General features: G+C 71.6%; 43 protein-coding genes and 1 tRNA gene (1 of these 44 only partly in view). 15 read left to right on the top strand and 29 right to left on the bottom strand.

The features are described from left to right. Positions 1-2,051: 2,051 nt before the first annotated feature. A complete protein-coding gene (locus AC3IYI_RS22470) occupies positions 2,052-4,634 on the bottom strand; it encodes a DUF6397 family protein (protein ID WP_489405466.1) in 2,583 nt (860 codons plus the stop codon). A gap of 1,105 nt (positions 4,635-5,739) precedes the next feature. On the opposite strand from AC3IYI_RS22470, the gene AC3IYI_RS22465 reads away from it, so the two are divergent. After that, positions 5,740-5,976, top strand: coding sequence for a hypothetical protein (locus AC3IYI_RS22465; RefSeq protein ID WP_489405465.1), 237 nt, complete (start codon positions 5,740-5,742; stop codon positions 5,974-5,976). Between the two features lie 180 nt (positions 5,977-6,156). On the opposite strand, the gene AC3IYI_RS22460 is transcribed toward AC3IYI_RS22465, so the two are convergent. From AC3IYI_RS22460 to bldG, 11 genes are all read right to left on the bottom strand, one after another. After that, positions 6,157-6,230, bottom strand: a tRNA-Thr gene (locus tag AC3IYI_RS22460). A gap of 117 nt (positions 6,231-6,347) precedes the next feature. Next, positions 6,348-7,919: an alpha/beta hydrolase gene (locus AC3IYI_RS22455; RefSeq protein ID WP_489405464.1), complete on the bottom strand. Its 1,572-nt coding sequence runs from the start codon at positions 7,917-7,919 to the stop codon at positions 6,348-6,350. Between the two features lie 229 nt (positions 7,920-8,148). After that, positions 8,149-9,360: a DNA polymerase III subunit delta' gene (locus AC3IYI_RS22450; RefSeq protein ID WP_489405463.1), complete on the bottom strand. Its 1,212-nt coding sequence runs from the start codon at positions 9,358-9,360 to the stop codon at positions 8,149-8,151. A 159-nt stretch (positions 9,361-9,519) separates the two neighbouring features. Continuing rightward, positions 9,520-12,744: a dTMP kinase gene (gene tmk / locus AC3IYI_RS22445; RefSeq protein ID WP_489405462.1), complete on the bottom strand. Its 3,225-nt coding sequence runs from the start codon at positions 12,742-12,744 to the stop codon at positions 9,520-9,522. 333 nt (positions 12,745-13,077) lie between these two features. After that, positions 13,078-15,897: a type I DNA topoisomerase gene (topA, locus tag AC3IYI_RS22440; RefSeq protein ID WP_489405461.1), complete on the bottom strand. Its 2,820-nt coding sequence runs from the start codon at positions 15,895-15,897 to the stop codon at positions 13,078-13,080. 481 nt (positions 15,898-16,378) lie between these two features. Continuing rightward, positions 16,379-16,576: a hypothetical protein gene (locus tag AC3IYI_RS22435; RefSeq protein WP_489405460.1), complete on the bottom strand. Its 198-nt coding sequence runs from the start codon at positions 16,574-16,576 to the stop codon at positions 16,379-16,381. Positions 16,577-16,788: 212 nt separating this feature from the next. Next, positions 16,789-18,360 carry a DUF7059 domain-containing protein gene (locus AC3IYI_RS22430; RefSeq protein ID WP_489405459.1) on the bottom strand — a complete coding sequence of 524 codons (1,572 nt, stop codon included), beginning with the start codon at positions 18,358-18,360 and terminating at the stop codon, positions 16,789-16,791. 356 nt (positions 18,361-18,716) lie between these two features. Then, the gene (locus tag AC3IYI_RS22425) at positions 18,717-19,283 is read right to left on the bottom strand and encodes a small secreted protein (RefSeq protein WP_489405458.1); all 567 of its coding nucleotides are present in this window, start codon (positions 19,281-19,283) and stop codon (positions 18,717-18,719) included. A gap of 188 nt (positions 19,284-19,471) precedes the next feature. Continuing rightward, positions 19,472-21,889, bottom strand: coding sequence for a sodium-translocating pyrophosphatase (locus tag AC3IYI_RS22420; protein ID WP_489405457.1), 2,418 nt, complete (start codon positions 21,887-21,889; stop codon positions 19,472-19,474). An 820-nt stretch (positions 21,890-22,709) separates the two neighbouring features. Continuing rightward, positions 22,710-23,150, bottom strand: a complete 441-nt coding sequence (locus AC3IYI_RS22415) for an ATP-binding protein (protein ID WP_489405456.1) — start codon at positions 23,148-23,150, stop codon at positions 22,710-22,712. 101 nt (positions 23,151-23,251) lie between these two features. Further along, the gene (gene bldG, locus AC3IYI_RS22410) at positions 23,252-23,593 is read right to left on the bottom strand and encodes an anti-sigma factor antagonist BldG (protein ID WP_243339893.1); all 342 of its coding nucleotides are present in this window, start codon (positions 23,591-23,593) and stop codon (positions 23,252-23,254) included. Between the two features lie 81 nt (positions 23,594-23,674). Here bldG and AC3IYI_RS22405 point away from each other — a divergent pair, with 81 nt between their 5' ends. Next, on the top strand, positions 23,675-26,146 hold the full coding sequence (locus AC3IYI_RS22405) for a DEAD/DEAH box helicase (RefSeq protein ID WP_489405455.1): 2,472 nt from the start codon (positions 23,675-23,677) through the stop codon (positions 26,144-26,146). A gap of 203 nt (positions 26,147-26,349) precedes the next feature. Here the strand turns inward: AC3IYI_RS22405 and AC3IYI_RS22400 are convergent, their stop codons facing one another. The 7 genes from AC3IYI_RS22400 to ssd all read right to left on the bottom strand — a co-directional run bounded on the left by AC3IYI_RS22400 (position 26,350) and on the right by ssd (position 31,440). After that, the gene (locus AC3IYI_RS22400; protein WP_489405454.1) at positions 26,350-26,712 is read right to left on the bottom strand and encodes an Rv3654c family TadE-like protein; all 363 of its coding nucleotides are present in this window, start codon (positions 26,710-26,712) and stop codon (positions 26,350-26,352) included. Next, positions 26,709-27,062, bottom strand: a complete 354-nt coding sequence (locus AC3IYI_RS22395) for a TadE family type IV pilus minor pilin (protein ID WP_243330488.1) — start codon at positions 27,060-27,062, stop codon at positions 26,709-26,711. Before AC3IYI_RS22395 ends, AC3IYI_RS22400 begins: the two co-directional genes overlap by 4 nt. Then, positions 27,049-27,282 carry a DUF4244 domain-containing protein gene (locus AC3IYI_RS22390; protein ID WP_489405453.1) on the bottom strand — a complete coding sequence of 78 codons (234 nt, stop codon included), beginning with the start codon at positions 27,280-27,282 and terminating at the stop codon, positions 27,049-27,051. The genes AC3IYI_RS22395 and AC3IYI_RS22390 overlap by 14 nt, the downstream gene beginning before the upstream one ends. Before the next feature lie 150 nt (positions 27,283-27,432). Further along, entirely contained in the window at positions 27,433-28,209 is a 777-nt protein-coding gene (locus AC3IYI_RS22385) for a type II secretion system F family protein (RefSeq protein WP_489405452.1), read from the bottom strand. Next, positions 28,209-29,093, bottom strand: coding sequence for a type II secretion system F family protein (locus tag AC3IYI_RS22380; protein ID WP_489405451.1), 885 nt, complete (start codon positions 29,091-29,093; stop codon positions 28,209-28,211). Before AC3IYI_RS22380 ends, AC3IYI_RS22385 begins: the two co-directional genes overlap by 1 nt. Next, complete coding sequence (locus AC3IYI_RS22375) at positions 29,090-30,238, bottom strand: TadA family conjugal transfer-associated ATPase (RefSeq protein WP_489405450.1); 1,149 nt, start codon at positions 30,236-30,238, stop codon at positions 29,090-29,092. Before AC3IYI_RS22375 ends, AC3IYI_RS22380 begins: the two co-directional genes overlap by 4 nt. Continuing rightward, positions 30,235-31,440, bottom strand: a complete 1,206-nt coding sequence (gene ssd, locus AC3IYI_RS22370) for a septum site-determining protein Ssd (RefSeq protein ID WP_489411617.1) — start codon at positions 31,438-31,440, stop codon at positions 30,235-30,237. Before ssd ends, AC3IYI_RS22375 begins: the two co-directional genes overlap by 4 nt. A 492-nt stretch (positions 31,441-31,932) precedes the next feature. Here ssd and AC3IYI_RS22365 point away from each other — a divergent pair, with 492 nt between their 5' ends. Then, positions 31,933-32,802: an HAD family hydrolase gene (locus AC3IYI_RS22365; RefSeq protein WP_489405449.1), complete on the top strand. Its 870-nt coding sequence runs from the start codon at positions 31,933-31,935 to the stop codon at positions 32,800-32,802. Between the two features lie 386 nt (positions 32,803-33,188). On the opposite strand, the gene AC3IYI_RS22360 is transcribed toward AC3IYI_RS22365, so the two are convergent. After that, positions 33,189-34,079: a Fic family protein gene (locus tag AC3IYI_RS22360; protein WP_489405448.1), complete on the bottom strand. Its 891-nt coding sequence runs from the start codon at positions 34,077-34,079 to the stop codon at positions 33,189-33,191. A 109-nt stretch (positions 34,080-34,188) separates the two neighbouring features. Here AC3IYI_RS22360 and AC3IYI_RS22355 point away from each other — a divergent pair, with 109 nt between their 5' ends. Next, the gene (locus tag AC3IYI_RS22355) at positions 34,189-35,199 is read left to right on the top strand and encodes an ATP-binding protein (RefSeq protein ID WP_489405447.1); all 1,011 of its coding nucleotides are present in this window, start codon (positions 34,189-34,191) and stop codon (positions 35,197-35,199) included. Here AC3IYI_RS22355 and AC3IYI_RS22350 read toward each other — a convergent pair. Beyond that, a complete protein-coding gene (locus tag AC3IYI_RS22350; RefSeq protein ID WP_489405446.1) occupies positions 35,153-36,502 on the bottom strand; it encodes a polysaccharide deacetylase family protein in 1,350 nt (449 codons plus the stop codon). The two genes, AC3IYI_RS22355 and AC3IYI_RS22350, sit on opposite strands and share 47 nt — an antisense overlap. A 235-nt stretch (positions 36,503-36,737) precedes the next feature. Here AC3IYI_RS22350 and AC3IYI_RS22345 point away from each other — a divergent pair, with 235 nt between their 5' ends. From AC3IYI_RS22345 to AC3IYI_RS22320, 6 genes are all read left to right on the top strand, one after another. After that, a complete protein-coding gene (locus AC3IYI_RS22345) occupies positions 36,738-39,164 on the top strand; it encodes a SulP family inorganic anion transporter (protein ID WP_489405445.1) in 2,427 nt (808 codons plus the stop codon). Positions 39,165-39,417: 253 nt separating this feature from the next. Beyond that, positions 39,418-41,373: an acetate--CoA ligase gene (acs, locus tag AC3IYI_RS22340; RefSeq protein WP_489405444.1), complete on the top strand. Its 1,956-nt coding sequence runs from the start codon at positions 39,418-39,420 to the stop codon at positions 41,371-41,373. Between the two features lie 238 nt (positions 41,374-41,611). Further along, a complete protein-coding gene (nhaA, locus tag AC3IYI_RS22335; RefSeq protein WP_489405443.1) occupies positions 41,612-43,057 on the top strand; it encodes a Na+/H+ antiporter NhaA in 1,446 nt (481 codons plus the stop codon). A gap of 53 nt (positions 43,058-43,110) precedes the next feature. Continuing rightward, positions 43,111-43,569, top strand: a complete 459-nt coding sequence (locus tag AC3IYI_RS22330; RefSeq protein ID WP_489405442.1) for a phage holin family protein — start codon at positions 43,111-43,113, stop codon at positions 43,567-43,569. Continuing rightward, entirely contained in the window at positions 43,566-44,543 is a 978-nt protein-coding gene (locus AC3IYI_RS22325; RefSeq protein WP_489405441.1) for an alpha/beta fold hydrolase, read from the top strand. The genes AC3IYI_RS22330 and AC3IYI_RS22325 overlap by 4 nt, the downstream gene beginning before the upstream one ends. Before the next feature lie 105 nt (positions 44,544-44,648). Beyond that, a complete protein-coding gene (locus AC3IYI_RS22320) occupies positions 44,649-44,825 on the top strand; it encodes a hypothetical protein (RefSeq protein ID WP_469704509.1) in 177 nt (58 codons plus the stop codon). 85 nt (positions 44,826-44,910) lie between these two features. Here AC3IYI_RS22320 and AC3IYI_RS22315 read toward each other — a convergent pair whose 3' ends face one another. The 3 genes from AC3IYI_RS22315 to nth form a co-directional block, all read right to left on the bottom strand. Continuing rightward, the gene (locus AC3IYI_RS22315) at positions 44,911-46,113 is read right to left on the bottom strand and encodes a MarP family serine protease (protein ID WP_489411616.1); all 1,203 of its coding nucleotides are present in this window, start codon (positions 46,111-46,113) and stop codon (positions 44,911-44,913) included. A gap of 13 nt (positions 46,114-46,126) precedes the next feature. Further along, positions 46,127-46,879, bottom strand: coding sequence for an NUDIX hydrolase (locus AC3IYI_RS22310; protein ID WP_489405440.1), 753 nt, complete (start codon positions 46,877-46,879; stop codon positions 46,127-46,129). Between the two features lie 138 nt (positions 46,880-47,017). Beyond that, entirely contained in the window at positions 47,018-47,827 is an 810-nt protein-coding gene (gene nth, locus AC3IYI_RS22305; RefSeq protein WP_489405439.1) for an endonuclease III, read from the bottom strand. A 397-nt stretch (positions 47,828-48,224) separates the two neighbouring features. On the opposite strand from nth, the gene AC3IYI_RS22300 reads away from it, so the two are divergent. Beyond that, positions 48,225-48,899, top strand: a complete 675-nt coding sequence (locus AC3IYI_RS22300; protein WP_003981529.1) for a Crp/Fnr family transcriptional regulator — start codon at positions 48,225-48,227, stop codon at positions 48,897-48,899. A 177-nt stretch (positions 48,900-49,076) separates the two neighbouring features. Next, complete coding sequence (locus AC3IYI_RS22295; protein WP_489405438.1) at positions 49,077-49,886, top strand: nucleotidyltransferase domain-containing protein; 810 nt, start codon at positions 49,077-49,079, stop codon at positions 49,884-49,886. A 34-nt stretch (positions 49,887-49,920) separates the two neighbouring features. Here AC3IYI_RS22295 and AC3IYI_RS22290 read toward each other — a convergent pair whose 3' ends face one another. The 4 genes from AC3IYI_RS22290 to sp36 form a co-directional block, all read right to left on the bottom strand. Further along, entirely contained in the window at positions 49,921-50,766 is an 846-nt protein-coding gene (locus AC3IYI_RS22290; protein ID WP_489405437.1) for an MBL fold metallo-hydrolase, read from the bottom strand. Then, a complete protein-coding gene (locus AC3IYI_RS22285; protein WP_489405436.1) occupies positions 50,763-51,704 on the bottom strand; it encodes an NUDIX hydrolase in 942 nt (313 codons plus the stop codon). Before AC3IYI_RS22285 ends, AC3IYI_RS22290 begins: the two co-directional genes overlap by 4 nt. Positions 51,705-52,068: 364 nt before the next feature. Next, positions 52,069-52,542, bottom strand: a complete 474-nt coding sequence (locus AC3IYI_RS22280; protein ID WP_489405435.1) for a RidA family protein — start codon at positions 52,540-52,542, stop codon at positions 52,069-52,071. Then, positions 52,539-52,703: a Sp36 family protein gene (gene sp36 / locus AC3IYI_RS22275; RefSeq protein ID WP_112447450.1), complete on the bottom strand. Its 165-nt coding sequence runs from the start codon at positions 52,701-52,703 to the stop codon at positions 52,539-52,541. Before sp36 ends, AC3IYI_RS22280 begins: the two co-directional genes overlap by 4 nt. 76 nt (positions 52,704-52,779) lie before the next feature. On the opposite strand from sp36, the gene bagA reads away from it, so the two are divergent. Both bagA and bagB read left to right on the top strand, forming a co-directional pair. Then, complete coding sequence (bagA, locus tag AC3IYI_RS22270; RefSeq protein WP_489405434.1) at positions 52,780-53,760, top strand: ATPase BagA; 981 nt, start codon at positions 52,780-52,782, stop codon at positions 53,758-53,760. 38 nt (positions 53,761-53,798) lie between these two features. Then, positions 53,799-55,127, top strand: a complete 1,329-nt coding sequence (gene bagB / locus AC3IYI_RS22265; protein ID WP_489405433.1) for an ATPase BagB — start codon at positions 53,799-53,801, stop codon at positions 55,125-55,127. Between the two features lie 28 nt (positions 55,128-55,155). On the opposite strand, the gene AC3IYI_RS22260 is transcribed toward bagB, so the two are convergent. Beyond that, positions 55,156-55,506: a WhiB family transcriptional regulator gene (locus AC3IYI_RS22260; protein ID WP_243330532.1), complete on the bottom strand. Its 351-nt coding sequence runs from the start codon at positions 55,504-55,506 to the stop codon at positions 55,156-55,158. A 386-nt stretch (positions 55,507-55,892) separates the two neighbouring features. Between AC3IYI_RS22260 and AC3IYI_RS22255 the strand changes: the two genes are divergently transcribed. Further along, positions 55,893-57,671 carry the 5' portion of a transglycosylase domain-containing protein gene (locus AC3IYI_RS22255; protein WP_489405432.1) on the top strand. The gene runs 495 nt beyond the window's last position, so the window shows 1,779 of its 2,274 coding nt (coding positions 1-1,779); the start codon lies at positions 55,893-55,895; the stop codon falls past the right edge of the window.

Genomic DNA, 57,671 nt, shown 5'->3' with positions numbered 1-57,671 from the left:
CGGAGCTGACGCCGGTCAATCCGGACTCCGCCGCAACGCAGCCGACCGGGGGCAATGGCTACGGGTGGTCAGCATGCCAATCTGCTGATCACTCTTCATAGTGGACTGCCTCTCGGGGCGGGACCCCGAGTCGACGGCGGGCGTTCCATTCGGCACTCTTCACAGCCCCGGATCATTGCCGCTCTCGCCACCACGGCCGCGCTGGCTGCCTTACCTCCCACCGAGGCGCACGCCGGTGCCATCGGTCCAACGCCTGTCACCGGCTTCGACTACCAAGTCGGCGGGGTCACCATGAAGGTTCCAACGGGCTGCATGTTCACCCACATCGTCCGCGGCGAGGGCAAGAAGATCACCTACCAGAACGCCGGCGACGACTGCGGCTTCGTCGGAGCCCTCAACGCGGGCTTCTGCAACTGGCGCATCGAGTTCACCTACGCGGGGAAGCCAAACGCCGCCGCGCCGGCGTTGTCGCCTTCCTCGCCGCCACCGCCACGTCCTTCGCCTTCTTCGCCTATGTGTCGGAGCCGGCAATTCCCCAGGGACTCAGTTAAGCCTTAGTGGCCTTGGTCCACTCGATTAGCTTCTGCATTACTTCGATCACCAGCTCTTGCCTCGGCCGAGGTAGAAAGATCCAAGACAGCCAGGCTGGGGCCAGGAGCAGGACGACGATGAGCAGTGGAACGATTCGCATCGCCGATAGGACGTGACGTGGGCTGAGAAGTTCTAGAACTGCGGACATCCCGTTGGGCCCTTCGAACGGAGCGGGGCGCTGCGATGCCCTTTCCAGGAGCGCACTCCTGATGAACCGGCACGGTTCACGACGTCACCACAGCGGCATTGCGGCAGGGCTTCGATTATCGAAGTCGAGAAGAAGCAATCACGCTTCAACAAGAGGTGGCCGACTCCGGAGACGTCACCTGAGGCGCCCATGAACACAGGCCTGCCTAGGCTCAGTTGCCTCAAGAGGCCGAAGGGTTGCCGCAACGTAACAGGCTAGACGTACGGAGAAGTGACCTGAGGCTCATGTGCCTCCCCCTCCGCGCTAGGTTCCCGCCCTCACCCGCTCATGCCGGAAGGGTCCACCCAATGTAGGCACGCTGCGCGATCGACAGCAAGAACCTCATTTCAGCCACAACTAACCTTGAAATAAACGCAGTTCGGACACACCACGATCCACGTGACCCCAACAGAGGTCCACCCCGCCCATGGCAGTAGCCCTCGCCGACGCCAAGCTCAACACGCAGACGGCGCCGGAGCGGGCGGCACCATCACCGGACGCTCGGACCCGTACGTCGTACGCCTCGGCACTGACGGATTCCACGGCGTCTCGACCGTCGGAGGTCAGCTCGTGCGGCAGACTCCCGGACTTCACCACGGCGGGCGCTGTCAGGACCGGCGAGGTCGAGCTCGGCCCGGTTGCCTTCGTGCTCAAGGCCACCAGGGCCGCGGCGGTACCAGGGCCTGCGGCGGGGCGAGGCGTGCGGCGTTCGGTGGTCCGACTACAACGCCACGACGAGCGAGCTCACGGTCGCGGCGCAGCGACCTGCGGCACGTCGCCGCCTCGGGCACAGCGACAGCCGGATCACGCGGGACATCTATCAGTCCGTCACGCCCGAGGCGGCGCGTGACGCCGCCAAGGTCGAGGTTGAGGCAGAGGCCGCTTGGTCCGGAAATAGCAAAACCCCCAGGTCACGGCGAGTGAGTCCTGGGGGTTCTACAGAGCCCCCTTCGGGATTCGAACCCGAGACCTACGCACTACGAGGCCTCACAAGATCATCCCAACCCGTGCCGGGCCGTGCCACCACATCCTGTTTCACCAGGTCAGAGCAGCACGGCCCGGTTCCCGCATACCGCCCAATCCACCCTGTGCCACCCCGTCCGCTCACGCACCCCTACCCCATGACCGACGGAGACGTACGCCCCCTAGGCAGCGCCCTTGGACGGACCGCGGGAGAGCGTGGACCTCCTCGAGCCGGCCACTGGCCGCCGCAACCCTTGATGGTGCTCGCGGCAGTGTGAGAGAGGTGGGCACGGCCAGAGCAGTCCCGCTCTCACCAGTCGAGCCGGACACCGTCATCGCAGGAGAACCGGGCGGAGTGGCAGGCATCGCAGTGCGTGTACCAGGGGGCGCAGGGTTCGCCACAGGAGGTGCAGCTGCCGTGCGTGGCCAGTGGCCTGGAAGCGGCGACCAGTTGGTTGATCCGATCGGCGGCCGCCCGCTCGCCAGCCGCCACTTCCTCGGCACTCAGCCCGCCACATTCACGGCCGAAGGCCAGGACGGCCGTACGCAGGTCCCGCATGGCCGCGGCGTGCTCCTCGGCTTGGGACAAGGACATCCGCTCGATGCTTGTGCGTGGACGGATCAGATGGTGCAGGGCCGCGCCACTCAGGACCGCCCGGCAAACGGCCGCGTAGGCCGGGCGGTCGGCGTCGATGGGCAGGGTGATCAGGCGCCAGACGGTGTGGCCGTCGCGCGGCCAGCGACCGCTGACGCCCGGCGGAGCCCCGACGGCCTGGCGTGCCGCCCGTAGCTTGGTGTGAATCTCGTCCACGGGCATCGGCCGCAGCCACGGACGCTCCTGCGCGGCCGTACGAGCGGCAGCGGTCCAGCCGGCCAGAGCGTGCGGGATCTCTCCAGGCTCCTCCGGTTGTCCGAGGTCGATCCAGGTGGGGCGCAACTGGGCCGTCGTGACGCGCAGGCTACTGGGCCGCGCTCCATTGGCTGCCTGAACGGCCTGGTCCAGGAGCCGGGCCTTGGCGGTGAGGCCGGGCAGTCGGCTGCGATAGCCGCCCACGAGCCCTTCCCCCGCGTCATGGCCCCGCCGCCCGGCCCGGCCCGCGATCTGGCCGGCTTCCCAGATCAGCAACTCCCGGCGGGATCTGCCGTCGTACTTGCCCGTTTCCGCGAATGCCACAGCACTCAGTGGAAGGTTGACACCGTGCCCGATCACATCCGTGGTGACGATCACTTCGACCTCACCCTCGGACAGGCGCCGGATCTGCTCGCGGCGGGCCGTGGGCGGCATCGCGCCGTAGAGGACCGTCGCCGACCGGCCCGCCTCGAGCAGTTCGCGGTGCAGAGCGAGAACAGCTTTGCGGGAGAAGGCCACCACCGCGCTTGCCGGCGGAAGGGTCGCAGCCCGGAACTCCTCCGTCCGGCTCAGTGCGCCGTGTCGGGTGTGGCGAACCACCGTAATGTCCGTGCCGGGGGCGAAAAGCTTGCGCAGCAGGTCTTCGGCTTCCGGTGCGGCACAGACGTGCACGTCGGTGTGGGATCCGCTCAGCAGCAGGCGGGTCCAGGCGTGGCCGCGGTCTTCGTCAGCCAGCCAGTGCGCTTCGTCGACAACCAGGAAATCGCCGACGGTGGGCGCCGCTTCAGCTGTGCAGCACAGCACCGGCGCGTCCGTGTTGACGTACTCCTCACCCGTGCGCAGACCAACCCGCTCCGCACCGAGCCGGGTGCGCAGCCGTTCGTAGATCTCGAAGGCAAGCATGCGCAGCGGCGCTGCGTACACGCCGGTCCCTCCGGCCTCGGCGCGGGCGACCAGCAGGGCGATGGCGTCGTGTGTTTTACCGGAGTTGGTGGGGCCCAGGTGGAGGGTCACCCTGGGGTCGGCTGTCCTCTCCGGGACATGGGCGCGGGCCCTCGCGGCGGCTGCCTTCTCGCGCTGCTCGCGCAGCAGCTTCGCAGCCTGTTCAGCCTTCCGGGCCGCCTGCCGCTCGTCCTTCCGGCGCTGCGCGGCCCGGTGTGCACGCCCCGCCACGACTCCCGCGGGGGAGGGCAGCGTGGTCAAGCCATCGGCCACGGTCTGCTCGAGTAGATCCGCGGGGACGCCTCGGTCGCGGTACTCGTCCGGGATCTGCTCCACGGCGCAGCCCAGCCGTGCCGCCGCGTCGGACGGGGCTACCAGCTCGGGAGCCGGGCGGCTGCGCCGGGCCCTGCGCAGCGCCGCCGTGAACTCGCGGGCGGCCTCTCCATGCTCCTCGAGGGTGACAGGATCCGTGTGCGGGCCCAGCACGTCCGCCAATCTCTCCTCCGCAGAGCGCCTCGCGAGATGGGCGGCCTCGGCCTGACTGATCTTCGTCCGATCGACGGACGGCTCCGCGGCACGCCGCCAGTGCGACCACGCGGCAGCCCTCGTCCATGGGTCACGCAGCATGAGCAACGACTGGGCGCGCAAACGCGAACGGTAGCTCTCGGCCCGGCGGTCGACGCCGGAGGCCAGTCCGGCCAGTAAAGGACCGGGCAGCTGGGTACCGAACAGCTCGGGACGGCGCTCGGGCAACTGGCGGGCGTCGGCGGCCGAGTACAGCCAGACCTCCGCGTGATAGCGGTTGACGTACGACCGGACCGGGCGGACGACCCCGGCGCGCGCCAGCTGGTCGAACCGGTGCCGACTGATACCCGCGAGCCCGGCGGCCTCCGCCGCGTGCACCATGCGCGTGAGCTCGTCGAGTTCACCGGGGCTCGCGCGCCACCGATCCACCTCTCCTACTCTGACGCACAGCTCATCTCCACTCCAGCACGTCCGGATCAGGCCGTGTTCGACCCCCAGCGTGAACTCGTCCCTCCGCAGGCCGAGTTCACGGCGTGCCGCTTCGAGCGTGAGCTGCTTTGCTGCCGTACCGCCCATGATGCGCCTCCCCCGCGTTCACCGTTCTTCACACTGTGACACCAAGGTCTGACAATCAGTGACCATTTCGCCTCCGGAGGGTGGGCTAGCGCTGGCGCCAGGCCGGAGCGTGGGGGCTGAATCCCATTTCCGCAGGCCGTGCAGTACGACCCGGCCTCCACAATCCACCCCGCGCCACGCCACAGGAGAGACGTGCGACCGAGTCGCCGCACGAAGGGACGGTCACATCATGAGCACGTCGACCGCTGGGCCCACTCCTCCAGCCGGGGCGAACGCTGACTTCGCGGCGCGCGCTGAAGCCGGACGGAGATTCGGATCTTGAGGTGCCCCGTGAGGCAGTAGAGCTCCTGGCGACAGTCCTGAGTCACATGGCAGCAGGTCGCACCGTCTCCATCGTTCCCGAGCACGCGGAGCTGACCACAGCAGGCCGCCGACATGCTGATCGTGTCGCGACCGTTCCTGATCGGATTGCCGGAGGCTGCTGAGATCGACTACCGGAAGGTCGGCACACACCGAGACCTACGCATTACGAGGCCCCGCAAGATCATCCCGAACCGTACCGAGCCGTGCTGTGGTCAGATCTGGCCGAGGTCGAACTCCACCGGGAAAGGAGCCGAGTGGACTGCCCCTCGGGACAGAACTCCGAGCCGACGGCAAACGTTCCCCTCAGGCAGACACACTCCACCTGAAGGGACACCGATGAGCCCGCCGAGGCGCACGCCGGCGCCATTGGCTCGACACCCGTCACCGGCTTCGACTACCAAGTCGGCGGGGTCACCATGAAGGTTCCAACGGGCTGCATGTTCACCCATCGTCCGCGGCGAGGGCAAGAAGATCACCTACCAGAACGCCGGCGTCGACTGCGGCTTCGTCGGAGCCCTCAACGCGGGCTTCTGCAACTGGCGCATCGACTTCACCTACGCGGACACCGACAACAAGATCTACCGCACGTCCCGAGGCAAGACGCACACCGAGTGCGAGATCCACCCGATGCGCGACAACTCACCCCAGACACTCCCTCGTTACGGCAAGGCGTGCGCTCACATCAGCGTCAACGGTGTGCGCCGGGTCAGCCAGTGCCACCACATCACGAAGTGAGCCGCACGTGATCACCCAGCCCTCGCCCGACGAATCCGCATGGAAGGCCAAGCGCCGCCGCGCCGGCCTGGCCGCCTTTCTGGTCGCCACGGCACTGTCCTTGGCGTTCCTCGCCTTCTTCCCGGGCCTCCCCCACGTCATCGACTGGGGCGCGATCATCACCTCGCTCGCCGTAGGCGGCCTGGCCCGCTGGGCATGGCAGTCCCACCTGTCGAGAAGACACGCCACTCACCCGCAGAGCTGATCGCACACCACGCCCCTGAAGCATCGCCAGTTCGGACCGCGCGCCGGTCGGCAATCTCTGAAACTCGGCGATGGCGTGATGTTCGCGTGGCCGACGAGGCCGCACCAGCGCCCGCTCCCACACGGTTCGCGGGCATGAAAAAGCCCCAGGTCACGGCGAGTGAGTCCTGGGGCTAATCCGAGCCGCCTTCGGGATTCGAACCCGAGACCTACGCATTACGAGTGCGTTGCTCTGGCCAGCTGAGCTAAGGCGGCACCGCTGGGAAGACAAGAATTTCCCTGGTGGGAGGCTCTCATCAGCAGCGGCGCCAAGTCTACAGGGTTAAACGGGGTGCCTCGGACAGGGGCCTTCGACGGCCCCGGCGGCGGGGGTCAGCACCTCTTGCGGTCCTCCGGAGCGGTGCCTTCCAGGAGGTACTGGTTGATCGCCGAGTCGATGCAGGCGCTGCCCCGGCCGTACGCCGTGTGGCCGTCGCCGTCGTAGGTCAGCAGGACACCCGAGTCGAGCTGGCTCGCCAGGGCCTCGGCCCACTTGTACGGGGTCGCGGGGTCGCGGGTGGTGCCGACCACCACGATCGGCGGGGCGCCCTTCGCGTGCAGCGCCTTGGCCGTGCCGGTGGCCTTCGTCGGCCAGTACGTGCAGTTCAGCGAGGCCCAGGCCAGGCCCGCGCCGAAGACCGGAGAGGCCTTCTCGAAGGAGGGCAGCGCCTTCTCGACCGCCTCGGGCCCGCCGAAGGCCGGGGGCTGGTCGAGGCAGTTGACGGCGGCGTTCGCCGACATGAGGTTGGCGTACTTACCGTCCTGCTCGCGCTCGTAGTAGCTGTCGGCGAGAGCCAGCAGCCCGTTGCCATCGTCGCCGTCGATCGCGGCTCCGAGCGCCTCGCGCAGCTGCGGCCAGGCGTTCTCGTCGTACAGGGCGGCGATCACCCCGGTCGTCGCCAGCGACTCGCCGAGCGCGGGGCGCGACCGGTCGGTCGTGGGGACCGGCTGGGCGTCGGCCTTGCGGAAGAACTCCTTCAGGCGTTCCGCGATCTGCTCCGGGCTGCCCTGGCCGAGCGGGCAGTCGGTCTGCTTCGCGCAGTCCGCGGCGAAGGCCCGGAAGGCGGTCTCGAAGCCCTCCGTCTGGTCCCGGTTCAGGTCGACCGCGGGCCGGGAGGGGTCCATCGCCCCGTCCAGGACCAGCCGGCCGGTCCGGCCCGGGAAGAGGTCGGCGTACGTCGCCCCGAGGAAGGTGCCGTACGAGGCGCCGACGTAGTTCAGCTTCTCGTCGCCCAGCGCCGCGCGCAGGACGTCCATGTCCCGGGCGGCGTCGACCGTGGACACGTGCGGCAGGATCCGCTGCGAGTGCGTCCGGCAGGCAGCCGCGAACTCCTTGAAGGCGGCCACCAGCAGGGCCCGCTCCGCCGGCGTGTCGGGCGTCTGGTCCACCTGGGTGTACTTGTCCATGGCCGGGCCGTTCAGGCATTCCACGGGGGTACTACGGTCCACGCCGCGCGGGTCGAAGGAGACCATGTCGTACGCGGCGCGGACCGGTGCCGGGTATCCGATGCCCGCGTACGCCTGGAGGTACCCGATGCCGGAGCCTCCCGGGCCGCCCGGGTTCACCACCAGCGAGCCGAGCCGCTTGGAGGGGTCGGTGGCCTTGCGGCGGGCCACCGCGATGTCGATGTCCCCGCCCCCGGGGTTCTCGTAGTCCAGCGGGACCTTCATGGTGGTGCAGTCGAAGCCGGGCACACCGCACTCGCGCCAGCTCAGCTTCTGGTCGTAGTACGGGCGCAGCGCGGCCGGGACGGCGGACGGCTCGGCCGACGGCGCCTCGGAGGCCCCGCCGGACGACGCGGCGGCGCGGGGTGTTCCCGAACCGCCCGAGGTGCACCCGGAGAGCAGTAGCCCCGCAGCGGCGATCACGGTCCCGGTGGTGCGCAGCAGGCGACTGGTGTCCATTCCAGGAGCCTACGGCCTGCGGGCACGCCCGGGGCGGTGGCACCCGCGCCGGGCGGCGGGCGGCCGCCCGGGCGCGGAGCGCCGCCCCGCACGGACCGGCGGCGTCTGCGGACCGCCACGCGGACCCCTCGAACGGGTGAGGCGGTCAACCGGAGTCACAGGCCCAGGTCGCAGCCGAAGTCGCAGCCGAAGTCGCGGCGTGGACCGCGTCGACCGCGTCGACCGCGTGTCAGCCCGCGCGCAGCGACATCGTCATCGCCTCGACCGCGAGCAGCGGGGAGACGTTGCGGTCGAGCGCCTGCCGGCACGCGATGATCGCCTCGATGCGCCGCAGCGTGCGCTCGGGGCCCGACTCCCGGGCGATCCGGTCCAGGTCTTGGCGTATCTCCTCGTTCGCGATGGCCAGCGAGGATCCGAGCTGGAGGGCCAGCACGTCCCGGTAGAAGCCGGTGAGGTCTGTCAGCGCCAGGTCGAGGCTGTCGCGCTGCGTGCGCGTACGCCGGCGCTTCTGCCGGTCCTCCAGCTCCTTCATCACGCCCGCCGTGCCGCGCGGCATCCGCCCGCCCGTACCCGCTCCGGCGCCGAGCGCGGCCCGCAGCTCCTCGGTCTCCTTGGTGTCGACTTCTTCCGCGACCTGCTTGGCGTCCTCGGCGGCGGCGTCGACCAGCTCCTGCGCCGCCTTCAGGCAGTCGCCCACGTCGGTCACGCGCATCGGCAGCCTCAGTACGGTGGCGCGCCGCGAGCGGGCCGCCCCGTCGGTGGCGAGCCGGCGGGCCCGGCCGATGTGCCCCTGGGTCGCGCGGGCGGCGGCCTGCGCGACGTCCGGCTCGATGCCGTCGCGCCGCACGAGCACCTCCGCGACGGCGGACACCGGCGGGGTGCGCAGCGAAAGGTGCCGGCAGCGGGAGCGGATGGTGGGCAGGACGTCCTCCAGCGAGGGGGCACACAGCAGCCACACGGTCCGCGGAGCGGGCTCCTCCACGGCCTTGAGCAGCACGTTGCCCGCGCCCTCCGTCAGCCGGTCGGCGTCTTCCAGGACGATGACCTGCCAGCGTCCGACGGCCGGGGAGAGCTGCGCCCGGCGCACCAGCGCCCGGGTGTCCTTCACGCCGATGGACAGCTGATCGGTACGGACGATCTCCACGTCGGCGTGCGTACCGATCACGGTGGTGTGGCAGCCGTCGCAGAACCCGCAGCCCGGCTCGCCGCCGAGGGCGCGGTCCGGGCTGGTGCACTGGAGCGCGGCCGCGAAGGCGCGGGCGGCGGTGGACCGCCCGGAGCCGGGCGGTCCGGTGAACAGCCAGGCGTGCGTCATCTTGGAGGCGGCCGGCGGCGGGGTCCCCGCCTCGATGGCGGTGACCAGGCCGTCGGCGTCGACCGCGGCGGCGGCCAGCTGCGTCTGGACCCGCTCCTGTCCCACCAGGTCGTCCCATACGGGCATCCCGCCCACCACCTTTCGCCTCGCGTACCGTCCGTGTCGTCTGCTCACCCAGTGTGGCGGCTCCCACTGACAATCCCCGTCAGCCGGGCCCCACGACGGCCCCTGCCGTCACGCCGTCACGCCGCCCCGCCACTGCCACTGCCACTGCCACTGCCACCGTCACCGGCGGCGCGGCCCCCGGCCCTGCTCGTCCTCGTCGTCCCCGCGCGGCCCCAGCAGCTCGTCCGCCAGGGTCGGCAGATCGTCCAGCGGAGTCTCCTCCGCCCAGTCCGAGCGGGGCCGGCGCGGCCGGCCGTCCTCGGCGAGGAGAGGCAGTTCACGGGTCGCGTCGTTGCCCGAGTCGCGGAAGATGCCCGGCGGGACCCGGTCGACCGGGTTCTCCTCGGGGCGCTGGGCCGTCGGCCGCGACGCGGAGTACGAGGCCCTGGGCGCCGTCGGCCGCGCCGCCGCCTCGCCCGGGCCGGTGGGGCGTACGGGCGGCAGGACCGCCGTCTCGTCCGCCGGACCCGTCGCGCGGACGGGCGGCAGCACTGCCGTCTCGTCCGCGGGACCCGCCGCCGGATCGGCCTTCGGGACCGGGACCGTCTGGGTGACGTCGTCCGGCCGCGCGACCCGCTTGACGACCGGAGTCTCGATCGTCACGGCCTCGTCGTGGTGCGGATCCTTGCGCAGATCGGCCCTGGGCGCGGGAGCGGCGGGAGCCGCCGGGGCCGCAGGGGCAGCCGCCGCCACGGACGCCGAAGCAGCCGCGACCGAGGCTGCGGCCGCCGCGGCCGCAGCGGACTTCGCGGCAGCCTCCGCCGCCGAGGCCTCGGCCAGCCGCCGCGCCTCCTCTGCCTTCAGCAGGGCCTCCTCGGCGCGCCGCTGCTTCTCCAGCCGGCGCTCCTCGGCCTCGGCATGCAGCCGGGCCTCTTCCTCCGCCTGCTTGCGCAGCCGCTCGGCCTCCACCGCGCGGGCCTTCTCCTCGGCCTCCAGCCGCAGCCGCTCGGCCTCGGCCCGCTCGCGGGCCTCCTCCTCGGCGCGCAGCCGCTCCTCGTGCTCCTTGCGGGCGGCCTCGGCCTCGGCCGCGAGCCGGGCCTCCTCCGCCTCCCGGGCCTTGCGGGCCTCTTCCTCGGCCAGCAGCCGGGCTTCCTCGGCCTTGCGGGCCGCCTCTTCCTCGGCCTTGCGCTTGGCTTCCTCCAGGGCGAGCCGGCGGGCCTCCGCCTGCGCGGCCACCTCGGCCTCGGACAGTGGGAGCATCCGGTCCAGGCGGTGGCGCACGACGGTGCTGACCGACTCCGGGTCCTGCCCCGCGTCGACCACCAGGTAGCGCCCGGGGTCGGCCGCGGCCAGGGTCAGGAACCCGGACCGCACGCGCTGGTGGAACTCCGCCGGCTCCGATTCGAGCCGGTCCGGCGCCTCCGTGAACCGCTCCCGGGCCGTCTCCGGCGACACGTCGAGCAGCACGGTCAGGTTCGGTACGAGGCCGCTCGTGGCCCAGCGCGAGATACGGGCGATCTCGGTCGGGGACAGGTCCCGGCCGGCGCCCTGGTAGGCCACCGAGGAGTCGATGTAGCGGTCGGTGATGACCACCGCGCCGCGCTCCAGGGCGGGCCGTACGACGGTGTCCACGTGCTCGGCGCGGTCGGCCGCGTACAGCAGGGCCTCGGCGCGGTTCGACAGGCCGGCGGAGGACACGTCGAGCAGGATCGAACGCAGCCGCTTGCCGACCGGGGTGGCCCCGGGCTCGCGCGTGACGACGACCTCGTGGCCCTTCGCCCGTATCCAGTCGGCCATCGCCTCCACCTGGGTGGACTTGCCGGCGCCGTCGCCGCCCTCCAGGGCGATGAAGAACCCGGCGTCGGACGCGGCCTGCACCGGCTCCCCGCCGCGCAGCGCCTCGCGCAGGTCGCGGCGCAGCGGTACGCCGCTGCGGTCGTCGGCCTTGGCCAGGACGATGGCGGCGACCGGCAGCAGCAGGGCGCCGACCAGCATCAGCGTGAAGGCCGCGCCGCCGTGCGCGAAGACGACCTCGCCGGCAACCACCCGGTGCGGTCCGATCAGGGCGGCCAGCAGCGGGGCGGCCACGGCCCCGACGGCCACGGAGACCCGGACGACGGCCTGCAGGTGCTCGGTGACCCGGGCCCTGCGGAACTCCTCGGTCTCCTGGTCGAGCAGCGTGTGCCCGGTGTTCGCGGCGACGCCCGCGGCGCTGCCGGCGAGCAGCGCGAGGAACACCACCGTCGAGGTGTCCGGAACCAGCCCGGTCAGCAGCAGCGCCAGCCCGGTCACCCCGACGGCCAGCGCCAGCAGGCGCCTCCGGGACAGGGCGGGCAGGACCTTGCCGGCCTGGGTGGCGCGGATGCCGAGGGCGGTGCCGCCGAGCAGGGCCAGTACGAACAGCGCGAACGCGGCCGCTCCGCCCCCCAGGTCGGTGGCGTGCAGGACGGCCACGGCGGCGGCGGAGGCGACGGCTCCGGCGACGGCGGCGCAGACGAGGACGAGCAGCGGGATGGCCCCCGTACGCCCCTTCTCCGGCCGGTCTCCCGCCTTGGGGGCGCGCAGGCCCTCCAGCGGTGAGCGCGGACGCGGGGTCTTCGTGCCGGGCAGCACCAGCGGGAGCAGCAGCGATACGGATGCCGCGAAGAGGCCGGAGGCCACGTATGAGCCGAGGGCCGCCTGGTTCTCGGCGAACCAGCCGATGCCCAGGCCGAGGGCCTTGCCGATCAGGGTCGCGGCGAGCAGCGCGGCCGCGGCGACCGGCAGGGCCGCGAAGGCCGTACGCAGGTTCAGCCGGCGCAGTGCGTCGAGGTGGTCGGGCAGCGGCCGTACGGTCGCCCCCTCCGGCGGCGGCGTCGGCAGCAGGCCGGGCGCGGCACTGTCCTTGGCCAGCCCCCACAGCCGCTCGGCGGCGCCGGAGACGAAGACGGTGGCGAGCAGGGCGGTCAGCGCGTGCGGGCCGATCCAGTCGAGCCACAGCGGGGCCACGACGAAGAGGCCGAGCCGCAGCCCGTCGGCGCCGATCATCGTCCAGCGGCGGTCCAGCGTGCCGCCGGGGGCGGTGAGCTTGGCCAGGGGTCCCAGGAGGACCGCGCCGAAGAGGACGGTGGACACCACGCGGACGCCGAAAACGGCGGCGACGGCGAGGGCCCAGCCGGTGTAGCCACCGCCGAAGGACTCCTGCTCCACGGCCGTCTGGAAGACCAGCAGCACCAGGACCAGCAGGGCGAGGGCGTCACCGATGCCGCTCACCAACTGCGCGCTCCACAGCCGGCGCAGCCCGGGGGTGCGCAGCAGGGCGCGCACCGCCCGCTCGCGGGAGTCCGCGGCGAGGGCTTCGTCGTAGGTGGGGGCGGTGTCGGTGGTGGTGGCGGTCACGACCGTTGGCTGCTCGGCTCGCGTCATCCGCCCAGCCTATCCGCTGCGCTGGGCGGGTGCGGAGGGCTGTGGACAAGGTCCGGTGTGACCCCCGACCCACCGTCCCGGCCCACCGTCCCGACCCACCGTCCGGGAGCGCGCCCGGGGGCGCATCCGGGGGCCGGTGCCGCTGCGCGGGGCTGTCCCCTACCCGCCCTTCCACCGTTCCCCGGGCTGCGCCCGGAGCGCTGGCCCCGGGCTTCGCCCGAGCCTGCGGGGCTCCGCCCCGGACCCCGGTCCTCAAACGCCGGACGGCTGAACGACAGGGCCCGTGCGCATCGCACGGGCCCTGTCGGTGACTACTCGGTGGCTACTCGGTGACTACTCGTCCGCCGCGGCGGCCGCCGTCTTCTTCGCGGCCGTCTTCTTCGCCGTGGTCGCCTTCTTGGCGGTCGTCGTCTTCTTGGCCGCCGTCGTCTTCTTGGCGGCAGCGGTCTTCGTCGCCGTCGCCTTCTTCGCCGGGGCCTTCTTCGCGGGAGCCTTCTTGGCCGTCTTCTTCACCGGGCCCTTGGCGCGCTTCTCCGCAAGCAGCTCGTAGCCCCGCTCCGGCGTGATCGTCTCGACGTCGTCGTCCCGCCGCAGCGTCGCGTTCGTCTCGCCGTCCGTCACGTACGGACCGAACCGGCCGTCCTTGACGACCACCGGCTTCTCGCTCACCGGGTCGGTCCCCAGCTCCTTCAGCGGCGGCTTCGCGGCCGCGCGCCCCCGCTGCTTCGGCTGCGCGTAGATCGCGAGCGCCTGCTCCAGGGTGATGGCGAACAGCTGGTCCTCGGTCTCCAGCGACCGCGAGTCCGTGCCCTTCTTCAAGTACGGGCCGTAGCGGCCGTTCTGTGCGGTGATCTCCGCGCCCTCCGCGTCCACGCCCACGACCCGGGGAAGGGACATCAGACGCAGGGCGTCCTCGAGCGTGACCGTGTCCAGGCTCATCGACTGGAACAGCGAGGCCGTCCGCGGCTTCACCGCGTTCTTGCCCGTCTTCGGCGTGCCCTCGGGCAGGATCTCCGTCACGTACGGCCCGTAGCGACCGTCCTTCGCGACGATTTCGTTCCCGCTGATCGGGTCCTTGCCCAGCTCGAACTCGCCGCTCGGCTTCGCGAAGAGCTCCTCCGCGTACTCGACGGTCAGCTCGTCGGGGGCCAGCTCCTCGGGGACGTCCGCCCGCTGGTGGCCCTCGGCGTCCTTCTCACCGCGCTCCACGTACGGCCCGTAGCGGCCGACGCGCAGCACGATGCCCTCGCCGACGGGGAAGGAGGAGATCTCCCGGGCGTCGATCGCGCCCAGGTCGGTGACCAGCTCCTTCAGACCGCCGAGCGCGTCACCGCCGGCCGGCACGACCTCGGTCGCGTCCTCCGCGCCGAAGTAGAACCGCTTCAGCCACGGCACGGACTGGGCCTCGCCCCGCGCGATGCGGTCGAGGTCGTCCTCCATCTTGGCGGTGAAGTCGTAGTCGACGAGCCGCCCGAAGTGCGTCTCCAGCAGGTTGACCACGGCGAACGACAGGAAGGACGGCACGAGCGCCGTGCCCTTCTTGAAGACGTACCCGCGGTCCAGGATCGTGCCGATGATCGACGCGTACGTCGACGGGCGGCCGATCTCGCGCTCTTCCAGCTCCTTGACCAGCGAGGCCTCGGTGTAGCGGGCCGGCGGCTTGGTCGAGTGGCCGTCGACCGTGATCTCCTCGGCCGACAGCGCGTCGCCCTCGGCGACCTGCGGGAGGCGCTTCTCACGGTCGTCGAGCTCGGCGTTCGGGTCGTCCGCGCCCTCGACGTAGGCCTTCATGAAGCCGTGGAAGGTGATCGTCTTTCCGGACGCCGAGAATTCCGCGTCACGGCCGTCGGCCGACCGGCCGCCGATCTTCACGGTCACCGAGTTGCCGACCGCGTCCTTCATCTGGGAGGCGACGGTGCGCTTCCAGATGAGCTCGTACAGGCGGAACTGGTCGCCGGTCAGACCGGTCTCGGCCGGCGTGCGGAAACGATCACCCGAAGGACGGATCGCCTCGTGCGCCTCCTGCGCGTTCTTGACCTTGCCCGCGTAGACGCGCGGCTTCTCCGGCAGGTACTCGGCGCCGTAGAGCTGCGTGACCTGCGCCCGCGCCGCCGACACCGCGGTGTCGGAGAGCGTCGTGGAGTCGGTACGCATGTAGGTGATGAAGCCGTTCTCGTACAGCTTCTGCGCCACCTGCATCGTCGCCTTCGCACCGAAGCCGAGCTTGCGCGAGGCCTCCTGCTGGAGCGTCGTCGTACGGAACGGGGCGTACGGGGAGCGGCGGTACGGCTTGGACTCGACCGACCGCACGGCGAAGGAGGTCTCGGCCAGCGCGGCGGCGAGCGCCCGCGCGTTCGCCTCGTCGAGGTGCAGCACCTCGCTCTTGAGCTTCCCGGTCGAGCCGAAGTCGCGGCCCTGCGCGACGCGCTTTCCGTCCACCGTGTTCAGGCGGGCGACCAGCGTGGACGGGTCGGAGGCGTCACCGGTGCGGCCGGTGGCGAAGGTGCCGGTCAGGTCCCAGTACTCGGCCGAGCGGAAGGCGATGCGCTCGCGCTCCTTCTCGACCACCATGCGGGTGGCCACCGACTGGACGCGGCCCGCCGACAGCTTCGGCATGACCTTCTTCCACAGGACCGGCGAGACCTCGTAGCCGTAGAGGCGGTCGAGGATGCGGCGGGTCTCCTGGGCGTCGACCATGCGCTGGTTGAGCTCGCGCGGGTTGGCGACGGCGTCGCGGATCGCGTCCTTGGTGATCTCGTGGAAGACCATCCGGTGGACGGGGACCTTGGGCTTGAGAACTTCCTGCAGGTGCCACGCGATGGCTTCGCCCTCGCGGTCCTCATCGGTGGCGAGGAAGAGTTCGTCGGACTCGGCCAGCAGCTCCTTGAGCTTCCTGACCTGGGCCTTCTTATCGGCGTTGACGACGTAGATCGGCGCGAAGTCGTGCTCGACGTCCACACCGAGACGGCGGACCTCACCGGTGTACTTGTCGGGAACCTCGGCCGCGCCGCTGGGGAGGTCGCGGATGTGCCCGACGCTCGCCTCGACGACGTATCCGGGGCCGAGGTAGCCCTTGATCGTCTTCGCCTTGGCTGGGGACTCGACGATGACGAGTCGGCGGCCGCCCTTTGCGGTCTCGCTAGTCGGGGACAACTTGGCTCTTCTCTCCGGTCGGCACTCGGTCGCAGTACGGCGACGCTGCGGAGTTTGACGGTACAACCCGCCCCCGTGTCAAACGACAGAAGCCCGCAACGGCCACTCGAACGGTAACCCGACAAGTGCCATTTCTGCCGCCCGGATGCCGCGGCGGGCCCCGCGCACTCACCGGGCAGAGTGGCCGAAGGGCCGTCTGGCCCCGCCCCCGGACCCCACTTCACGTCGGTGTTCTTCGATGTGTACGGTCCTGCGCGCAATCCGGACGAGGGGACGAAACCCGGCGCGCCGCCGGAGCCTGGGCGACATCCGGCCGATCGGCCGGGGCACGAACCGGGACCCACGCCCCCGGCCGGACCGAAGCGGCCGCCACCGCCGCGGGCGGCACCGCCGGAGCGACACCCCGGGACATCACCGTCGGGTGTTCACCGCCGGGACATCACCGTCGGGTGATCACCGCCGGGTCATCACCCGCCCGGCGTCACATCCGGCCGAGGCACCAGACCCCGAGGGCCAGCGACGCCCCACCGGCGAGCAGTGCCACCGGCACGGCCACGAGGGGGCGCACACCCTCGGCCACCGGCGCGCCGCGCAGGGCACGCGCCCCCGTCCAAGCCAGCAGAGCGGCCCCGAACAGCAGGAACACGGCCACCGCGAAGATCGCCGGACCGTGCTCCATGCCGTTCCCCTCATCCCCCGGGCCGCTCCCGGGATCCCCCCGGATCCCGCTGAGCGGAGGATTTCAGCCGAGGGGAGACGGCAGGCGAACCTGGGGTTACATCCCGGATCCGACTGCCCGAGGCCGCCGGGCTCCGAGGCCCGCCGGAGCTCCAGGGCTCAGGGCCCCAGGCTCCGGGCCCCGGGCACGCCGGCTCACGGCAGCCGCCGGCCCTACTCCCCCGCGGCTCCCGTTCCGGCTTCCGCTCCCGCCTGCGCCCCGGTCAACGGCTCCAGGAACCCCTGCTCCACCAGCATCCGGATCGCCTCGGGAGTCCGGTCCCGCAGGACCACCGGGTCCTCCTCCACCAACTGGGCGATGGCGTCCAGAATCCGCCCCGCGCTCAGTGATCCGTCACACACCCCGGCGAAGCCGGCCCCGACCGTGTCGACCTTGGTCGCGCGCCGCATGCCACGGTTCTGCCGGAGCACGACGTGTTCCGGATCCTCCGCTCCGGGCGCCCCGACCTGCTCCTGCACGACCTCCTCGGTCAGCCGGAAGTAGCCCGCGAGCAGGGCCGCGTCATCGTGGTCGCGCAAGTAGTCCTGGCGCGCGAAGTGGTCGAGGACGGCCTCCCCGAGCGGCTGTTCCACCGAGTGCGGCCACTCCTCGACCACGATCGACGGCTCGGCCGCGTCACTGCGCCGCAGCGTGATCCAGCCGAAGCCGACCGCCTTGGTCTTGCGGGCTTCGAACTCGTCCAGCCAGTCCTCGTACCGCTGTTCGTACTCGGCGGGGTCGGTGCGGTGGTCGCCCGCGTCACGCAGCCACAACTCCGCGTACTGCGTCACGTCCTGCACGTCACGCTGCACGATCCAGGCATCGCAGCCGCGCGGCACCCAGGCCCGTACCCGGTCGTGCCAGTCCTCGCCGTCCACGTGCTGCCAGTTGCCCAGGAACTGCGCGAATCCGCCCGGGTTGAGCCGCGCTCCGGCCTCCTGGACCAGGGTCCGGCACAGGTCGTCGCCGCCCATCCCGCCGTCCCGGTACGTCAGCCGGGCTGCCGGGGAGATCACGAAAGGCGGATTCGAGACGATCAGGTCGTACGTGGCCCCGCCGACCGGCTCGAACAGCGACCCGGCGAGCAGTTCCGCCTCGGGTGCCCCCGACAGTGCCAGCGTCAACCGGGTGAATTCCAGGGCCCGCGGGTTGACATCGGTCGCGGTGACCCGGGTCGCGTGCTGGGCGGCGTGCAGCGCCTGGATCCCGGATCCGGTGCCGACGTCGAGGGCCGAGCCGACCGGCGTGCGGATGGTGATCCCGGCCAGCGTCGTGGAGGCGCCGCCGACCCCGAGGACCACGCCCTCCTCGCGGCTGCCGATGCCGCCGGCCCCGCCGACGGCGCAGCCGAGGTCGGAGACGATGAACCAGTCCTCGCCGTCCGGACCGCCGTACGGGCGTACGTCCACGGTGGCGTGCACCTCATCGCCCTCGCGCCGCAGCCAGCCGTCGGCCAGCACCGCGTCGACGGGCAGGGCGGCCGCGGCGTGCACGTACGGCACCGGCTGCCGCAGCAGGAACAGCCGGGTCAGGCTCGCGAGCGGCCCGTCGCCGCGGCTCCGCGTGGCACGCAGGGCGGGGACCGTCTCGCTTCGGGCCAGCGCTGCGTACGCCGGGGCACCGAGCAGGTCGAGCAGCCCGTCGGCGGTGAAGCCCGCGGCGAGCAACGCGGCGCGCAGCTCGGCCGCGCGGGCCGACGAGGGGAGGCGGGCGGGCAGACCGGGGGGAAGGCTGGTGGTACTCACCCGCCCATTGTGGCTGCTGCCGCCCCCGTTGCCCGCGCCACACGGCCTTCGGCGTGGGCGCCCGTCGCCCCCGCGAGCCCCCGCCGGGGGCGTCGGCCCGGGACGGGCCCCGCCCGGGCGCAGCTCCGTACGGCCGGTGCTGTTCGCGGATCTGCCCCCGGACCTGCCCGCGGCCTGCCTCCCGACGTCCGCCCCTAGGTCCGCCCCTAGGTCCGCCCCGACGTCCGCTCAGACGTGCGCCCGGACATGCACCCAAAGCGCCCGGACATGCGCCGAGGCGGCCGGGACCCCGAAGGATCCCGGCCGCCCCGGTGGGTGCGGCGCCGCCGGCAGGGCGGCTGCCCGCGCGGCAAGCCCTAGGACTGCGCCGGCGACGGAGTCGTCACCTGGCAGCCCTTCTGACTGTTCATCGCCTTGTCCAGCCCGCCCGCCTTGAGCTGGTCGAGGGCTTCCTTGCCGCCCTTGGTCGCTTCCTCCAGGCCGCCCGCCACCTCCTTGAGGCCCTCGGCGAACTTGCCCTGGTCCTTGGCGTCGAGGGCGTCCATCTTCGCCTTCAGGGCGGTGTAGCCCGCCGACGTCGACTCGAAGCCCATGACCGCGGCGGCCTGGGTCTTCTCCCCGTCCTTGACGGGCGGAACTCCCGCGCTCGTGAGGGCCGTACCCATCGCCTTGTACGACTCGGACATGGTCCCGAAGGCCGCCGAGTCGGTCGCCTGGACCTCCTCGGGCTTACTGCTCTCGGTCGCCACCCGCTTGATGTCGACGTTCGCCTGCTCGATCTTCTTGAGCTCGGGCTGCCAGCTGTCGCAGACCTTCTTGGCCCAGGCGTCGGTCTTCTTGTCGCCGTCGTCCCCGCCGCAGCCGGACAGGACGAGCATCAGCACCGCAGCGCCCGATACCGCGGCCGCAAGCTTCTTGTTCACCGGATTGGTCCCTTCGAAGGCTCTCGGCCCGGAAGATACACGCCCACCATCCGGTAAACGCAAAGGCGGACGGACGGCGCGTCAGTCCGCGCCCCCCGTCCGCCATTCGGGCGTACGGCCCGACTCGGCCCGAGTCGAGTCGAGTCGGGCCGAGCCGGGCGGGCCGGTTCAGGCCCGCGACGGCCGTCTCAGGAGGAAACAGCCGCCGCCGGGTCGGCCTGCTGGCCCACCCGCTCGGCGGTCGAGCCCTCCCCCGTCCCCTCGTCGCCCACGGCGATGCCGCGGCGCTTGGAGATGTACACCGCACCGACGATGACGCCGATCGCGAGGACCGCGACGATCGCCCGCACGGTCGGGCTGGCGTCCGCCCCGTAGCTGAACTGCACGATCGCGGGGGCGATCAGCAGCGCCACCAGGTTCATGACCTTGAGCAGCGGGTTGATGGCGGGACCGGCGGTGTCCTTGAACGGGTCGCCGACGGTGTCGCCGATGACGACGGCCTCGTGGGCCGCGCTGCCCTTGCCGCCGTGGTGCCCGTCCTCGACGAGCTTCTTCGCGTTGTCCCACGCACCACCGGAGTTGGCGAGGAAGACCGCCATCAGGGTGCCCGTGCCGATCGCGCCGGCGAGGAAGGACCCGAGGGCTCCGACGCCGAGCGTGAACCCGACGGCGATCGGGGTGAGGACGGCGAGCAGCCCGGGCGTGGCGAGTTCGCGCAGCGCGTCCTTGGTGCAGATGTCCACGACGCGCCCGTACTCGGGCTTCTCGGTGTAGTCCATGATCCCGGGGTGCTCCCGGAACTGGCGGCGCACCTCGTAGACCACCGCGCCCGCCGAGCGGGACACGGCGTTGATGGCGAGGCCGGAGAACAGGAACACGACGGCCGCGCCCAGGATCAGCCCGACCAGGTTGTTGGGCTGCGCGATGTCCAGGCTGAGGTTCATTTCCCCTTCGGCCTTGACGCCGACTTCCCTGACCGCGTTCGCGATGGCGTCGTTGTACGAGCCGAAGAGCGCGGCCGCGGCGAGCACGGCCGTGGCGATGGCGATGCCCTTGGTGATGGCCTTGGTGGTGTTGCCCACCGCGTCCAGGTCGGTCAGCACCTGCGCGCCGGCGCCCTCGACGTCCCCGGACATCTCCGCGATGCCCTGGGCGTTGTCGGAGACCGGGCCGAAGGTGTCCATGGCGACGATGACCCCGACGGTGGTGAGCAGGCCGGTGCCGGCCAGCGCCACCGCGAAGAGCGCCAGCATGATGGAGGTGCCGCCGAGCAGGAACGCCCCGTACACGCCGAGGCCGATGAGCAGCGCCGTGTAGACGGCGGACTCCAGGCCGACCGAGATGCCGGCGAGCACGACCGTGGCGGCGCCCGTCAGGGAGGACTTGCCGATGTCCCGGACGGGACGGCGGTTGGTCTCGGTGAAGTAGCCGGTGAGCTGCTGGATCAGGGCCGCGAGCACGATGCCGATGGCGACGGCGACCAGCGCCAGGATCCGCGGGTCGCCGGCGTGACCGGAGATCGCGGCGTCGTCGACGCCGACGAGCTCCTTGTAGGTGCCCGGCAGGTACGCGTAGACGGCGATCGCGACGAGGACCAGCGAGATGGCGGCGGAGATGAAGAAGCCGCGGTTGATGGCGGTCATTCCGCTGCGGTCGGTACGCCGCGGGGAGACCGCGAAGATGCCGATCATCGCGGTGACGACCCCGATGGCGGGGACGATCAGCGGGAAGGCCAGGCCCAGGTCGCCGAAGGCGGCCTTGCCGAGGATGAGTGCCGCCACGAGGGTGACGGCGTACGACTCGAAGAGGTCGGCGGCCATTCCCGCGCAGTCTCCGACGTTGTCGCCCACGTTGTCGGCGATGGTCGCGGCATTGCGCGGGTCGTCCTCCGGAATGCCCTGCTCGACCTTGCCGACCAGGTCGGCGCCGACGTCGGCGGCCTTGGTGAAGATGCCGCCTCCGACACGCATGAACATCGCGATGAGCGCGGCTCCGAGGCCGAAGCCCTCCAGGACCTTGGGCGCGTCGGCGGCGTAGACGAGCACGACGCAGGACGCGCCGAGCAGGCCGAGGCCGACGGTGAACATGCCCACCACGCCGCCGGTGCGGAACGCGATCCGCATGGCTTTGTGGGAGACCTCGGTCAGGTCCTTGGCGGGCTCGCCCTCGGCGGGGGTGGCCTCGCGCGCGGCGGCGGCGACGCGGACGTTGGCACGCACCGCGAGGCGCATGCCGATGTATCCGGTGGCGGCCGAGAAGATGGCGCCGACGAGGAAGAAGGCGGAACGTCCCGCCCGCTGCGTCCAGTCGTCGGCGGGGAGCAGGAACAGCAGGAAGAACACGACGACGGCGAAGACGCCGAGCGTGCGGAGCTGCCGGCCGAGGTAGGCGTTGGCGCCTTCCTGGACGGCGGCGGCGATCTCCTTCATGGAGTCGGTTCCCTCGTCGGCGGCGAGGACCTGGCGGACCAGGATCTGCGCGACGACGAGCGCGGCGACGGCCACGGCCGCAATGACGATCACGATGAGCCGATTGTCATCCGTGAGTACTGCGGATGCCAGGTCAGTGGTGCGACCGGGCGCGATAGGGGTGAAGAGCCCCGTCATTCGTCCTCCTTGACGTGATGAGCTCAAGATGTGGACGGATTGTAGGGAGCGCGACCCGATCAAAACAGTACGCAGGAAACGGAATTGGCCCGCACTTGCTCCTCACCAATAGATCTGGTCACTCCATTACCCCCGAAAGTGGTAACGGGGCAAAAGCATTGACGCTTGATCACGGATCCGGAAAACCGCCGGAGAACGATCACGGAATGGATCTACGGGCATGCGAAAGGCCCTGCTCGGCAGGGCCTTGAATAAGATCAGAAGATACGTCGGCACGCGCGGCGGAACATCATCGGCGCCCACGCATCCGGTGCTTCCGACGCCTTACCGGCACCCGCCCGGTCCCCCGTCGCCGGACGGCCGACTCCGAGAACCGACCGCGACGAAGGCCGGCCGGGGCAAGAAACCGGCAGGGAACCACGAAACCCCCCGGCCGGGACGAGAACCCGCCGGGCACCAAGAGAACCCGCCAAACGGCACGAAGACCACCCGGAGCGCCGCAGGAGCCATCGGGCGGCACGGGAGGGGACGGGCAGCGCGGGAGGGGACGGGCAGCGCGGGAGGGGACGGGCGGCGCGGGAGCCGGACGGAGACGCGAGAGCCGCACAGAGGCGCGGGAGCCACACGGAGGCGCGAGAGCCGTCCGCCGGGCAGCACGAAGCCCCGGAGCGCGACGCAGGCCCCCCGGGCAGCACGAAAAGACGCCAGGCGCCACGAGGGCCATCCGGCGGGCACCAAGCGGTGCGGCGGCCGAGCCGTGGCCGAGTTGAAGCCGAGGCGTCGCCGAGCCGAGGTCGAGCCGAAGCCCAGCCGTGGCCGGCTACGGCAGTTCGGAGGTCCCCGAGACGGGCCAGCTCATCCGGATGGTCCCGCCGGTCTCCCCGCTGATGACGTCGACGTCGTCGACCAGGCCGCTGATCACGGCAAGGCCCATCTCGTCCTCGCCGTCGATGTCGGGGTCCAGGACGGCCTCGATTCCGGGCACGGCAGCAGACGGGCCGCCGGCCGGTCCGGGTACTTCGTCGCTGACCTCGATGGAGAACACCTTCTCCTCCTCGGTCAGCACCACCCGGACGGGCGCGGTCAGCCCGTTGGTGCGATGCAGTCCGACGGCACGCGAACAGGCCTCGCCCACGGCGAGGCGGACCTCGTCGAGGACGGCTTCCTCCACACCGGCCCGCCGCGCCACTGCGGCCGCGACCAGGCGGGCCGTCCGGACGTGTTCGGGCTGGGCGCTGAAGCGCAGTTCAACGGTGGCCATGCGCGTCCCCCTCGGACTACGGGCGTGCCTTACAGGGGCCCGGACCGCTTGTGGCCCGGTACCCCCCGCTCCATCTTCGGCCGTTTCGCCGCCGAGCGCCGTCAGTCCGTGGCGTTGACGGCGTCTTCCACCGAGTTGTGGATCGGAAACACCTTGGTCAGACCGGTGATTCGGAAGATCTTCAGGATGCGCTCCTGGTTGCACACCAGACGCAGCGAGCCCTCGTGCGCGCGGACGCGCTTGAGGCCTCCCACGAGCACACCAAGTCCGGTGGAGTCGAGGAAGTCCACTCGCTCCATGTCGACAACCAGGTGGTAGCTGCCGTCGTTCACCAACTCGACCAACTGCTCGCGCAGCTTGGGCGCGGTATACACATCAATCTCGCCACCGACCTCCACGACCGTACGGTCGCCGACAGTGCGAGTCGACAGGGACAGGTCCACGGATCCTCCAGCACCTTGCTATCGAGCGGCGCCCCCCAGGGGCCTCCCCACCCGAAGGTAGGCGAGGGATTGGCTGCCGCGATGGCATTCAATCACTTACCGGCAGGCGTGCACGACGCCTTCGGACCATTGTCCCGCACGCCGGTGACACACTCGGTTCCAATGGCCAACACTCACCGTCCCGGTCCGCCCACGGCACCCGAGGACGTCAGACCCACCCCCGGCACGGTCCTGGACCGGCTGTCACGGGGGCCTTCCCGGGCTGCGCGCATCACCCATACGGAGCACTTGCCCCCTCGGGAGGGTCGTCATGCGGTCTGGCCCGATCGCATCCGAACTGATGTCGTAGCCGCGATTGAGGCCGCCGGGATCGACCATCCGTGGGAACACCAGGCCGCGGTCGCCGAGCACGCCCTCGACGGGGAGTCCGTGATCGTCGCCACGGGCACCGCCTCGGGCAAGTCGCTGGCCTACCTCGCGCCCGTGCTCTCGGCCCTCGCCGACGGGGCCGAGGCACCCAACGGCCGGGGCGCGACCGCCCTGTACCTGGCCCCGACCAAGGCCCTGGCCGCCGACCAGCGCCGCGCCGTACGGGAACTGGCCGGCCCCCTCGGCAACGCCGTCCGACCCGCGGTCTACGACGGGGACACCCCCTTCGAGGAGCGCGAGTGGGTGCGCCAGTACGCCAACTACGTCCTCACCAACCCCGACATGCTGCACCGCGGGATCCTCCCGGCCCACCCGCGCTGGTCCTCCTTCCTGCGGGCCCTGCGCTACGTGGTCATCGACGAGTGCCACACCTACCGGGGCGTCTTCGGCTCCCACGTCGCCCAGGTCCTGCGGCGGCTGCGCCGGCTGTGCGCCCGCTACGGCTCCGAGCCCGTGTTCCTGCTGGCCTCCGCCACCGCGAGCGACCCGGCGACCTCGGCGTCCCGGCTGACCGGCCTGCCGGTGGTGGAGGTCTCCGACGACGCCTCCCCGCGCGGCGAGGTCGTCTTCGCCCTGTGGGAGCCGCCCCTGACCGACCTCAAGGGCGAGCGGGGCGCACCCGTACGGCGTACGGCCACGGCCGAGACCGTCGATCTCCTCACCGATCTGGTCGTCCAGGGCGTCCGTACGGTCGCCTTCGTCCGCTCCCGGCGCGGCGCCGAGCTGATCGCGGTGATCGCCCAGGAGCGGCTCGCCGCCGTGGACCGCTCGCTGCCCCGGCGGGTCGCGGCCTACCGCGGCGGCTACCTGCCCGAGGAGCGCCGGGCCCTGGAGCGGGCCCTGCACTCCGGGGACCTGCTCGGCCTGGCCGCGACGACCGCCCTGGAGCTGGGCGTGGACGTCTCCGGCCTCGACGCCGTCCTGATCACCGGATACCCCGGCACCCGCGCCTCCCTGTGGCAGCAGGCCGGCCGGGCCGGGCGCTCGGGCCAGGGCGCGCTGGCCGTCCTGATCGCCCGCGACGACCCGCTGGACACCTACCTGGTCCACCACCCCGAGGCCCTCTTCCGGCAGCCGGTGGAGGCCACGGTCCTGGACCCCGACAACCCGTACGTCCTGGCCCCGCACCTGTGCGCGGCCGCGGCCGAGCTACCGCTCACGGAGCCCGACCTCGACCTCTTCGGCCCGGCGGCACGCGACCTCCTCCCCCAGCTCGAAGCGGCGAAGCTGCTGCGCCGCCGGGCCACGGCCTGGCACTGGACCCGCCGGGAACGGGCCTCGGACCTCACCGACATCCGGGGCGGCGGCGGACGCCCGGTCCAGATCGTCGAAGCCGCCACGGGCCGGCTGCTGGGCACGGTCGACGAGGAGGCCTCCCACACCGCCGTCCACGACGGGGCGGTCCACCTCCACCAGGGCCGCACGTACCTCGTGAAGCACCTGGACCTGGAGGACTCCGTGGCGCTGGTCGAAGAGGCCGACCCGCCGTTCTCCACCACGGCCCGCGATACGACCGCCATCTCGGTCCTGGAGACAGAGACGGAGATCGCCTGGGGCCGGGGCAGGCTCTGCTTCGGCTCCGTGGAGGTCACCAACCAGGTCGTCTCCTACCTGCGCCGCAAACTGATCACCGGCGAGGTGCTCGGCGAGGCCAAACTGGACCTGCCGCCCCGCACCCTGCGCACCCGGGCCGTGTGGTGGACGGTCACCGAGGACCAGCTCGACGAGGCCCGGATCAACCCGGAGATCCTCGGCGGCGCCCTGCACGCCGCCGAGCACGCCTCCATCGGCCTGCTCCCGCTCTTCGCCACCTGCGACCGCTGGGACATCGGCGGGGTCTCCGTCCCGCTGCATCCCGACACCCTCCTCCCGACGGTCTTCGTCTACGACGGCCACCCGGGCGGAGCGGGCTTCGCCGAGCGGGCCTTCCACACGGCCCGCGCCTGGCTGACGGCGACCCGCGACGCGATCGCCGCCTGCGAGTGCGAGGCCGGCTGCCCGTCCTGCATCCAGTCCCCCAAATGCGGCAACGGCAACGACCCCCTGCACAAGCGCGGCGCCATCCGCCTCCTCAGCCACCTCCTCTCGGAATCCCCGACTCCCACGCCACAAACGACCCCCTGAGCCCCTCCGAACCACCCGGCCCGGCCCGGGGCCGCCGGGCGGCAACTCAAGCCTCACGGGCCCGTCGGCGATTGGCTTGATATCGCCCCTGACACCCCCCGAACCACGTCAGCCACCCCGGCACCCCCGCCCCTGCCGGGCCGGGCACCCGCGCCCGGACCGGGCCACGGATTCGGGGTACCCGGCCTTGTGGAGGCGGCCCCTCAGCGAGGCTCCCCGGGCAACGGCGGGCCCGCGCGGGACCTCAGCTCCGGTCCGAAGGGGCCCGTCGGGGCGCGGGCGGTGACCTCCGCGACCTCGCCCGTCACCACGCACTCGGTGACCCGCGCGCCCTGCGCCACCGCCACCCGTACCGCCGTGGCGCAGGCGGCCTCCGGGCCGTGGGCCCAGCTCGCGGCCGCCGCGAGGGCGGCCAGGTCGGCGGCGGCCGCGGCACGGTGCCGGGAAACCACCGCCTGCCCGAGCAGGAGCACCCCGCCGAACACCGCCACCAGCACGGTCACCACCACGGCCGCCCACACGGTGGCCGACCCCCGGTCCCGCGCGCCCGCACACGTCCCGGTCACGGCGGCGGCCCCACGGTGTCCTCGGCCAGGGCGGCGGCCAGGGCGGTGAGGCGGACCGGCATCGCGGCCGGGCCCGGGGCGGGAGCCGAGACGCGGACCCGCCACAGGTCACCCGTCCGCGAGAGCTCCACCCGCGCCCCGGGCGGGGCGGCGGCCACGGCTGCCGCAACCGCCGCGCCCGGCGGCTCCGACCGGGCCGCCGCCCGGGCACCGGCCCGAGCGGCGTCCACACACCGGATCTGCGCGGCTGCCGCCATCAGCGCCCACACCAGCAACGCCGCGAACAGCACCAGCGCCGGAATCACCAGGGCCGCCTCCGCCGTCACATATCCGCGGTCAGAACGGCGCATCGAGTGCCTTCCCGATGGTCGACTGGAGTGCCGTCGAGACCAGTTCACTCGTCACCACCTTGTACAGAACGGCCGCGAACGCACACGCCGCGATCGTGCCCATGGCGTATTCGGATGTGGACATCCCCGCGTCGCCCCCACGGCCCTTCAGTCCCGCCGGCCTCGTCAGGCCCGCCAGTGCCGCGATAGCAGCCCGCACGCGAATCCAGATGATCGACATGACAACCTCCCGTTGATTCAGCTTTTTGACGTGATCTCAGATCTCAGATGGCGGATGGTCATTTTTCGGGCGGCCAATTCGGCCCGCCCTTCAGGCGGATCTTCAGGCGGATCTTCAGATGACCCCTCAAGTAGTCCTTCAGATGGCCCTTCAGGTGCCGGAGAGGAGGCCGGAGGCCATTCCGATCACCACCGGTGCCACTCCCAGCGCGAGGAAGGCGGGAAGGAAACACAGGCCCACCGGCGCGGTGACGAGGACCGCCGCCCGCTGCGCCCGGGCTCCCGCCCGGCGAGCCCGGTCCGCCCTGAGCGTCGACGCGAGCCGGGACACCGGTTCCGCGGCGGGCGCCCCCGTGCGCGCGGAGCGCTCCAGACATTCGGCCAGGGCGCGTGCTCCCGGTATCTCCGCCAACCTCCCCCACGCGGAGCCCGGTTCGCCGCCGAGTCGCAGCTCCGCCCCGGCCATCGCCAGCCGGTCGCCCACCGGCCCTCCCAGCGACTCCCCCACCGCCTCGGCGGCGTCCACCGGACCGGCTCCGGCCGCCAGACACGCGGCCAACAGGTCCGCGGCGAACGGAAGCTGGCGCTCCGCCTCCCCGAGGTCCACCCCCGCGGCCGGCCGTCGCCGCGCGAGCCACCTGCGGACCGCGAAGCCCGCCGCGCAGCCGGCCGCCGCGCCCGCCGGCCCGCCGACCAGCAGCCAGGCCGCCGCCAGCGCTCCGGCCGGCCCGGCCCAGGGCATCACCGCCGCCCGAAGCCGGGGCCCGGCCGGCGGCCGCCTGCGCGCCGCCCCCACCGCGAGCAGCCGGGTGAGCCGGCGCCGGGCCGCCCGCTCCCGGATGCGCGCCGCCACCGCCGACGCCGCCCACAGCGCCCCCGCCGCGAGGCACAGGGCCATCCCCAGCCTGTGGATCGCGAAGCCGTCCATCACCGCTCCCCCACCCGTACGATCCGCCGGCACCACAGCAGCCCCAGCGCCTCCAGCACCGAGCCCACCAGCAGGCAGCCCCACCCCACCGGCGTGTGCAGGAGCACCCGCAGCGGGTCGGCCCCCAGCCCGGTGCCGATCAGCAGACCGACCCCCGGGAGCAGGGCGAGCACCGCCGTCGTCGATCTCGCTCCCGTGAGCTGGGCGCGCAGGGATTCCTCGCGGTCCCGCTCGGCCCGCAGGGCTCCTTCCAGCCGGTCCAGTCCGGCGGCCAGCCCGGCTCCGCCGTCCACCGAGACCCGCCAGCAGGCCGCCATCGCCGCCAGCCCCTCCGCGCCGGGCTCCCGTGCCGCCTGCCGCAGTGCTGCGGCCACGTCCCCGCCGAAGGCCGCGGCCGCCAGGACCCCGGCTTCCGCGGGCCCCGGCCCGCCGGGGCCCGACACCGTCCGGCGCATCGCCTCGGTCAGCGCCCGGCCGGGCTGCGCACCGGCGCGCAGCTCGCCCACCACCGCCCCGCACAGGGCCACCACTTCGGCGGCCCGCGCCGTCCGGGACCGTGCCCGCTCCCGGGCCCGCAGCCACCGGCGCACCAGCGGCAACGCCGCCGACCCGGCCAGCAGCGGGATCACCGACCCGCCCAACAGTGCGAGCGCCAGCCCGGCCGCGAGGCAGGCCCACTCCCGGCTGCGCGCTGCCCGGACCCGCACTCCGGCCACCAGCCGCTCCCAGGGCGCGGGCCCTGCCGGTACCGGCGGCCCCGCCCCGGCCAGTACCGCCCTGGCCCGCCGGGGCACCCGGTCGGCCCCGGCCAGCGCCCAGGCGGCCGCTCCGGCGCACAGCGCTCCGGCGAACACCGGGAGCGCCGCCACCGCCGCGGCGCTCACCGGGCACCCGCGAGCAGCGGGCGCAGCCGCTCCCAGCCCCGGTCCCGTACGAACCCCCGGGCGCCCCAGCGCAGCGCCGGCACGGTGACCACGAGCCCGGCCGGGTCCCGCTCCAGGACGTGCACCTCGGCGACCCGGCGCCGGCCGGCCCGGTCCCGTACGAGGTGGACCACCAGGGTCAGGGCCGCCGCCAGCTGGCTGTGCAGGGCGGCCCGGTCGAGCCCGGCGGCCGTCCCGAGGGCCTCCAGCCGGGCCGGCACATGAGCGGCGGCATTCGCGTGGACCGTGCCACAGCCGCCTTCGTGACCCGTGTTGAGAGCTGCCAGCAGGTCCGCGACCTCGGCGCCCCGGACCTCGCCGACGACGAGCCGGTCCGGCCTCATCCGCAGGGCCTGGCGGACCAGGTCGGCGAGGGTGACCTGGCCGGCGCCCTCCTGGTTGGCCGGCCGGGTCTCCAGCCGCACCACGTGCGGATGGTCGGGCCGCAGCTCGGCCGAGTCCTCGGCGAGCACGATCCGCTCCCCGGGGCCGACCAGCCCGAGCAGGGCGCTGAGCAGGGTGGTCTTGCCGGTGCCGGTCCCTCCCGAGACCAGGAAGGACAGGCGGGCCGTCACCATGTCCCCCAGCAGCCGCTGTCCGCCGGGCGGCAGCGTCCCCGCCGCGACCAGCTCCTCCAGCGTGAAGGCGCGCGGCCGCACCACCCGCAGGGACAGGCACGCCGAGCCCACGGCCACCGGAGGCAGTACGGCGTGCAACCGGGTGCCGTCGGGCATCCGGGCGTCCACCCAGGGCCGGGCGTCGTCGAGCCGGCGTCCGGCGACGGCGGCGAGCCGCTGGGCGAGCCTGCGCACGGCGGCGGCGTCGGCGAAGGTCACCCCGGTCAGCTCCAGCCCGCCGCCGCGGTCCACCCACACCCGGTCGGGAGCCGCCACCAGGACGTCGGTGACCTCGGGGTCGGCGAGGAGCGCCTCCAGCGGGCCCGCGCCGACCAGTTCGGACCTCAGTTCCGCGGCGACGCCGAGCACTTCCGTGTCGCCCAGCAGCCGGCCCTGGGCGCGCAGGGCCGCCGCCACCCGCGCCGGGGTGGGCTCCGCCCCGCTCTCGGCGAGCCGCTGGCGCACCGCGTCGAGGAGCACGGCGCTCATGCCGACACCCCCTGGGCGGAGCCGAGCGCACGCTGCCAGAAGCCGTCGCAGAAGCGGGCGAGGGCTCCCCGGCCGTGTGCTCCCGGGGGCTCGCCCTCGGCCACCCGGCCAGGGAGCCCCACCTCGACCGGCACTTCGCCGGCCAGCGGCACCCCCAGCAGTCCGGCGACGGCCTCCGCGTCGAGTCCGCCGGGCGCCGGGCCCCGTACGACCACGCGGACGTCGCGGGCCACCATGCGGACTCCGGCGGACACCCGGCCGGCGGCGGCCACCGCCCGCAACTCGCCCCGCACCACCATCAGCACCAGGTCCAGCTGCGCGAGCACCTCGGCCACGGCTTCGTCGACCCGGCGCGGCAGGTCGACCACGACGACCCCGCCCCGGCGCCGCGCGGCGGCCACCACCGAGCGCATCGCCGCGGGCGGCACCACCACCCGGTCTCCGCGGTCCCAGCTGAGCACCCGCAGGGCATGCAGCTCGGGCAGGGATTCGGCCAGGGCTCCGGCGCCGACCCGGCCGCGCGAGGCGGCGAAATCGGGCCAGCGCAGTCCTTCGGCGGCTTCGCCTCCCAGGAGGACGTCCATCCCGCCGCCGAGGGGGTCGCCGTCGATGAGGATGGTCCGCTCGCCTGCCCGGGCGGCCCGCAGGGCCAGGGCGCAGGCGAGGGTGGAGGCTCCGGCTCCGCCGCTGCCCCCGATCACCCCGACCGTGAGGGCGGGCCGCCCGGCTCCCTCCACCACATCGGCGATCCGGTCGACGAGCCGGTTCTCGGCGTCGGGGAGGGTCAGCACTTCCTCGGCGCCGATCTCCACCGCTCGCTGCCATACGTGGGGGTCGTCAAGATCCCGGCCGACGAGGAAGACCCCGTCCCGTCGGGGTGCGCCGCGCACCCGCCGGGCGGCATCGTCGCCGACCAGCACGAGCGGCGCCGATTCCCAGCCGACCCCCGCGACACCTGCGACGCCCGAGGCACCCGACGCGCCCCCGCCGCTCCCGCCGCTCCCGTCGCTCCCGTCGCCACCCTCACGACCGGCTCCGCTTTGCTCGGGCACCGCGTGGTGCACATGCGGCTCGGCCCCCGCAGCGGCGCACAGCCGCAGCAGGTCGTCGAGCAGCAGGGGGTCCTCGGTGATGATCAGCGGCCGTCCACCGGCGGCCACAGCCCCGCCGGCCCCGGGATTCGGCCCGTCCCCGCCCGCCACCGCGAGATCCCGGACTTCACACGACTTCGATCCAGCCACGATCTCCGCCTCCTTCTCACCGCAAATCCAGCGCCGCGGACTTCGCGGCCGGAATCACCGTGACGGGATCGGGGAAAAGAAGTGGATCTTGCTCTAAAACCGTGGACAGCCGCCCCATTGTGAATAACTCACTCACCCCAACAGGTGAGTTCCGGAGCGCGCCGGAACGACTACGCACCGTGACGAGTTCGTGGAGGTGAGGGCCTTCGACACGCGGGCCCCTCGAAGACGAGGAGGACCGAGGAATGATCACTTGGGGTCGAAAGCAGGGACGCGAACCGCGTCCGGACATGCGACGACCCCCGCCGGGGGGGAGAGCGGGGGTCGTCCCCACGGTCCGACTCGGGGGGGGGAGGAGCCAGACCGGGTTAGCACGGTCGCGAACGATCCGTGACTTCCATGGTCTACCCGAGAGGCTTCTCAGGCAAACCCACGCGCCGCACTTTACGCCGAATGGTGGGCGCATATGCTCGGGTCGTGGAAAATCAGCCCTTGCCGCACTCCTTGCCTCGCACCGCAGCCTTCTTCGACCTGGACAAGACGGTCATTGCGAAGTCGAGCACTCTGACGTTCAGCAAGTCCTTCTACCAGGGCGGCCTGATCAACAGAAGGGCCGTGCTGCGCACCGCCTACACGCAGTTCATCTTTCTGGCCGGCGGCGCCGACCACGATCAGATGGAACGGATGCGGGAGTACCTGTCCGCCCTCTGCAAGGGGTGGAACGTGCAGCAGGTCCGGGAGATCGTCGCCGAGACCCTGCACGACCTCATCGATCCGCTGATCTACGACGAGGCCGCCTCCCTCATCGAGGCCCACCACACCGCCGGCCGCGACGTGGTGATCGTGTCCACCTCCGGAGCCGAGGTCGTCGAGCCCATCGGCGAGATGCTCGGCGCCGACCGGGTCGTCGCCACGCGGATGGTCGTGGGCGAGGACGGCTGCTTCACCGGCGAGATCGAGTACTACGCCTACGGCCCCACCAAGGCAGAGGCCGTACGGGAACTCGCGGAGTCCGAGGGGTACGACCTCTCGCGCTGCTACGCGTACAGCGACTCCGCCACCGACATCCCGATGCTGGAGGCGGTCGGACACCCGCACGCGGTCAACCCCGACCGGGCACTGCGGCGGGAGGCGGTGGCGCGCGAGTGGCCGGTGCTGGTGTTCAACCGGCCGGTACGGCTGAAGCAGCGGCTGCCGGGACTGTCGATGCCCGCACGGCCGGCACTGGTCGCCGCCGCCGCGGTGGGCGCGGCCGCGGCCACCGCCGGACTGGTCTGGTACGCGAGCCGACGGCGTGCCCAGGCTGCCGCAGCATCCCGCTGACCTGCGCGAACACCGGGTGTCCGATACATCCGGAATCGCACCGGAAAGCAAAGAAATGCGGCCAGGGGTTTCGCTCCGCACCGAAGCGGAGTACAAAGGAATCACGGCCCGCGAGACCAAAGAACATCCGAGAGGATCATCTTTAAGAACGCAGTAAGGCCCACGGACCGAAGCATGAACGCCGAGCACCCACGCGACGTCGACCCGTCGATTACGGGCCAGCCGCACCAGGTTACGGGCAAAGTTCCCGACCTGATGGGCAATCATCGAGGACGCTTGGTAACTGGGCGTAAGTGCCAGCGGCGACACCAGAGCAGTACGGTGTCGCCGCAACCCATGTCCGGGCCCGTCAGCCGGGCCCGTCAGCCAGGCCCCTCAGGCCCCCGTCAGGCCGCGCCACGCTGGAGCGCCTCGCAGACCGCCGTCGACTCGCGGGCCCCCAGCTCGATGGCACGCGCGCAGTGCGCGATCCAGGCCGACATCCCCTCCGCCGTCCCGGAGACGTAGCCCTTGAAGGCCTCCACGTAAGCCTCCCGACCCTGTTCCGCGTGGCCGACCTCCGCCGGACAGATCGCCTTCGGGTCCAGCCCGCTGTTGATCAGTACGATCCGCTCCGCCGTCCGCGCCACCAGGCCGTTGTACGAGCCGAACGGACGCAGCGCGAGCAGCTCGCCGTGCACCACCGCCGCCGTGATCAGCGCCGGAGCGGAACCGCCCGCAATGATCAGGCCAGAGAGCCCGTCCAGCCGGCCCGCCACCTCCTGCGCGTCCGGCAGGGGCAGATCGATCAGCGGCTCGTCCACCGGCTCCCCGGCCAGCCGAGGCCGGCCGACCACGTCGCCGTCGGCCGTGGAGCCCGAGGCCACCAGGTGGAGCCGCGCCAGGACCCGTAGCGGCGACTGGCGCCAGATGCTCAGCAGCTGGCCCGCCTCCGCCGTCAGACGCAGGGCGGCACCCACCGTGCGCGCCTGGGGCTCCGAGCCGAAATCGGTCCGGCGGCGGACCTCCTCCAGCGCCCAGTCCGCCCCGGACAGCGCCGCGCTCCCGCGGGCCCCGCGCAGCGCGGCCTCCGAGGTGATCTCCCCGGCGCGGCGGCGCATGACGCGGTGGCCGTAGACCCGGTCCACGGCCTTGCGGACGGAATCCACGGACTCGGCGACGCCCGGCAGGCCTGCCAGCGGGGCGAGCGGGTCGGCGGCGGCTCCGGACGAGGCCGAGGCGGAGGCCGAAGCGGCGGAAGAAGCGGAAGAGGCGGCGGAAGCAGAGGCGCTACTCATAAGTAAGGAGCCTACGCACTGCTCCCCCATAGCACCGACCCCTCCTTGGAGTGGTCTTCTTCACTCAGGCATACAACACAAAGCCACCGACCCACTACCCTTGGTGAACATGAAGATCGCTTTCGTGGGGAAGGGCGGCAGCGGCAAGACCACGCTGTCCTCCCTTTTCATCCGCCACCTCGCCTCCAATGAAGCCCGTGTCGTCGCGGTGGACGCCGACATCAACCAGCACCTGGGCACCGCGCTCGGGCTCAGCGAGGACGACGCGGCCTCGCTTCCCGCACTGGGCGCGCACCTGCCCCTCATCAAGGACTACCTGCGGGGCTCCAACCCGCGCATCGCCTCCGCCGACACGATGATCAAGACCACTCCGCCCGGCGCCGGCTCCCGGCTGCTGCGGGTCGACGAGGACAACCCCGTCTACGACGCCTGCGCGCGCACCCTCACCCTCGACGGCGAGCCCGTCCGGCTGATGGCGACGGGGCCGTTCACCGAGTCCGACCTGGGCGTGGCTTGCTACCACTCCAAGGTCGGCGCGGTCGAGCTCTGCCTCAACCACCTCGCCGACGGCCCGGACGAGTACGTCGTCGTCGACATGACGGCCGGTTCGGACTCCTTCGCCTCCGGCATGTTCACCCGCTTCGACGTGACCTTCCTGGTCGCCGAACCGACCCGCAAGGGCATCTCCGTCTACCGCCAGTACAAGGAGTACGCGCGGGACTTCGGGATCACGCTGAAGGTCGTCGGCAACAAGGTGCAGGGTCCGGACGACATCGAGTTCCTCCAGGACGCGGCCGGTGAGGACCTGCTGGTCACCGTCGGGCAGTCGGACTGGGTGCGGGCGATGGAGAAGGGCCGTCCGGCCGCCTTCGAGCTGCTGGAGGCCACCAACCGGTTGGCCCTGCAGGCGCTCCAGGACGCCGCGGACGACTCCTACGCGCACCGCGACTGGGAGCGGTACACCGAGCAGATGGTCCACTTCCACCTGCGCAACGCGGAGAGCTGGGGCAACGCGAAGACCGGGGTCGACCTGGCGGATCAGGTCGACCCCGGTTTCGTCCTACGGGAGCTGCTCACTCCTCGTTCTGACTCGCTCCTGCCGGCTCCTCAGCCGGCTTGACCCCGGCGGGGGCGGCCGGCTTGGCCGGCGGCCCCGCCGTCAGGAAGGTCTTCCAGCCCGCCTTCGGCGCCTCGCCGACGTCGAGGGTGCGCATCCACTCCAGGGCCTTCGGGTCCTGGGCGTCCAGCCAGTCCACCAGCTCGCGGAAGGGCACGCAGCGGACTTCCTTCTGCGTGCACATGGTCTTGATGGAGTCCTCGACCGCACGCATGTAGGTGCCGCCGTTCCAGGATTCGAAGTGGTTGCCGATGATCAGCGGCGCGCGGTTGCCCTGGTAGGTCCGCTCGAAGGCCTTGACCAGGCCGTCGCGCATCTGCTCGCCCCAGTACGCGTGCTGGGAGGGATCGCCCTGCGTGGTCGTACCGGACTGGTTGACCAGGTAGTTGTAGTCCATGCTCAGCGTTTCGAAGGCGCGGCCCGGCATGGGGACCAGCTGGAGCGGGATGTCCCAGAGGCCGTCGGTCTTCTTCGGCCAGATCTGTTTGCTGATGCCGCTGGAGTCGTAGCGGAAGCCGCCCATCTCCTTCGCCGCCAGCATGAAGTTCTTCTGGCCTTCGAGGCAGGGGGTGCGGGCCCCGATCATCTCCTTGTCGTAGTCGAACGGGAGCGCCTCCATGCCCTTGAGGGCCGGTGAGTTCGTCTTCCAGTTCTTGACGAACGACTTCGCCTGGTTGATCTCGCTCTTCCACTCCTCGACGGACCAGGTCCCGACGCCGCCCTCGGGTCCGCAGAAGTGGCCGTTGAAGTGGGTGCCGATCTCGTTGCCCTCCAGCCAGGCCTCGCGCACCTGGCGAGCGGTGTCCTTGATGCCCTGGGGGTCGCCGAAGCCGATGTCGGAGCGGCCCGGGGAGTGCTGGGGCGCGGTGTAGAGGGAACGCCTCTCCTCCGGGAGCATGTACACGCCGCTGAGGAAGTACGTCATACGGGCGTTGTACTTCTTGCCCACCTCACGGAAATGCGAGAAGAGCCTCTGGCTGTCCTCTCCCGCCCCGTCCCACGAATAGACGACGAACTGCGGCGGCTTTTCGCCGGGCTTCAGCTTCTCCGCCTTCTGTACGTTCGGCTGCAGGCCCGTGTACGAGGTCGAGCCGTCCCCGATGAGGCGCTTGACGCTGCCCGGAGCCGGGCCTTCCGGCGCGGCCGCGCCCTTCTTGGCCGCCTGGGCCCCGGGGGCCGGACGGCCGGCGGGCTCCGAGGTGCTGCACCCGGCCACTGCCAGGACCAGCGCCGTGGCGACCAGACCGCCGCCGATCCCCTTCGACGCAGCCTTCCTCGTGGCGCCCCTCTTCGTGGTGGCAGTCATCCGCCGCACCTCTTCCCTCGCAGTTCCGTCTCAGGACTTCCGCGCCGCAACGTCCCATGAGGTCCGCTTTAAGGAAGGTGTGACAAGCCGGACTAAATGCCTATTCACTCGTGCGCGCTAATTCCTAGGCCATTTGCCCGTATTACCTACCACTGGCCTTTACTCTCCATTACCGTTCGTTTACCGAGTGTTGAGAATCCCGCCGCTTCACCCCTCCCCCGAGGAGACGGGACCTATGACAAGCACCCCCACCACCACCTCCCCTCCGCCCGTCGCGAGAGACCTCCCCACCGACCTGTCCGCCGACCTCTCCGCCTCCATCGCCGTCTTCCTGATCGCCCTGCCGCTCTCCCTCGGCATCGCCCTGGCCACCGGAGCCCCGCTCCAGGCCGGGCTCGTCGCCGCGGCAGTCGGCGGGATCGTGGCCGGACGCCTCGGCGGAGCACCCCTCCAGGTGAGCGGCCCCGCGGCCGGACTCACCGTCGTCACCGCCGAGTTGATCCAGCACTACGGCTGGCGCACCACCTGCGCCATCACGGTGCTCGCGGGCTGCTGCCAGCTCGGCCTCGCCGCACTGCGGACCGCCCGGTCCGCGCTGATGGTCAGCCCGGCCATCGTCCACGGCATGCTCGCTGGCATCGGCGTGACGATCGCCCTGGCGCAACTGCACATCGTGCTCGGCGGCACCCCGCAGAGCTCCGCCCTGGCCAATGTCCAGGGACTGCCCGCCCAGTTGGCCGACCTGCACCCCGTCGCGCTCGGCATCAGCGTGCTCACGCTGGTCGTACTGCTCGGCTGGCCCCGGCTGCCCGGCCGGGTCGGTCAGGCCCTGCGCAAGGTGCCGGCCGCACTCGCCGCCGTCGCCACCGCGACGGCCTTCGCGGCCCTCGCCGGGCTCTCCCTGCCCCGCGTGGACCTGCCGTCCTGGCGCAGCCACGCACTGCCCGAGCTGCCCGAGGGTCCGGTGCTCGGCATCATCGCCGCGGTGCTGACCATCACCCTGGTCGGCAGTGTGGAGTCGCTGCTCTCGGCGGTGGCCACCGACAAGCTGATCGCCGCCGAGCGGACCACGCGCAAGCGCCCCGCCCGGGCGGACCTCAACCGCGAACTGCGCGGCCAGGGCGCGGCGAACATCGTCTCGGGCGCGCTGGGCGGACTGCCCGTCACGGGCGTGGCGGTCCGCAGCGTGGCCAACGTCAAGTCCGGTGCGGTGAGCCGGAGGTCGGCCATGCTGCACGGCTTCTGGGTCCTGCTCGCCGCCGGACTGCTCGTGCCGGTCCTCGACCTGATCCCGCTCGCCGCGCTCGCCGCGCTGGTGATGGCGGTCGGCGTGCAGATGGTGAGCGCCACGCACCTGCGCACCGTCACCCGGCACCGCGAGTTCCTGGTCTACGCCACGACCATCGTGGCCGTGGTGCTCGGCGGAGTCCTGGAGGGCGTCGCCATCGGCATCGCGATGGCCGTCGCCCTGGCCCTGCACCGCCTGGCCCGGACCCGGATCACCGTCGAGCGGCTCGACAGCGGTGTCCATCAGGTGTGGGCGCGGGGGCAGTTGACCTTCCTCGCGGTACCGCGGCTGAGCCGGGTGCTGAACCAGATCCCGGGCAACGGGCACGCCGTCATCGAGCTGGACGGCTCGTTCATGGACCACGCCGCCTACGAGACCCTCCAGGACTGGCGGGACTCCCATCTGGCGCACGGGGGCTCACTGGAGGTCACCGGCCGGTCCGGGGCCAGGATCTCCGGATCCGAGCAGACGGAACAGCCGGGACAGCCGGTACGGGCCGAGTGGGCCCAGCTCGCGGAGCGGGCCCACCGGGGTGCGCAGCGCGGGGACCACCAATGCTGCCGGCCCTGGACGCCGTGGCAGAACCACTGCGACCACCGCGCCACGGGTTCCCGTACCGACCCGGAGGGCGCCGCGAGCACGGCCGCGCCCTCCGTGGCCCTTGCGCCCGCCGCACCGGTTGCGGCCCGCGGGCGCGGCGCCGGTCAACTGGCCAACGGGATCAGCGCCTTCCAGCGGGACACGGCTCCGCACGTCCGCGAGGAGCTGGCACGGCTGGCCCGGGAGGGGCAGCGGCCCTCGCAGCTCTTCCTCACCTGCGCGGACTCCCGCCTGGTGACCAGCATGATCACGGCCAGCGGCCCCGGGGACCTGTTCACGGTGCGCAACGTCGGCAATCTCGTCCCGCTCCCGGGGGCCGAGTCCACGGACGATTCGGTCGCGGCGGCCATCGAGTACGCCGTGGACGTCCTGAAGGTGGACAGCATCACCGTGTGCGGGCATTCGGGGTGCGGGGCCATGCAGGCGCTGCTCAGCTCCGCGCCCGGGGCGGCGATGACCCCGCTGCGGCGGTGGCTGCGGCACGGGCTGCCGAGCCTGGAGCGGATGGCCAGCCGCCATCACGCCTGGGCGCGGATCTCCGGAAGGCTGCCGGCGGACGCCGTGGAGCAGCTGTGCCTGACCAATGTGGTGCAGCAGCTGGAGCATCTGAGGGCGCACGAATCGGTGGCCCGGCGGCTCGCCGAGGGCACCTTGGAGCTGCACGGGATGTACTTCCACGTCGGCGAGGCGCAGGCGTACCTGTTGTCGGAGGGGGAGGACTTCTTCGACTGCCGGGTCTTCGACACCGTCGGCGCGGGCGCGCTGCGCGGCTGAACGGCCGGACGCTCAAACGGGTAGAACCCGTTTGAGCGGGAGCTTTGAACCGATACCCTCCCGTATCCGTGCCACTCGGTGGCCCCTTCCCGCACCCTGCGGCGGGAGGGGGCCACTCGTGCGTGGGCCCGGCCGGGTAATAGGTCTACACCAATTCCCGGCAACCTCTTGTCACCTGGGCCATTGACTGATGAGCTATGCCCGGGGATACAACCGGGGACACAACGGACACCCTGGGAAAGGGAGATGCGTCGTGAGCAATGAAAGCCTGGCCAATCTGCTCAAGGAGGAGCGGCGGTTCGCACCGCCCGCCGATCTGGCCGCCGCCGCCAATGTGACTCAGGCTGCGTACGCACAGGCCGACGCGGACCGGCTGGGCTTCTGGGCCGAGCAGGCGCGGCGGCTGAGCTGGGACACCGAGCCCACCGAAACGCTCGACTGGAGCAACCCGCCCTTCGCGAAGTGGTTCGCGGACGGCAAGCTGAACGTCGCGTACAACTGCGTGGACCGCCACGTCGAGGCCGGCAACGGCGACCGCGTGGCCATCCACTTCGAGGGCGAGCCCGGCGACAGTCGCTCGATCACCTACGCCGAGCTCAAGGACGAGGTCTCCAAGGCCGCGAACGCCCTGACCGAGCTGGGCGTAGCAGCTGGCGACCGGGTCGCCGTCTACCTGCCGATGATTCCGGAGGCGGTCGTCGCGATGCTGGCGTGCGCCCGCGTCGGCGCCGCGCACTCCGTGGTCTTCGGCGGTTTCTCCGCCGACGCCGTCGCCTCCCGCATCCAGGACGCCGACGCGAAGCTGGTCATCACCTCCGACGGCGGCTACCGCCGGGGCAAGCCCTCCGCCCTGAAGCCCGCCATCGATGAGGCCGTCGCCAAGTGCCCGCAGGTCGAGCACGTCCTCGTGGTGCGCCGCACCGGCCAGGACACCGCCTTCACCGAGGGCCGCGACGTCTGGTGGCACGAGATCGTCGAGCGGCAGAGCGCCGAGCACGCGCCGCAGGCCTTCGACGCGGAGCACCCGCTCTTCATCCTGTACACCTCGGGGACCACGGGTAAGCCCAAGGGCATCCTGCACACCTCCGGCGGCTACCTCACGCAGGCCTCGTACACCCACCACGCGGTGTTCGACCTGAAGCCGGAGAGCGACGTCTACTGGTGCACCGCCGACATCGGCTGGGTGACCGGGCACTCCTACATCGTCTACGGGCCGCTCGCCAACGGCGCCACCCAGGTGATGTACGAGGGCACGCCGGACACCCCGCACCAGGGCCGGTTCTGGGAGGTCGTGCAGAAGTACGGCGTCACCATCCTCTACACCGCGCCGACCGCGATCCGTACGTTCATGAAGTGGGGCGACGACATCCCCGCGAAGTTCGACCTGTCGAGCCTGCGCGTCCTGGGCTCGGTCGGCGAGCCGATCAACCCCGAGGCCTGGATCTGGTACCGCAAGCACATCGGCGGCGACCGCTGCCCGATCGTGGACACGTGGTGGCAGACCGAGACCGGCGCGATGATGATCTCCCCGCTGCCCGGCGTCACCGAGACCAAGCCCGGTTCGGCGCAGCGCGCGCTGCCCGGAATCGCCGCCACCGTCGTGGACGACGAGGCGAACGAGGTCCCGAACGGCGGAGGCGGCTACCTGGTCCTCACCGAGCCGTGGCCGTCGATGCTGCGCACCATCTGGGGCGACGACCAGCGCTACATCGACACGTACTGGTCGCGCTTCGAGGGCAAGTACTTCGCGGGCGACGGCGCCAAGAAGGACGAGGACGGCGACATCTGGCTGCTCGGCCGGGTGGACGACGTGATGCTGGTGTCCGGCCACAACATCTCGACCACCGAGGTGGAGTCGGCGCTCGTCTCGCACCCCTCGGTGGCCGAGGCGGCGGTCGTCGGCGCTAACGACGAGACCACCGGCCAGGCCATCGTGGCCTTCGTCATCCTGCGCGGCAGCGCCTCCGAGACGGACACGCTGGTCGGTGAGCTGCGCAACCACGTCGGTGCCACGCTCGGCCCGATCGCCAAGCCGAAGCGGATCCTGCCGGTGCAGGAGCTGCCGAAGACCCGCTCGGGCAAGATCATGCGCCGCCTGCTGCGCGACGTGGCCGAGAACCGCGCGGTCGGTGACGTCACCACGCTCGCGGACTCCTCGGTCATGGACCTGATCCAGAGCAAGCTGCCGGCAGCGGGCAGCGAGGACTGAGGTCCCCGTACGGCACGCCGGGACACCAAGCGACACCAGGCGACACGAAGCGAAAGGGGCATCCGGCGCGCCGCGCCGGATGCCCCTTTCGCACATAAAGTGACGATCACCGGATACGCCCATGCGTACACCCTGTAAAATGTTGAGCAGCTAAAGAAATACTCCACAGGGTGCGCCGGGAAGTCTGGTCGGCAACGTGCTTCGCCATGCCGTCCAACCCACCCCGGAGGTGCCCCCCGTGGCCGCGCCCACCCCCACCGACAACCAGAGCCGCAAGCTCCTCGGCCGCCTCTCGCTGCCCGAGCGCCGCTTCGTGGCCGACGCCCTGCGCGCCGAGACGGTCGGCGGCGTCCTCCTCCTCGTGGCCGCGATCGCCGCCCTCATCTGGGCGAACGTGCCCGCCATCGCGGCGAGCTACGACAGCGTCCGGTCCTTCCACATCGGGCCCGCCTCCCTCGGCCTGGACCTGTCGCTCCAGCACTGGGCGGCCGACGGCCTGCTCGCCATCTTCTTCTTCGTCGCCGGCATCGAGCTCAAGCGCGAGCTCGTCGCGGGCGACCTGCGCGACGCCAAGGCGGCCGCGCTCCCGGTGATCGCCGCGATCTGCGGCATGGCCGTGCCCGCGCTGGTCTACGTACTGACCAACGTGCTCGGCAACGGCTCGACGGACGGCTGGGCGGTCCCGACCGCCACCGACATCGCCTTCGCGCTCGCCGTCCTCGCCGTCATCGGCACCTCGCTGCCGTCAGCCCTGCGCGCGTTCCTGCTGACCCTGGCGGTCGTCGACGACCTGTTCGCCATCATGATCATCGCGGTGTTCTTCACCAGCGAGATCAACTTCCTGGCGCTCGGCGGCGCCGTCGCCGGCCTGGTCCTCTTCTGGTTCCTGCTCCGGGTGAACGTGCGCGGCTGGTACGTCTACGTCCCGCTCGCCCTGGTCATCTGGGGCCTGATGTACAACAGCGGCGTCCACGCCACCATCGCCGGTGTCGCCATGGGCCTGATGCTGCGCTGCCACCGCAAGGAGGGCGAGCAGCACTCCCCCGGCGAGCACATCGAGCACATGGTCCGGCCCGTCTCCGCCGGTCTGGCCGTCCCGCTCTTCGCCCTGTTCTCGGCCGGCGTCTCCCTCTCCGACGAGTCCATCGGACAGGTCTTCACCCGGCCGGAGCCCCTCGGCGTGGTGCTCGGCCTCGTCGTCGGCAAGACGCTCGGCATCTTCGGCGGCACCTGGCTCGCCGCCCGCTTCACCAAGGCGGAGCTCAACGACGACCTCGCCTGGCCGGACGTGTTCGCCGTCGCCTCGCTCGCCGGAATCGGCTTCACCGTCTCGCTGCTGATCGGGGAACTGGCCTTCACGGACGACCCCGTCCTCACCGACGAGATCAAGGCCGCCGTCCTGATCGGCTCGCTCATCGCCGCGGTCGTCGCGTGCGTCCTGCTGAAGATGCGCAACCGGAAGTACAGGGCGCTGATCGAGGACGAGGAGCGCGACGACGACCTCGACGGCATCCCCGACATCTACGAACAGGACAAGCCGGACTACCACCTGCGGATGGCGAAGATCTACGAGGCCAGGGCGGCCGAGCACCTGCGCAGGGCCGAAGAGGTCGCGGCCGGTGCGCGGGAAGCAGCGGCCGAAGCTCCGGGCGGGTCCAGCGCCGACGGCGGCCGTCCGGCATGATCTGACCTGACGACAGGACAGCCGTCGCAGTCGGACGACAGAGGGAGAGAGCGATGAGCGCAGTGGACCAAGGGGCCCCAGGAGCCGAGCGCACACTCGGCCAGCTGGTCGCCTCGGCCACCGCCGAGATGTCCGCCCTGGTGCACGACGAGATCGCCCTCGCCAAGGTGGAGATCAAGCAGGACGTCAAGCGTGCGGGCATCGGCAGCGGCGCCGCCATCGTGGCGGGCGTGCTCCTCCTCTTCTCGCTGCCGATGCTGAGCTTCGCCGCGGCGTACGGCATTCACAACCTCGGGCTCGGGCTGGCCTGGTCCTTCCTGATCGTCGGTGTGGCGTTCTGGCTGCTCGCGGGCGTGATCGGGCTGATCGCCATGGCGAAGTTCAAGAAGATCAAGCCGCCGGTGAATACCATCGCCTCGATCAAGGAGACGGCGGCCCTCGTCGGCACCGTCAAGCCCCACGCCCGGTCGGTCAGTGACAACGCCGTGGGTGTGGCACGCTCGTCCTCATGACAGCCCCCTCGTCGGATTCCGGCACGTCCGGCACGTCCGGTACGCCCCCCACCGCCGCCTCGGCGGTCCGGATCGCCATCCCCGGCGGGCGAGAAGTGACGCACCGGGACGTCGCGGCCAACGGGGCGCGGTTCCACGTCGCCGAGTTGGGTGACGGACCGCTGGTGCTGCTCCTGCACGGGTTCCCGCAGTTCTGGTGGACGTGGCGGCATCAGATGACCGCGCTGGCCGACGCGGGCTACCGGGCGGTCGCGATGGACCTGCGCGGCGTGGGCGGCAGCGACCGCACCCCGCGCGGCTACGACCCTGCCAACCTGGCGCTCGACATCACCGGGGTCGTACGGTCCCTCGGCGAGCCCGACGCCGCCCTCGTTGGGCACGACCTGGGCGGCTACCTCGCCTGGACGGCGGCGGTGATGCGGCCGAAGCTGGTGCGTCGGCTGGTGGTGTCCTCGATGCCGCACCCGCGCCGCTGGCGCTCCGCGATGCTGTCCGACTTCGGGCAGACCCGTGCCAGCTCGCACATCTGGGGCTTCCAGCGGCCGTTCGTGCCCGAGCGTCAGCTCGTCGCCGACGACGGGGCGCTCGTCGGCGACCTGATCCGGGACTGGTCGGGCCCGCGGCTTCCTGAGGAGAACGACATCGCGGTCTACCGGCGCGCGATGTGCATCCCCTCCACCGCGCACTGCTCGGTCGAGCCGTACCGCTGGATGATGCGGTCGATGGCCCGGCCCGACGGCCTGCAGTTCAACCGGCGCATGAAGCGGCCGGTGCGGGTGCCGACACTGCACCTGCACGGCTCGCTCGATCCGGTGATGCGGACGCGGAGTGCGGCGGGGTCCGGACAGTACGTCGAAGCCCCGTACCGCTGGCGGCTCTTCGACGGACTCGGGCACTTCCCGCACGAGGAGGACCCGGCGGCGTTCTCGGCCGAGCTGGTCAACTGGCTGAAGGATCCCGAGCCGGACCGCTGAGCCGGACTGTCGCTTATATGACAAGCATTCAATTGCCTGGCGCATAGGCCAATTGGCCGCCCCGAACGCGATTACCGACCTTGGGCCCCGGGCACAGCTCGGAGTATGGGCTGGACGCACGACTACGGTGACACCGCACACGAACGCCGCTCGACGGTCACGCCGGGCACGCACAGGGGGCAGGGCCGCGAAGGCCACGACGACCCCCGACTCGGGATTCCGCGCATCCTGCGCCGGCGGGCCCGCTGGGTCTCCGCCCGGCTCAGGCACCAGCGCACGTAGGCGGGGGCCCGGCAGGGGTTCCCAGGTCCGGCAGAGCCACGGGGCTCGGGAGTGCTACGGGAGCCCCTCAAGGCCCCCGTAGCCCTCAGAGGGCGCAGCCCTGGCTGTCGGCCCGTCGGTTCGCCGTCTCCCCGATCCTGATGTCCTCGCGGATCTCGTCCGTGGTCAGGGCGTAACCGGTGTTGGGGTCGTCGAGGGACTTCGCGAAGACGACCCCGTACACCTTGCCCTCGGGCGTCAGCAGCGGGCCGCCGGAGTTGCCCTGGCGGACCGTCGCGAACAGGGAGTAGACGTCCCGTCGCACGGTTCCGCGGTGGTAGATGTCCGGGCCGTTGGCGTTGATCCGGCCGCGGACGCGCGCCGCGCGGACGTCGTACGCGCCGTTCTCCGGGAAGCCCGCGACGATGGCGTCGCTGCCGCTCGCCGCGTCCTTGTCGGTGAACTCCAGCGCCGGCGCCTTCAGCTTGGGCACGTCCAGGACGGCGATGTCGCGCTCCCAGTCGTAGAGCACGACCTTGCCGTCGTAGAGCTTGCCCTCGCCGCCGACCTGCACGGTCGGTTCGCCGACCCCGCCGACCACGTGCGCGTTGGTCATCACCTTGCCCGGCGCGAAGACGAAGCCGGTGCCCTCCAGCACCTTGCTGCACGCGGGCGCCGTACCGACGACCTTCACGATCGACTGCTTGGCGTACTCGGCCACGGGGCTGCGCGCGAGCAGCGGGTCCGGCGGCTTGACCTCGGTGATCGGCTCGTTGGAGAACGGGCTGAAGACCTGCGGGAAGCCGTTGCGGGCCAGGGTGGAGCTGAAGTCCGAGAACCAGGTGTTCGCCTGCGCCGGGAGCACCCGGGAGACGCCGAGGAGCACCTTGGAGTTGCGCACTTCCTTGCCCAGCGTGGGAAGTGACGTACCGGCGAGCGCGGACCCGATCAGCCAGGCCACCAGCAGCATCGCGACCACGTTCACCAGGGCGCCGCCCGTCGCGTCGAGCGCGCGGGCCGGGGACCATGTGATGTGGCGCCGGAGCTTGTTGCCCAGGTGGGTGGTCAACGCCTGGCCGATCGAGGCACAGATGATGATCACGACCACGGCGATGACGACGACCGTGGTGGACACCTGGGTGCCGTTGTCGGTGACCCGGTCCCAGATCAGGGGCAGCAGGGACACGGCGACGAGACCACCGCCGAGGAAGCCGATCACCGACAGGATGCCGACGACGAACCCCTGGCGGTAGCCGACGATCGCGAACCATACGGCGGCGAGCAGCAACAGGATGTCCAGCACGTTCACAGGGCTCACCGTCTCATGCGCGCCAGTCGAGCGGGACTTCCCGGGACCGGTCCCAGGGGCGCTCCCAGCCGGCGAAGTGCAGGATCCGGTCGATCACGCCGGCGGTGAAACCCCAGACCAGAGCCGACTCGACGGTGAAGGCCGGGCCCTGGAAGCCGCCGGGGTGAACGACGGTGACCCTGTGTGCGGGATCCGTGAGATCGGCCACGGGCACCGTGAAGACGCGGGCCGTCTCGGCCGGGTCGACCACGCCGACCGGGCTGGGGGCACGCCACCAGCCGAGCACCGGGGTCACGACGAACTCGCTGACCGGGATGTAGAGCGGCGGCAGCACCCCGAAGAGCTGGACCCCGGCGGGATCCAGACCGGTCTCCTCCTCGGCCTCGCGCAACGCGGCGCGCAGCGGGCCGGTGGTCTGCGGGTCGCCGTCCTCCGCGTCGAGGGCGCCGCCGGGGAAGGAGGGCTGGCCGGGGTGCGAGCGCAGGGTCCCGGCGCGCTCCATCAGCAGCAGTTCGGGGCCTCGGGGGCCCTCGCCGAAGAGGATCAGTACGGCGGACTGGCGGCCGCGGCCGTCCTCCGGCGGCAGGAACCGGCTGAGCTGGGTGGGCCGGACCGTCCGGGCCGCCTCGACGACGGGGTCCAGCCAGTCGGGCAGGCCCTGGGTGTGCAGCTCGATGCTTCCGCGCCGGCCGCGCTGCGTGTCGTACGGGGCCTCGTGCGCGGCGGTGCCCGCCCGGCGGTTCTGCGTGGCCTTTGTCATAGGCACCCCTGTCCGTGCTTCTGCGTTTCCCCACACCGCCAAACGCGGTTCGGGTAGCGATTCGTTCCTTGCAGGTGCGGGTCCGTTGCCGGGGGCCGGCCCCCGGACCCCCGCTCCTCAAACGCCGGAGGGGCTGGATTTGGCTCAGGCGTCGGCGGGGCCGGATTTGGCGGGCGCCGGGAGGCCCGGGTAGTCCGGGGGTGGGCTCAGGCGCTGGCCGGGCTGGCCGCCCTTCTCGTACTTCAGGAGCTTCGCCGCCTTCTCCGGATCGGTCTCGCCCTCCCCGTAGGCCGGGCAGAGCGGTGCGATCGGGCAAGCCCCGCAGGCGGGCTTGCGGGAATGGCAGATCCGGCGGCCGTGGAAGACGACGCGGTGCGAGAGCATCGTCCACTCGCTCTTCGGGAAGATCGCGCAGATCTCCGCCTCGACCTTCTCGGGGTCCTCCTGCTCGGTCCACTTCCAGCGCCGCACCAGCCGGCCGAAGTGGGTGTCGACCGTGATCCCGGGGACGCCGAAGGCGTTGCCGAGGACCACGTTCGCCGTCTTGCGGCCCACCCCGGGGAGCGTCACCAGGTCCTCGATCCGGCCCGGCACCTCACCGCCGAAGTTGTCGCGCAGCGCCTGCGAGAGGCCGAGCAGGGACTTGGCCTTCGCCCGGAAGAACCCGGTCGGCCGGATGATCTCCTCCAGCGCCTCCGGATCGGCTCCGGCCATGTCCTCGGGGGTCGGGTACGCGGCGAAGAGGGCCGGGGTCGTCTGGTTCACGCGCAGGTCCGTGGTCTGCGCGGACAGGACGGTGGCGACCAGCAGCTCGAAGGGGTTGCGGAAGTCGAGCTCCGGGTGCGCGTACGGGTAGACCTCCGCCAGCTCGCGGTTGATCCTGCGCGCCCGCCGCACCATCGCCAGATGGCTCTCCGGCTTCGCCCCGGCCTTCTTGACCTTGCTCTCTGCCATCCCCGAAGGCTACGCCGCACAGCCCTCCGCCCGTGGCCGGACGTGACCTCCGCCCGACCGGGGTTTCTTGGCCGAAGTTTTGCCCTGAAGTGGGGGTGACTGCTCCGGGAGGGCTCCCACCAGGTCGTGTTCGCCCACGGCTGAATTCACTGTGTCCGTCACTCCCCCGGACCCCTTGGCCTGTGCCCTCACCGGCCTGTTGGACGCCCTGCAGGTCCGGGACACGGCGGCGATGACCGCCCCGGACCTCAGGTAACACCACCCCGATCGGCCTCTCGCCGCACAGCACACCCGTACGTCCGGCATCCTTGTGATGAACGTGATTGATCGCACTGTTTGAGCCGTCCGGCAAAATGGGGGAGCGATCCCCCGGCTGGTCGACATAGGAGAGAGACTCGTGGACGACGTACTGCGGCGTGCCCCGCTCTTCGCGGCGCTCGATGACGAGCAGGCCGCGGAGCTCCGCGCCTCCATGGGCGAGGTGACCCTCGCACGTGGTGACGCCCTGTTCCACGAGGGCGACCCCGGTGACCGGCTCTACGTCGTCACCGAGGGCAAGGTGAAGCTTCACCGCACCTCCCCCGACGGCCGCGAGAACATGCTGGCCGTCCTCGGCCCCGGAGAGCTGATCGGCGAGCTGTCGCTGTTCGACCCGGGCCCGCGCACCGCTACCGCCACCGCGCTGACCGAGGTCAAGCTGCTGGGTCTGGGTCACGGAGACCTCCAGCCCTGGCTGAACGCCCGGCCCGAGGTGGCGACCGCGCTGCTGCGTGCCGTCGCGCGGCGCCTGCGCAAGACCAACGACCAGATGTCCGACCTGGTCTTCTCCGACGTTCCGGGCCGGGTGGCCCGTGCGCTCCTCGACCTGTCGCGCCGCTTCGGCGTGCAGTCGGAGGAGGGCATCCACGTCGTGCACGACCTCACGCAGGAAGAGCTGGCCCAGCTCGTCGGCGCGTCGCGCGAGACCGTGAACAAGGCCCTGGCCGACTTCGCGGGACGCGGATGGCTCCGCCTTGAGGCTCGCGCGGTGATCCTGCTGGACGTGGAGCGGCTCGCGAAGCGGTCCCGCTGACCTTCGTAGTCTCCGTTGAGGGGTCCTGCCCAGTCGGGCGGGGCCCCTTTTCGTGCTCCTGCGGCGCCGTTCCGGGGGCTCCACCCCGCACCCCCGCGCCTCAAACTCCCCCAGACTCCGTCCGGGGGGACCCCCTGGCGGGGCTGATTTTGGCTGCGCAGGAGGCACAGTGGACCCATGGAGCACAGGGGTATCGACGCGTACGGGTACTTCGAGCGCGAAGGGTCGCTCGGGCAGGTGCAGGCAGAGTTCCGGGGGCTCGTCGCCGCCGCGCGGGAGCGGATCGGGGAGGCGTACGGGCAACGGCTGCACAGCGCCTACCTGTACGGGTCCGTGCCGCGCGGGACGGCCCGGCCCGGGCGGTCCGACCTCGACCTGCTGATCGCCCTGCACCACGCGCCCGGCGAGGAGGACCGCGACACCACCGAGGCACTGGCGCGCGGCCTCGACGAGGAGTTCGCGGAGATCGACGGGGTCGGGATCCTGCTGTACGGCAAGGACCGGCTGCTGAGCGAGCAGGAACGTTACGACCTGGGCTGGTTCCTCGCCTGCCTGTGCACCCCAATGCTCGGCGCGGACCTGGCCGAGCACCTGCCCCGCTACCGGCCGGACAGCCTGCTCGCCCGCGAGACCAACGGCGACCTCGCCGAGCTGCTGCCCAGGGTGCGCGAGCGGATCAGGGAGGCGGCCACGCCGGAGGAGTACCGCAACCTGTGCCGGGGCGTCTCGCGGCACCTCGTACGGACCGGGTTCACCCTCGTCATGCCGCGGTGGGGCGGCTGGACCAGCGACCTCACCGAGTCGGCGGAGGTGTTCGGGCAGTACTACCCCGAGCGCGCCGACCAGATGCGCGCCGCGGCCGCCGCCGCACTGGAACCGGTCGCGGACCCGGCCGTGCTGCGCGCCTACGTCGAGGACCTCGGGCCGTGGCTCGCGGACGAGTACACGGCCCGGCACGGGACGAAGACGCCCCGTCCGGCGGGCTAGGCCGTCTCTTTCGGAGCTTGCCGGTCAGGCCCGCTCACTCGGGGTTCCCGGGGATCAGGCCGTGCTCCGTCAGGTATTCCAGCTGCGCGCGTACGGACCATTCCGCGGCCGGCCACAGCGACCGGTCCACGTCCGCGTAGACGTGGGCGACGACCGCCTCGGGGGTGGTCAGGCCGTTCTCGACCGCCGTCTCGATCTGCGCGAGGCGGTGGGCCCGGTGGGCGAGGTAGAACTCCACCGCGCCCTGCGCGTCGTCCAGGACCGGCCCGTGCCCCGGGAGCACCGTGTGGACCCCGTCGTCGACCGTCAGCGAGCGCAGCCGGCGCAGGGAGTCCAGGTAGTCGCCCAGGCGCCCGTCGGGGTGCGCGACGACCGTCGTGCCCCGCCCCAGGATCGTGTCGCCGGTCAGGACCGCCCGGTCGGCCGGCAGGTGGAAGCAGAGCGAGTCCGCGGTGTGGCCGGGCGTCGGGACCACGCACAGTTCCAGACCGCCCGTGCGGATGACGTCCCCGGCGGCCAGGCCCTCGTCGCCCAGGCGCAGGGCCGGGTCCAGTGCGCGGACCTTCGTCCGGGTCAGCTCGGCGAAGCGTGCCGCGCCCTCGGCGTGGTCGGGGTGTCCGTGGGTGAGGAGGGTGAGGCCGACCCGCTTGCCCGCCTCCTCGGCGGCGGCGACGACCGCGCGCAGGTGTACGTCGTCCAGCGGGCCGGGGTCGATCACCACGGCCAGGTCGGAGCCGGGCTCGGAGACGAGCCAGGTGTTGGTGCCGTCGAGGGTCATCGGGGAGGCGTTCGACGCCAGGATGTTCACCGCGCGGGCGGTGGCGGGTCCGGAGGCGACCATTCCGCGGGGCTGGCCGGGCAGGGCGGCGGCATCGGTCATACGGGGGCCCCTCCGGGGTGCGCGGGGCCCGGGCCCGGGGTGCCGGGGGCCGTGAGGCGGACGCGCTTGGTGAACTCGTCATGGCCCGGCCAGCTGAGCACGAGCTCCCCGTCCGCGAGGGTGGCCCGGGCGAGGACCGGGGTCAGGTCCTGGGCGCCGGCCGCGGCGAGGGCCTCTGCGGGGCTCCCGTACGGCTCCAGGGAGCGCAGGGTGGTGATGGTGGGCGGCATCATCAGCAGCTCGCCCTTGTCGTAGCCGGCGGCGGCGTCGGCGGGGCGGATCCAGACCGTGCGGTCGGCCTCGGTGGAGGCGTTGCGGGTGCGCTGGCCTTCGGGGAGGGCCGCGACGAAGAACCAGGTGTCGTACCGGCGCGGCTCGAACTCCGGGGTGATCCAGCGGGCCCACGCGCCGAGCAGGTCGGAGCGCAGGACGAGGCCCCTGCGGTCGAGGAACTCGGCGAAGGACAGCTCACGCGCCACCAGGGCCGCGCGGGCGGCCTCCCAGTCGTCGCCGGTGGTGTCGCCGACGACGGTGTCCGCGGACTCGCCCGCGAGCAGGACCCCGGCCTCCTCGAAGGTCTCGCGGACGGCTCCGCAGACGATCGCCTGGGCGGTGGCGGGGTCGGTGCCCATCCGCTCGGCCCACTCGGCGCGGCTCGGGCCGGCCCAGCCGATGAGGTGGTCCTCGTCGCGGGGGTCCACGCCGCCGCCGGGGTACGCGTAGGCGCCTCCGGCGAAGGCCATCTCGGCGCGGCGGCGCAGCATGTGCACGGCGGGGCCGTCGGGGGTGTCGCGCAGCAGCATCACGGTGGCGGCGCGCCTGGGTTCCACCGGGGTGAGGGCGCCGTCCGCGAGGGCGCGGATCCGGTCGGGCCACTCCGGCGGGTACCACTGACCTCCGGCGGAGGTCTCTTGCTGACCGTACTGACCATTCGGCATGGCGGGATGCTACGGGCATCCGGGCCGATGTTCGAGGGGGGTCCTCGGGAACCCCGCTGCGCGGGGGCGCTGTCCGGCTGCGGATGTGCCGCTGCGCGGGGCGAAGTCCCCGCAGCAACCCTCGCCGCTGCGCGGGGCAGAAGTCCCCTACCCGCCCTTCGCCCATCCCCCAGACTCCGTCCGGGGGGACCCCCAGCCGGGCTCTGCCCGGACCCCGGTCCTCAAACGCCGGACGGGCTGAAAGCTCCTGGGGCTCCGCCCCAGACCCCGCTCCTCAAACGCCGGAGGGGCTGGAATTGCCCTACGGGCAAGATCCAGCCCCTCCGGGGCAGGCGTTTCAGCCCCGCCTGGGCGGAAGCCGAAGTCAGGCTCCCGGGACCAGTTCGACCTGGATCTCGATCTCGACCGGGGCGTCCAGCGGGAGGACCGCCACGCCGACCGCGCTGCGGGCGTGAACGCCCTTCTCGCCGAGGACGGCGCCCAGCAGCTCGCTCGCGCCGTTCAACACGCCCGGCTGGGCCGTGAAGTCGGGGGCGGAGGCGATGAAGCCCACCACCTTCACGACGCGCGCGATCTTGTCGAGGTCGCCGACGACGGACTTCACCGCGGCCAGCGCGTTCAGCGCGCAGGTCGCGGCCAGTTCCTTGGCCTGCTCGGCCGAGACCTCGGCGCCGACCTTGCCGGTGACCGGCAGGTTGCCCTTGACCATCGGGAGCTGACCCGCGGTGTACACGTAGGCACCCGACCGGACGGCCGGCTGGTACGTGGCCAGCGGCGGGACGACCTCGGGGAGGGTCAGGCCGAGTTCGGCCAGCTTCGCCTCGACGACTCCGCTCATGCCGCCTTCTCCCGCTTCAGGTAGGCCACGAGCTGCTCGGGGTTGTTCGGCCCGGGAACGACCTGGACGAGCTCCCAGCCGTCCTCGCCCCAGGTGTCCAGGATCTGCTTGGTGGCGTGGACCAGCAGCGGGACGGTCGCGTATTCGAACTTCTTGGTCATGGGAGCGAGCGTAGTGCCTGGCGTACGGGGCCCCGCCACCACCGCCGCCGCCCGGGAGGAATTAGGCTCGGGCCCTGTGAGCAGGCTCCAGGTAGTCAGCGGCAAGGGCGGCACCGGCAAGACCACGGTCGCCGCGGCACTCGCGCTCGCCCTCGCACGCGAGGGCAGGCGGACTCTTCTCGTGGAGGTCGAGGGCAGGCAGGGCCTCGCTCAGGTCTTCGGGGCGGAGGCACTCCCCTACGAGGACCGGAAGATCGCCGTCGCCTCGGGCGGCGGGGAGGTCTACGCGCTCGCCATCGACGCGGAGCGGGCGCTCCTCGACTACCTCCAGATGTTCTACAAGCTCGGCTCGGCCGGCCGCGCCCTCAAGAAGCTCGGCGCCATCGACTTCGCGACGACCATCGCGCCGGGGCTGCGGGACGTGCTCCTGACGGGCAAGGCGTGCGAAGCGGTCCGGCGCAAGGACAAGACCGGCCGGTTCGTCTACGACCACGTGATCATGGATGCCCCGCCGACCGGACGGATCACCCGCTTCCTCAACGTCAACGACGAGGTGGCGGGCCTGGCCCGGTTCGGGCCGATCCACAACCAGGCGCAGGCCGTCATGAAGGTGCTCAAGTCCCCCGAGACGGCCGTGCACCTGGTCACCCTGCTGGAGGAGATGCCCGTGCAGGAGACCGCCGACGGGATCGCCGAACTCCAGCGGGCGGGCCTGCCGGTGGGGCGGGTCGTCGTCAACATGGTCCGGCCGCACCACCTCGACGGGAACGCCCTGCGCGCCGCCTCCGGCGAGCACCGCTCCGGCGTCGCCGGGGCGCTGTCCCGGGCCGGCCTCGGCAGTGCCCGGCGCGGCGGGCTGGCCGAACGGCTGGTGGATCCGCTCCTCACGCAGGCCTCGGAGCACGCGAGCCGGGTGGAGCTGGAGCGCGCCCAGCGCACCGTACTGGCGGGGCTGCACGTGCCGACGTACGAACTCCCCATGCTCGGTGCGGGGATGGACCTGGCCGGGCTCTACGGGCTCGCCGCGGAGCTGCGGAAGCAGGTGGGCGAGGAATGAGCGAGGCCGGGACGAGGGAGGGGACGATGGAGTCGACGATGGACACTCCCCCGGGGCTGGACGTCGACCGGCTGCTGGACGATCCGCAGACCCGGATCATCGTGTGCTGCGGTGCGGGCGGGGTCGGCAAGACCACGACCGCCGCGGCGCTCGGGGTACGGGCGGCCGAACGCGGGCGCAAGGTGGTCGTCCTGACCATCGACCCGGCGCGCAGGCTGGCCCAGTCGATGGGGATCGACTCGCTCGACAACACCCCGCGCAGGGTGATGGGGGTGCCGGGCCCGCACGACACCGGCGGCGGCGAACTGCACGCCATGATGCTCGACATGAAGCGGACCTTCGACGAGATCGTCGAGGGCCACTCCGACCCCGAGCGCGCCGCGGCCATCCTCGCCAACCCCTTCTACCAGTCCCTGTCGGCCGGCTTCGCGGGCACGCAGGAGTACATGGCGATGGAGAAGCTGGGTCAGCTGCGGGCCCGGGACGACTGGGACCTGATCGTGGTGGACACCCCGCCGAGCCGCTCCGCGCTGGACTTCCTGGACGCGCCGGGGCGTCTGGGGTCCTTCCTGGACGGGAAGTTCATCCGGGTGCTGATGGCTCCGGCGAAGGTGGGCGGCCGGGCGGGGATGAAGTTCCTCAATGTCGGCATGTCGATGATGACGGGCACGCTGAGCAAGCTGATGGGTGCCTCGCTGCTGAAGGACGTACAGACCTTCGTGGCCGCCATGGACACGATGTTCGGCGGCTTCCGCACCCGCGCGGACGCGACCTTCCAGCTCCTCCAGGCTCCCGGCACGGCGTTCCTCGTGGTCTCCGCGCCCGAACCGGACGCGCTGCGCGAGGCCGCGTACTTCGTCGAGCGGCTGGCGGCGGAACGGATGCCGCTGGCCGGGCTCGTACTGAACCGGGTGCACGGCAGCGGCGCCGAACAGCTCTCCGCGGAGCGGGCGTTGGCCGCTGCGGAGAATCTTGAAGAAGGCGGCATTGTGGATCAGCAGTCCGGGAAAGCTGGACTTCGTGACTCCACGGAGACCGACCCGGAGACCGGTCCGGGGACCGACACCGACACCGACGACCGCGCCGCGCGAGAGACCGGCACCGACACCGTAGACACCGGCGCGGACGCCCACGTGGACGCCGAAGTGGACGCCGACGTGGATGTGATCACGGCAGGACTGCTCCGCCTGCATGCGGAGCGCATGCAGATCATCGCGCGCGAACAGCGCACGCGTGACCGCTTCACCTCGCTGCACCCCGAAGTGGCGGTGGCCGAAGTGGCCGCCCTGCCCGGCGACGTACACGACCTCGCCGGGCTGCGGGCCATCGGAGAGCGACTCGCGGCCGGGGTTCCGGCCGGAGCGTAGGCGTTCCTACGACGTGGTGCCCGGTGGTCTACCCAGCTGCCGCGTACGTTTCGTACGGAACACCGATCTCGTCATCGGCATCCATGGTGAGGATGCCCGTACTGCGCTCGTACTCCGTGCGGGCGGTTTCGAGCAAGCGCCGCCACGAGGTGACGGTGGGACGCCGGCGCAACAGCGCACGTCGTTCCCGCTCGGTCATTCCGCCCCACACTCCGAACTCGACACGATTGTCGAGCGCATCGGCCAGGCACTCGGTCCGCACCGGACATCCGGTACACACCGCCTTGGCCCTGTTCTGTGCCGCTCCTTGAACGAACAGTTCATCCGGATCGGTAGTGCGGCAGGCTGCCTGCGCACTCCAGTCGGTAACCCAGCCCATCCCGGCGCCGTCCTCTCCCGAATCGAGGCTCCCCCACGGCGGTAGCGGCATATTCACCGCTGCCAGTTGAGGACGTTACGGAAGGCGGGCACAGTGCAACACCCCCGACGGGCCCAATCTTGAATGGTCCGAACGGACTATGGGTAAGCGGCAGATCACCCGACGGAGTGATCCTGCGACATGCCCGACCATTCCGGCGATTTGGGTGAAATCGACGGGGCATGCTGATCACAGGGGGCGAGATTCGGACATGCGTCCACCCCATTCGGGAAGGGTGAAAAACAAGCCGAGGGGTTGATGTCCCACCGCACTGCTGTGACAGTTGAGGACAGCTTAGGCCAAGGCATTCGCGCGTGTCCGGCGAATGAGAACGTAGGCTGCCCTCTATGGGAAAGAAGCGCTCGGGCGGCGGGCTCACGGGGCCACAGCAGGCCGCCAAGTTCCTCGGTGTGTCCGTTCTCTCCGGAGTTGTACTCGCGGGGATCGCGATCCCGGGGGCCGGCGCCCTGGGGCTCGCGGCCAAGGGCACGGTCGAAGGCTTTGATGAGATCCCGGCCAATCTCAAGACGCCACCGTTGAGCCAGCGCACCACGATTCTGGACGCCGAAGGTGGCTTGATCGCCACGGTCTATTCGCGTGACCGGCAGGTGGTCCCGATCACGGCCATCTCCCCGTACATGCAGAAGGCCATCGTCGCGATCGAGGACTCGCGTTTCTACGAGCACGGCGCGATCGACCTCAAGGGCATCCTGCGTGCGGTCAACCGCAATGCCCAGGAGGGCGGCGCGGCGCAGGGCGCGTCGACTCTGACGCAGCAGTACGTGAAGAACGTGTTCGTCGAAGAAGCCGGCGACGACGAGACGAAGGTGCGCGAGGCCCAGGAGAAGAGCCTCGGGCGCAAGATCCGCGAGCTGAAGTACTCGATCCAGGTCGAGGAGGAGCTCGGGAAGAAGAAGATCCTCGAGAACTACCTCAACATCACGTACTTCGGCCAGCAGGCGTACGGAATCGAATCCGCCGCCCACCGCTACTTCAGCAAGTCCGCCAAGGACCTGACCCTGGACGAGTCGGCGCTGCTGGCGGGCGTGGTCCAGTCGCCGAGCCGGTACGACCCGCTGAACGACTCGCAGGAGGCGATGAAGCGGCGCAACGTCGTCCTCCAGCGCATGGCGGACATAAAGGATATTTCGCAGGCCGAGGCGGACGCGGCGAAGGCGAAGCCGGTCCAGCTGAAGGTGACCAAGCCGAAGAACGGCTGCATCACCGCCGTCAAGGGCGCGGGCTTCTTCTGCGACTTCGTGCGCAACACCTTCCTCGACGACACCGCCTTCGGAAAGACCCGCGAGGAGCGGGCGAAGGTCTGGAACCAGGGCGGCCTGACGGTCCGCACGACCCTGGACCCGCAGTCCCAGGACTCCGTCAACGAGTCCATCAAGGACCACGTGGACCAGGACGACAAGGTCGCCACGGCCGTCACCCTCGTCCAGCCCGGCACCGGGCGGGTGCTCGCCATGGGGCAGTCGAAGCCGTACGGCTTCGGCAAGAACGAGACCCAGATCAACTTCTCGGTGGACAAGAAGATGGGCGGCTCGAACTTCGGCTTCCCGACCGGCTCCACCTTCAAGCCGTTCGTCGCGGCCGCGGCCCTCGAGGGCGGACTGCCGCCGACGAAGATGTACCAGTCCCCGTACGACATGGACTATCCGAGCCCCGTGAGGACCTGCGGCGACAAGCCCTGGGTCAACACCGACCGGGCCAAGGTGGAGAACGAGACCGAGTCCGAGGTCGGCCCGTACGGGATGAAGGAGGCGATGGCCAAGTCGGTCAACACCTACTTCGTGGAGATGATCTCCGAGGTGGGCCTGTGCCCCGTGACCGAGATGACCACCAAGCTCGGCGTGATCCCGGCCAACGGCGCCAAGCTCCCCGAGGTCCCGGCCATCGCGCTCGGCAGTGAGGGCATGTCCCCGCTGACCATGGCCAACGCCTACGCCACCTTCGCCAACCGCGGCGTGTACTGCACCCCGGTCACCATCGAGTCGATCACCGACTCGCACGGCAAGGCGCTGACGGTCCCGAAGTCCAAGTGCGGCCGTGCGATGACCGAGCGGACCGCCGACACCATCAACACGCTGCTGCTGGGCGTGGTCGACTCCGGTACGGGA

It is taken from the genome of Streptomyces sp. GL_148 (assembly GCF_057834205.1).
The sequence above is the reverse complement of the archived record's forward strand: the minus strand, read 5'-3'. Positions and strand labels throughout refer to the sequence as shown.

What these genes read in the sequence shown, in the direction of transcription:
- AC3IYI_RS22260 (WP_243330532.1), bottom strand. Translation starts at nt 55,506, where the DNA reads ATGGGCTGGGTTACCGACTGGAGTGCGCAGGCAGCCTGCCGCACTACC.
- AC3IYI_RS22450 (WP_489405463.1), bottom strand. Translation starts at nt 9,360, where the DNA reads ATGCCCGTATGGGACGACCTGGTGGGACAGGAGCGGGTCCAGACGCAG.
- AC3IYI_RS22365 (WP_489405449.1), top strand. Translation starts at nt 31,933, where the DNA reads ATGGTGGGCGCATATGCTCGGGTCGTGGAAAATCAGCCCTTGCCGCAC.
- AC3IYI_RS22455 (WP_489405464.1), bottom strand. Translation starts at nt 7,919, where the DNA reads ATGGACACCAGTCGCCTGCTGCGCACCACCGGGACCGTGATCGCCGCT.
- AC3IYI_RS22360 (WP_489405448.1), bottom strand. Translation starts at nt 34,079, where the DNA reads ATGAGTAGCGCCTCTGCTTCCGCCGCCTCTTCCGCTTCTTCCGCCGCT.
- AC3IYI_RS22345 (WP_489405445.1), top strand. Translation starts at nt 36,738, where the DNA reads ATGACAAGCACCCCCACCACCACCTCCCCTCCGCCCGTCGCGAGAGAC.
- AC3IYI_RS22420 (WP_489405457.1), bottom strand. Translation starts at nt 21,889, where the DNA reads ATGACGGGGCTCTTCACCCCTATCGCGCCCGGTCGCACCACTGACCTG.
- tmk (WP_489405462.1), bottom strand. Translation starts at nt 12,744, where the DNA reads ATGACGCGAGCCGAGCAGCCAACGGTCGTGACCGCCACCACCACCGAC.
- AC3IYI_RS22470 (WP_489405466.1), bottom strand. Translation starts at nt 4,634, where the DNA reads ATGGGCGGTACGGCAGCAAAGCAGCTCACGCTCGAAGCGGCACGCCGT.
- AC3IYI_RS22385 (WP_489405452.1), bottom strand. Translation starts at nt 28,209, where the DNA reads ATGGACGGCTTCGCGATCCACAGGCTGGGGATGGCCCTGTGCCTCGCG.
- AC3IYI_RS22355 (WP_489405447.1), top strand. Translation starts at nt 34,189, where the DNA reads ATGAAGATCGCTTTCGTGGGGAAGGGCGGCAGCGGCAAGACCACGCTG.
- sp36 (WP_112447450.1), bottom strand. Translation starts at nt 52,703, where the DNA reads ATGACCAAGAAGTTCGAATACGCGACCGTCCCGCTGCTGGTCCACGCC.
- AC3IYI_RS22435 (WP_489405460.1), bottom strand. Translation starts at nt 16,576, where the DNA reads ATGGAGCACGGTCCGGCGATCTTCGCGGTGGCCGTGTTCCTGCTGTTC.
- AC3IYI_RS22320 (WP_469704509.1), top strand. Translation starts at nt 44,649, where the DNA reads ATGGGCTGGACGCACGACTACGGTGACACCGCACACGAACGCCGCTCG.
- AC3IYI_RS22280 (WP_489405435.1), bottom strand. Translation starts at nt 52,542, where the DNA reads ATGAGCGGAGTCGTCGAGGCGAAGCTGGCCGAACTCGGCCTGACCCTC.
- AC3IYI_RS22330 (WP_489405442.1), top strand. Translation starts at nt 43,111, where the DNA reads ATGAGCGCAGTGGACCAAGGGGCCCCAGGAGCCGAGCGCACACTCGGC.
- AC3IYI_RS22395 (WP_243330488.1), bottom strand. Translation starts at nt 27,062, where the DNA reads ATGCGCCGTTCTGACCGCGGATATGTGACGGCGGAGGCGGCCCTGGTG.
- AC3IYI_RS22325 (WP_489405441.1), top strand. Translation starts at nt 43,566, where the DNA reads ATGACAGCCCCCTCGTCGGATTCCGGCACGTCCGGCACGTCCGGTACG.
- nth (WP_489405439.1), bottom strand. Translation starts at nt 47,827, where the DNA reads ATGGCAGAGAGCAAGGTCAAGAAGGCCGGGGCGAAGCCGGAGAGCCAT.
- AC3IYI_RS22390 (WP_489405453.1), bottom strand. Translation starts at nt 27,282, where the DNA reads ATGTCGATCATCTGGATTCGCGTGCGGGCTGCTATCGCGGCACTGGCG.
- AC3IYI_RS22375 (WP_489405450.1), bottom strand. Translation starts at nt 30,238, where the DNA reads ATGAGCGCCGTGCTCCTCGACGCGGTGCGCCAGCGGCTCGCCGAGAGC.
- AC3IYI_RS22295 (WP_489405438.1), top strand. Translation starts at nt 49,077, where the DNA reads ATGGAGCACAGGGGTATCGACGCGTACGGGTACTTCGAGCGCGAAGGG.
- AC3IYI_RS22350 (WP_489405446.1), bottom strand. Translation starts at nt 36,502, where the DNA reads ATGACTGCCACCACGAAGAGGGGCGCCACGAGGAAGGCTGCGTCGAAG.
- bagB (WP_489405433.1), top strand. Translation starts at nt 53,799, where the DNA reads ATGGACACTCCCCCGGGGCTGGACGTCGACCGGCTGCTGGACGATCCG.
- AC3IYI_RS22405 (WP_489405455.1), top strand. Translation starts at nt 23,675, where the DNA reads ATGGCATTCAATCACTTACCGGCAGGCGTGCACGACGCCTTCGGACCA.
- AC3IYI_RS22415 (WP_489405456.1), bottom strand. Translation starts at nt 23,150, where the DNA reads ATGGCCACCGTTGAACTGCGCTTCAGCGCCCAGCCCGAACACGTCCGG.
- AC3IYI_RS22290 (WP_489405437.1), bottom strand. Translation starts at nt 50,766, where the DNA reads ATGACCGATGCCGCCGCCCTGCCCGGCCAGCCCCGCGGAATGGTCGCC.
- AC3IYI_RS22285 (WP_489405436.1), bottom strand. Translation starts at nt 51,704, where the DNA reads ATGCCGAATGGTCAGTACGGTCAGCAAGAGACCTCCGCCGGAGGTCAG.